Origin of the sequence: Pseudomonas protegens (genome assembly GCF_003732485.1) — a bacterium.
Taxonomy (GTDB): Bacteria; Pseudomonadota; Gammaproteobacteria; order Pseudomonadales; family Pseudomonadaceae; genus Aquipseudomonas; species Aquipseudomonas protegens_B.
Map to the genome: position 1 here is coordinate 60035 of NZ_MOAK01000013.1, position 46254 is coordinate 106288.

Annotated in this window: 38 protein-coding genes, 2 tRNA genes and 1 pseudogene; 30 read left to right on the plus strand and 11 right to left on the minus strand. The window is 61.4% G+C overall.

From position 1 onward, the window contains the following. Positions 1-176: 176 nt before the first annotated feature. The gene (gene thiC, locus BLX41_RS00805; protein WP_123723372.1) at positions 177-2066 is read left to right on the plus strand and encodes a phosphomethylpyrimidine synthase ThiC; all 1890 of its coding nucleotides are present in this window, start codon (positions 177-179) and stop codon (positions 2064-2066) included. 112 nt (positions 2067-2178) lie between these two features. Next, entirely contained in the window at positions 2179-3468 is a 1290-nt protein-coding gene (gene cytX, locus BLX41_RS00815) for a putative hydroxymethylpyrimidine transporter CytX (protein WP_123723374.1), read from the plus strand. Here the strand turns inward: cytX and BLX41_RS00820 are convergent. Continuing rightward, positions 3440-4183, minus strand: a complete 744-nt coding sequence (locus BLX41_RS00820; protein ID WP_123723375.1) for an RsiV family protein — start codon at positions 4181-4183, stop codon at positions 3440-3442. The genes cytX and BLX41_RS00820 overlap by 29 nt on opposite strands. Before the next feature lie 224 nt (positions 4184-4407). Between BLX41_RS00820 and BLX41_RS00825 the strand changes: the two genes are divergently transcribed. From BLX41_RS00825 to BLX41_RS00865, 9 genes are all read left to right on the plus strand, one after another. Beyond that, positions 4408-5025 carry an NUDIX domain-containing protein gene (locus BLX41_RS00825; RefSeq protein ID WP_102862888.1) on the plus strand — a complete coding sequence of 206 codons (618 nt, stop codon included), beginning with the start codon at positions 4408-4410 and terminating at the stop codon, positions 5023-5025. Then, positions 5016-5468 (plus strand): DUF1249 domain-containing protein, encoded by a 453-nt coding sequence (locus BLX41_RS00830; protein ID WP_011058915.1) that lies wholly within the window; start codon positions 5016-5018, stop codon positions 5466-5468. The genes BLX41_RS00825 and BLX41_RS00830 overlap by 10 nt, the downstream gene beginning before the upstream one ends. A 99-nt stretch (positions 5469-5567) precedes the next feature. Beyond that, positions 5568-6383 (plus strand): 3',5'-cyclic-AMP phosphodiesterase, encoded by an 816-nt coding sequence (cpdA, locus tag BLX41_RS00835; protein WP_123723376.1) that lies wholly within the window; start codon positions 5568-5570, stop codon positions 6381-6383. A gap of 67 nt (positions 6384-6450) precedes the next feature. Then, positions 6451-7059 (plus strand): YqiA/YcfP family alpha/beta fold hydrolase, encoded by a 609-nt coding sequence (locus BLX41_RS00840; protein WP_123723377.1) that lies wholly within the window; start codon positions 6451-6453, stop codon positions 7057-7059. Positions 7060-7102: 43 nt separating this feature from the next. Continuing rightward, entirely contained in the window at positions 7103-9007 is a 1905-nt protein-coding gene (gene parE, locus BLX41_RS00845; RefSeq protein WP_123723378.1) for a DNA topoisomerase IV subunit B, read from the plus strand. Then, positions 9007-9990: an esterase-like activity of phytase family protein gene (locus BLX41_RS00850; protein WP_123723379.1), complete on the plus strand. Its 984-nt coding sequence runs from the start codon at positions 9007-9009 to the stop codon at positions 9988-9990. Before parE ends, BLX41_RS00850 begins: the two co-directional genes overlap by 1 nt. Then, the gene (locus BLX41_RS00855; protein WP_123723380.1) at positions 9987-10508 is read left to right on the plus strand and encodes a retropepsin-like aspartic protease family protein; all 522 of its coding nucleotides are present in this window, start codon (positions 9987-9989) and stop codon (positions 10506-10508) included. The genes BLX41_RS00850 and BLX41_RS00855 overlap by 4 nt, the downstream gene beginning before the upstream one ends. A 7-nt stretch (positions 10509-10515) precedes the next feature. After that, entirely contained in the window at positions 10516-12774 is a 2259-nt protein-coding gene (gene parC / locus BLX41_RS00860; protein ID WP_123723381.1) for a DNA topoisomerase IV subunit A, read from the plus strand. A 178-nt stretch (positions 12775-12952) separates the two neighbouring features. Beyond that, positions 12953-13663 (plus strand): PqiC family protein, encoded by a 711-nt coding sequence (locus BLX41_RS00865; protein WP_123723382.1) that lies wholly within the window; start codon positions 12953-12955, stop codon positions 13661-13663. 219 nt (positions 13664-13882) lie between these two features. Here BLX41_RS00865 and BLX41_RS00870 read toward each other — a convergent pair whose 3' ends face one another. Then, the gene (locus BLX41_RS00870; protein WP_123723383.1) at positions 13883-15409 is read right to left on the minus strand and encodes an AhpA/YtjB family protein; all 1527 of its coding nucleotides are present in this window, start codon (positions 15407-15409) and stop codon (positions 13883-13885) included. A gap of 133 nt (positions 15410-15542) precedes the next feature. Here BLX41_RS00870 and serB point away from each other — a divergent pair, with 133 nt between their 5' ends. Continuing rightward, positions 15543-16757: a phosphoserine phosphatase SerB gene (gene serB / locus BLX41_RS00875; RefSeq protein ID WP_123723384.1), complete on the plus strand. Its 1215-nt coding sequence runs from the start codon at positions 15543-15545 to the stop codon at positions 16755-16757. 74 nt (positions 16758-16831) lie between these two features. Here serB and asd read toward each other — a convergent pair whose 3' ends face one another. Genes asd through BLX41_RS00890 form a run of 3 tightly spaced genes read right to left on the minus strand, consistent with a single transcriptional unit; the run spans position 16832 to position 20108 of the window. Then, entirely contained in the window at positions 16832-17692 is an 861-nt protein-coding gene (gene asd / locus BLX41_RS00880; RefSeq protein WP_123723385.1) for an archaetidylserine decarboxylase, read from the minus strand. Positions 17693-17710: 18 nt separating this feature from the next. Next, the gene (rhdA, locus tag BLX41_RS00885) at positions 17711-18526 is read right to left on the minus strand and encodes a thiosulfate sulfurtransferase (protein WP_123723386.1); all 816 of its coding nucleotides are present in this window, start codon (positions 18524-18526) and stop codon (positions 17711-17713) included. 43 nt (positions 18527-18569) lie between these two features. Next, positions 18570-20108: an HDOD domain-containing protein gene (locus BLX41_RS00890; RefSeq protein ID WP_123723387.1), complete on the minus strand. Its 1539-nt coding sequence runs from the start codon at positions 20106-20108 to the stop codon at positions 18570-18572. Positions 20109-20274: 166 nt separating this feature from the next. Here BLX41_RS00890 and motA point away from each other — a divergent pair, with 166 nt between their 5' ends. Further along, entirely contained in the window at positions 20275-21126 is an 852-nt protein-coding gene (gene motA / locus BLX41_RS00895; protein ID WP_123723388.1) for a flagellar motor stator protein MotA, read from the plus strand. A 3-nt stretch (positions 21127-21129) separates the two neighbouring features. After that, positions 21130-22215, plus strand: coding sequence for a flagellar motor protein MotB (gene motB, locus BLX41_RS00900; protein ID WP_123723389.1), 1086 nt, complete (start codon positions 21130-21132; stop codon positions 22213-22215). A 52-nt stretch (positions 22216-22267) separates the two neighbouring features. Here motB and rsgA read toward each other — a convergent pair whose 3' ends face one another. Beyond that, complete coding sequence (gene rsgA / locus BLX41_RS00905) at positions 22268-23299, minus strand: small ribosomal subunit biogenesis GTPase RsgA (protein WP_123723390.1); 1032 nt, start codon at positions 23297-23299, stop codon at positions 22268-22270. Between the two features lie 109 nt (positions 23300-23408). On the opposite strand from rsgA, the gene orn reads away from it, so the two are divergent. Together orn and BLX41_RS00915 are read left to right on the plus strand one after the other, a co-directional pair. Next, a complete protein-coding gene (gene orn / locus BLX41_RS00910) occupies positions 23409-23951 on the plus strand; it encodes an oligoribonuclease (protein WP_011058931.1) in 543 nt (180 codons plus the stop codon). A 116-nt stretch (positions 23952-24067) separates the two neighbouring features. After that, positions 24068-24682 carry a trimeric intracellular cation channel family protein gene (locus BLX41_RS00915; RefSeq protein ID WP_177330307.1) on the plus strand — a complete coding sequence of 205 codons (615 nt, stop codon included), beginning with the start codon at positions 24068-24070 and terminating at the stop codon, positions 24680-24682. Here the strand turns inward: BLX41_RS00915 and queG are convergent. After that, positions 24664-25743, minus strand: coding sequence for a tRNA epoxyqueuosine(34) reductase QueG (queG, locus tag BLX41_RS00920; RefSeq protein WP_123723391.1), 1080 nt, complete (start codon positions 25741-25743; stop codon positions 24664-24666). The two genes, BLX41_RS00915 and queG, sit on opposite strands and share 19 nt — an antisense overlap. A 63-nt stretch (positions 25744-25806) precedes the next feature. On the opposite strand from queG, the gene BLX41_RS00925 reads away from it, so the two are divergent. From BLX41_RS00925 to BLX41_RS00980, 12 genes are all read left to right on the plus strand, one after another. After that, positions 25807-26667, plus strand: coding sequence for an NAD(P)H-hydrate dehydratase (locus tag BLX41_RS00925; RefSeq protein ID WP_123723392.1), 861 nt, complete (start codon positions 25807-25809; stop codon positions 26665-26667). Continuing rightward, positions 26655-27125 carry a tRNA (adenosine(37)-N6)-threonylcarbamoyltransferase complex ATPase subunit type 1 TsaE gene (tsaE, locus tag BLX41_RS00930; RefSeq protein WP_123723393.1) on the plus strand — a complete coding sequence of 157 codons (471 nt, stop codon included), beginning with the start codon at positions 26655-26657 and terminating at the stop codon, positions 27123-27125. Before BLX41_RS00925 ends, tsaE begins: the two co-directional genes overlap by 13 nt. A gap of 3 nt (positions 27126-27128) precedes the next feature. Continuing rightward, a complete protein-coding gene (locus BLX41_RS00935; protein ID WP_221179182.1) occupies positions 27129-28556 on the plus strand; it encodes an N-acetylmuramoyl-L-alanine amidase in 1428 nt (475 codons plus the stop codon). Then, complete coding sequence (gene mutL, locus BLX41_RS00940) at positions 28553-30463, plus strand: DNA mismatch repair endonuclease MutL (protein ID WP_123723395.1); 1911 nt, start codon at positions 28553-28555, stop codon at positions 30461-30463. The genes BLX41_RS00935 and mutL overlap by 4 nt, the downstream gene beginning before the upstream one ends. Next, positions 30463-31434 (plus strand): tRNA (adenosine(37)-N6)-dimethylallyltransferase MiaA, encoded by a 972-nt coding sequence (miaA, locus tag BLX41_RS00945; protein ID WP_123723396.1) that lies wholly within the window; start codon positions 30463-30465, stop codon positions 31432-31434. The genes mutL and miaA overlap by 1 nt, the downstream gene beginning before the upstream one ends. A gap of 92 nt (positions 31435-31526) precedes the next feature. Beyond that, on the plus strand, positions 31527-31787 hold the full coding sequence (gene hfq / locus BLX41_RS00950) for an RNA chaperone Hfq (protein WP_007921378.1): 261 nt from the start codon (positions 31527-31529) through the stop codon (positions 31785-31787). 12 nt (positions 31788-31799) lie between these two features. Continuing rightward, the gene (hflX, locus tag BLX41_RS00955) at positions 31800-33101 is read left to right on the plus strand and encodes a ribosome rescue GTPase HflX (protein ID WP_123723397.1); all 1302 of its coding nucleotides are present in this window, start codon (positions 31800-31802) and stop codon (positions 33099-33101) included. A gap of 96 nt (positions 33102-33197) precedes the next feature. Beyond that, a complete protein-coding gene (gene hflK / locus BLX41_RS00960; protein ID WP_123723398.1) occupies positions 33198-34376 on the plus strand; it encodes an FtsH protease activity modulator HflK in 1179 nt (392 codons plus the stop codon). Then, the gene (hflC, locus tag BLX41_RS00965; protein WP_102862912.1) at positions 34376-35245 is read left to right on the plus strand and encodes a protease modulator HflC; all 870 of its coding nucleotides are present in this window, start codon (positions 34376-34378) and stop codon (positions 35243-35245) included. Before hflK ends, hflC begins: the two co-directional genes overlap by 1 nt. 292 nt (positions 35246-35537) lie before the next feature. Then, positions 35538-36725, plus strand: coding sequence for an ATP phosphoribosyltransferase regulatory subunit (locus BLX41_RS00970; RefSeq protein WP_123723399.1), 1188 nt, complete (start codon positions 35538-35540; stop codon positions 36723-36725). 54 nt (positions 36726-36779) lie between these two features. Then, positions 36780-38072, plus strand: coding sequence for an adenylosuccinate synthase (locus BLX41_RS00975; RefSeq protein ID WP_011058943.1), 1293 nt, complete (start codon positions 36780-36782; stop codon positions 38070-38072). 139 nt (positions 38073-38211) lie between these two features. Then, positions 38212-40146 (plus strand): methyl-accepting chemotaxis protein, encoded by a 1935-nt coding sequence (locus BLX41_RS00980; protein WP_123723400.1) that lies wholly within the window; start codon positions 38212-38214, stop codon positions 40144-40146. Positions 40147-40211: 65 nt separating this feature from the next. Here the strand turns inward: BLX41_RS00980 and BLX41_RS00985 are convergent, their stop codons facing one another. The 4 genes from BLX41_RS00985 to BLX41_RS01000 all read right to left on the minus strand — a co-directional run bounded on the left by BLX41_RS00985 (position 40212) and on the right by BLX41_RS01000 (position 43326). Then, entirely contained in the window at positions 40212-41777 is a 1566-nt protein-coding gene (locus BLX41_RS00985; RefSeq protein ID WP_123723401.1) for an ABC transporter permease, read from the minus strand. Further along, the gene (locus BLX41_RS00990) at positions 41777-42802 is read right to left on the minus strand and encodes an extracellular solute-binding protein (protein ID WP_123723402.1); all 1026 of its coding nucleotides are present in this window, start codon (positions 42800-42802) and stop codon (positions 41777-41779) included. Before BLX41_RS00990 ends, BLX41_RS00985 begins: the two co-directional genes overlap by 1 nt. A 185-nt stretch (positions 42803-42987) precedes the next feature. Further along, positions 42988-43074, minus strand: a tRNA-Leu gene (locus tag BLX41_RS00995). A 165-nt stretch (positions 43075-43239) separates the two neighbouring features. Further along, positions 43240-43326, minus strand: a tRNA-Leu gene (locus tag BLX41_RS01000). A 226-nt stretch (positions 43327-43552) separates the two neighbouring features. Between BLX41_RS01000 and rnr the strand changes: the two genes are divergently transcribed. Together rnr and BLX41_RS34130 are read left to right on the plus strand one after the other, a co-directional pair. Next, positions 43553-46180: a ribonuclease R gene (gene rnr, locus BLX41_RS01005; RefSeq protein WP_123723403.1), complete on the plus strand. Its 2628-nt coding sequence runs from the start codon at positions 43553-43555 to the stop codon at positions 46178-46180. Then, a pseudogene (locus tag BLX41_RS34130) lies at positions 46177-46254 on the plus strand (23S rRNA (guanosine(2251)-2'-O)-methyltransferase RlmB); the annotation flags it as partial. The gene rnr and the pseudogene BLX41_RS34130, both read left to right, overlap by 4 nt.

Below are 46254 nucleotides of genomic sequence, written 5' to 3' on the forward strand. Positions count from 1 at the left end.
GATTTCTCGTCACCCGGCGAGTCCTCTTGTGCTTCGTCCGGGATGTTGTTCGACAATCGAACACCCCTCGAGTACCAAGCACTGCACTCACTAGTTGCTTAGACAGGGTGCGTCCGTCCGTTACAGGTTCGCTCCGACAAAATTCCACTGCCTGGATGCTGTCTGGAGAGCCCGTGATGACGACAAAATTAAAAAACGCTAGCAACCTCAGTGAGTCGGCCCAAGTCGACCAACAATCGGTGCAGCCCTTTACCCGCTCGCAAAAAGTTTATGTCCAGGGTTCCCGCCCGGACATCCGCGTGCCCATGCGCGAAATTACCCTGGACGTGACCCCCACCGATTTCGGCGGCGAGATCAACGCGCCGGTCACTGTGTACGACACCTCCGGCCCCTACACCGATCCGAACGTGGTGATCGATGTGCGCAAGGGCCTGGGCGATGTGCGTTCGGCCTGGATCGAAGACCGTGGCGACACCGAGCGCCTGGCTGGCCTGAGTTCCAACTTCGGTCAGCAGCGCCTGGCCGACCCGGAACTGACCAAGCTGCGCTTCGCCCACGTCAATAACCCGCGCCGGGCCAAGGCCGGGGCCAACGTCAGCCAGATGCACTACGCGCGCCAAGGCATCATCACCGCCGAGATGGAATACGTCGCCATCCGCGAAAACATGAAGCTGCAGGAGGCCCGCGCCGCCGGCCTGCTGAAGCAGCAACACGCCGGCCACAGCTTCGGCGCCAGCATCCCCAAGGAAATCACCGCCGAGTTCGTGCGTGAGGAAATTGCCCGTGGCCGCGCGATCATCCCGGCCAACATCAACCACGTCGAACTGGAACCGATGATCATCGGCCGCAACTTCCTGGTGAAGATCAACGGCAACATCGGCAACAGCGCCCTGGGCTCCTCCATCGAGGAAGAAGTGGCGAAACTGACCTGGGGCATCCGCTGGGGTTCGGACACGGTGATGGACCTGTCCACCGGCAAGCACATCCATGAAACCCGCGAGTGGATCATCCGCAACTCGCCGGTACCAATCGGCACCGTGCCGATCTACCAGGCCCTGGAAAAGGTCAACGGCGTGGCCGAGGACCTGACCTGGGAGCTGTTCCGCGACACCCTGATCGAGCAGGCCGAGCAGGGTGTGGACTACTTCACCATCCACGCCGGCGTGTTGCTGCGCTATGTGCCGCTGACCGCCAAGCGCGTGACCGGCATCGTGTCCCGGGGCGGTTCGATCATGGCCAAGTGGTGCCTGGCGCACCACAAAGAGAATTTCCTCTACACCCACTTCGACGAAATCTGCGAAATCATGAAGGCCTATGACGTCAGCTTCTCCCTGGGAGACGGCCTGCGTCCGGGGTCGATTGCCGACGCCAACGACGAAGCCCAGTTCGGCGAACTGGAAACCCTCGGCGAGCTGACCAAGATCGCCTGGAAGCACGATGTGCAGTGCATGATCGAAGGCCCGGGTCACGTGCCGATGCAGTTGATCAAGGAGAACATGGACAAGCAGCTGGAGTGCTGCGACGAGGCTCCGTTCTACACCCTCGGCCCACTGACTACCGACATCGCCCCCGGCTATGACCACATCACCTCCGGTATCGGTGCGGCGATGATCGGCTGGTTCGGCTGCGCCATGCTCTGCTACGTCACGCCCAAGGAACACCTGGGCCTGCCGAACAAGGATGACGTGAAGACCGGGATCATCACCTACAAGATCGCCGCGCATGCTGCGGATCTCGCGAAAGGTCACCCGGGCGCGCAGATCCGCGACAACGCCCTGTCCAAGGCGCGTTTCGAGTTCCGCTGGGAAGACCAGTTCAACCTCGGCCTGGACCCGGACACCGCCCGTTCGTACCACGACGAAACCCTGCCCAAGGATTCGGCCAAGGTGGCGCACTTCTGCTCCATGTGCGGGCCGAAGTTCTGCTCGATGAAGATCACCCAGGAGGTTCGTGAGTACGCGGCCAACCAGCGCATCGAAGCGGTGGACGTGGACGTCGCCAAGGGACTGGCTGAGCAGGCCGAGCGCTTCAAGCAGGAAGGCAGCCAGCTGTACAAGAAAGTCTGACCCCCTCTGTAGGAGCGGGCTTGCCCGCGAACCAGGCGCCGCGCTCTCAACGAGGTGGCGCTTTCGCCGGCAAGCCGGCTCCTACAGACCCTATTCCTTCGAGATAACAACCTTGAGCAGTCCAACCAGCACCTACTCTCCCAATCTCGCGGTACCGGCCGACAAGCGCGTTTTCGGTGCCCGGGATCTGTTTTCCCTGTGGTTCTCCCTGGGCATCGGCCTGATGGTGTTGCAGACCGGCGCGCTGCTGGCGCCGGGCCTGGGGTTGTCCCACTCTTTATTGGCGATTTTCCTTGGCACCGCAGTGGGCGTCCTGCTTCTGGCGGCGGTGGGGGTGATCGGCAGTGACACCGGCCTGTCGTCCATGTCCGCGCTCAAGTTGAGCCTGGGGCGGCGCGGCGCCAGCTTGCCGGCGGTGCTGAACCTGCTGCAATTGGTCGGCTGGGGCTCGTTCGAGATCATCGTCATGCGCGATGCCGCCAGTCTCCTGGGCGCCCGTCCTTTCAATGAGGGCAGCCTGTGGGCCAATCCCTTGCTCTGGACCCTGTTTTTCGGTGCCTTGGCCACCTTGCTGGCGGTCAGCGGCCCCTTGACCTTCGTCCGTCAGATCCTGCGCAAGTGGGGCATCTGGCTGTTGCTGGCGGCCTGTCTGTGGCTGACCTGGAACCTGTTCGCCCGGGCCGACCTGGCGGCGCTCTGGGCCCAGGCCGGGGACGGCTCGATGCCGTTCGCCGTGGGCTTCGATATCGCCATCGCCATGCCCTTGTCCTGGTTGCCGCTGATCGCCGACTACTCGCGGTTCGGCAAGCGCGCCAAGAGCGTGTTCGGCGGCACGGCCCTGGGCTTTTTCATCGGCAATTTCTGGTTGATGAGCCTGGGCGTCGCCTACACCCTGGCCTTCGCTCCCAGTGGTGAAGTGAATGCCTTGCTGCTGGCGCTGGCCGGGGCCGGCCTGGGGATTCCGCTGTTGTTGATCCTGCTGGACGAATCGGAAAACGCCTTTGCCGATATCCACTCGGCGGCCGTTTCCAGCGGCATTCTGCTGCGTCTCAAGGTCGAGCACCTGGCCCTGGCCATAGGTCTGCTCTGCACCCTGATCGCGTGTCTGGCGCCATTGGCCCAGTACCAGAATTTCCTGCTGTTGATCGGCTCGGTATTTGCGCCGTTGTTTGGCGTGGTGCTGGTGGACCACTTCATCCTGCGTCGGCGCAGCGGGCAGATCCCGGAGTCAGCCCTGCGCTGGACGGCGCTGCTGGCCTGGTTGGGTGGGGTGAGCACCTATCACTTGCTGGCCAATCTGTATCCGGATGTCGGCGCAACCCTGCCATCGCTGGTACTGGCAGGGCTGTTGCAGTGGTTGCTGGGGCAGGCGTTCAGTTCCCGGGAAACAGCTCGGGCTTGAGTACGCCCTTGAGGCGGTCGTAGGGAATCTGCAATTCGATATGACCCAGAACCGAGGGCGCGATGGTAGTGACGTCGTACTTGAGGGTCACGGATTTCTGGGTCAGGGCCACATTCGGGGTTTTCTGGAACGGCCAGGTTTTCACGAATTCGGCTTCGCGATCCAGGTGGGTGCTGATCAGCCAGTTGTTGTGGGCAACCCGCGCAGCTTTCCAGAACATGTCTTCCTGGCCAGGCAGGAGCATGTCCGCCAGGTTCAGGGCCTTGTGCTGCTGGCGCGAGTAGTTGACGAAGCCTCGTCCCGGAGTGCCGTTGGCGGCGCCGGTGTCCAGGTAGCTGGCCAGTTCGATGATCACCAGGCCGTCATGCTGCTCCCGTACCTTGGATTGCAGGTACATGCCGTGGCGGTCCGCTGCGCTGCGCAGGAACTGTTCGCGGTAGGCACTGAGGCTGGCCGGCAGTGGTGCGTCGGGGCTGGTGCGGGTCATTTGCAGCAAGCGTTTTTCGATGATGGCATCCAGTTGCGGCTCGGCGGGAAAGTGCACGGTGTCGAGGTTGACCAGTGGGCAGTCGGCGCCGCTGCAGCCGGGCTTGAGTTGCTCGGACTTCTCGCGCTTGGTTTCCAGCGGGGTGTTGTAGCTTGGCTGAAACAGGCTTTGGCACGCGCCCAGGGTCAGGGCGATACAGGCCACGGAGGCGATTTTGACAAGCGACATGGGCGTCCTTCATAAACCAGGGGGAGGCAAAAGTTACCGGCTTCGACTGTCTGCGAGGCAGTCGGTTCGCCACTAAGCTCAATAGAGGCAATTAGAGTAGGTTTAGCCCCTCGCCGTCTATCCCGCTGAGGGTAAAGGGGCTGCATCGGCAGCCGCGAGCGCGTTAGGATGGCGCGAAGTCGAGGGGGATCCTCGGGTCGAACACGCTGTACACGAGGATTGTTATGACTGACTTTGCCAACTCCACGCCCAGTGCCGTTGAGATTATCCGGCGCGAAAACTGCTTCCAGGGGTTCTACCGGCTCGATCGCTTGCAACTGCGTCACGAGCTGTTCGCCGGTGGCATGGGGCGGGAAATCAATCGTGAAGTCTTTGTTCGTCACGATGCGGTCTGCGTACTGCCGTACGATCCGCAACGCGATGAAGTGGTGCTGATCGAACAGTTCCGCGTCGGTGCCATGGGCAAGACCGCTACGCCCTGGCTGGTGGAACTGGTAGCCGGGCTGATCGACAAGGACGAGCAGCCGGAACAGGTTGCTCGGCGTGAGGCACAGGAGGAAGCTGGCCTGGACATTTCCGCGCTGTGGCCGATGACCCAGTATTTTCCGTCGCCGGGGGGCAGCACCGAGTTCGTCCACCTGTTCCTGGGTCGTTGCGACAGCAGCGCTGCCGGCGGGCTGCATGGGCTGGAAGAAGAGGCGGAGGATATCCGGGTTTCGGTGATGGCTTATGAGGATGCGTTGCAGGCCATGCGTGACGGGCGGATCTGCAATGCCGCCAGCATCATTGCCTTGCAGTGGCTGGCGCTCAATCGCGCTGAAGTGAGGGGGTTATGGTCGTAAACAAGGTACGCGACCGCTATCGGGTTGATCTCGCGGGGCTGCAAGCTTCCTGCGAGGCCAACTACGCTCGACTGATGCGCCTGTTGCCTGACATGCGCAACCAGCCTGTGGCGCGGCGCATCGCCGTGACCCAGGGCGACCAGATGCTCGGCGTACTGGCCCTGGAAGTGGTGCTGGCCTGCCCTTACACCACCACCTTGCAGGTGCGTCAGGAGCACAGCCTGCCGTGGCTGCCGGTGCCGCAACTGGAAGTGCAGGTCTATCACGATGCACGCATGGCGGAAGTCATCAGTGCCGAACATGCCCGGCGCTTTCGCAGCATCTATCCCTATCCCAATGCCTTCATGCATCAACCGGATGAAAAGGCCCAGTTGAATGTCTTTCTCGGGGAGTGGCTGAGCCATTGCCTGGCGTGTGGTCACGAGTTCGAAGCCGTGCGCTAGATGTGAACTGGGTCCGTTTCCCAGGTTTCCTCTTTTCCATTTCCCCCAGCATAATTGCCGCCTTCATCATGCTTTGTGCCCTTGCTCCGGGAGAACGCCGTGCCAAGCGTATCCGCACTGACTGCCGACGATTCCGTACTGCTGGTGCAACTGTCTGACAGCCACCTGTTTGCCGACACTGACGGCACCTTGCTGGGCATGAATACCGCCGACAGTCTGCAGCGGGTCATTGAGCAGGTGTTGGCGCAGCAGCCGCGGATCGACCTGATGCTGGCCACGGGCGATCTGTCCCAGGATGGCAGCCTGGAGTCTTATCAGCGCTTTCGTCAGTTGACCCGACAGATTCCGGCCCCGGGCCGCTGGCTGCCGGGCAACCATGACGAGCCGAAGATCATGCAGCTGGCGACGCGGGACAGTGATTTGCTGGAGCCGGTAATGGATATCGGCAACTGGCGCATCACTCTGCTGGACTCGGCGGTGCCCGGCTCGGTGCCGGGTTACCTGCAGGATGATCAACTGCAATTGCTGGCCCGCTCCCTGAGCGAGGCTCCGGAACGCCATCACCTGATCTGTCTGCACCATCACCCGGTGTCCATCGACTGTGCCTGGATGGAGCCCATTGGCCTGCGCAACGCCGAGGCACTGTTCGCCGTGCTCGACGCTTTCCCCCAGGTCCGTGCCCTGCTCTGGGGGCACGTGCATCAGGAAATCGATCGCCAGCGCGGCGCCGTGCGGCTATTGGCCTCACCCTCGACCTGCATCCAGTTCGAGCCCGGCAGCGACGACTTCAAGGTCGAGGAGCAGGTGCCGGGCTATCGCTGGCTGCGGCTGTGGCCCGATGGACGGTTGGAAACCGGCGTGGAACGGGTCCTGGGCTACGAATTCACCATCGACTACGGTAGCAACGGCTACTGAAGCGGCTTCGTAACCTGCCGTCATCCCTGTAAACTGCGGCTTTTGCCCAGGTGCACAGGGAGTTCGCATGTCCGGTTCGATCCTTTATATCCACGGCTTCAACAGTGCTCCCGCGTCGACCAAGGCCTCCCAGTTGCGGCGTGTCATGGAGAAGCTGGGGCTGGCTGAACAATTGCGGGTACCGGCCCTGCATCATCATCCGCGACAGGCCGTTGGCCAGTTGGAGCAGGCGATTGCCGAACTCGGTCGACCATTGCTGGTCGGCAGCTCGCTCGGCGGCTACTATGCGACTCACCTTGCCGAGCGCTACGGGCTCAAAGCTCTGCTGATCAACCCTGCTGTCAGCCCGCACCGGATGTTCGACGGTTATCTGGGCACGCAGAAAAACCTGTATACCGATGAAACCTGGGAGCTGACCCATGACCATGTGGCGGCTCTGGCAGCGCTGGAAGTCGCGCCGCCCCAGGACCCGCAGCGTTATCAGGTGTGGTTGCAGACCGGGGACGAGACGCTGGACTATCGCAGCGCCGAGCGCTATTACCGTGCCTGTGCCTTGCGTATCCAGGCCGGCGGCGATCATAGTTTCCAAGGTTTTGCCGGACAATTGCCGGCGATATTGAATTTTGCCGGCATCACTGCCGATCAGTACCAGGCGATCGATTTCACTGCACTGTGAAAGCCTCGCCCCATATTCATTGAACGACTAACGACGAGAACCCATGGCCACTCCCAGCGCTAGCTCTTATAACGCAGACGCCATCGAAGTCCTCTCGGGACTCGACCCGGTGCGCAAACGCCCGGGCATGTACACCGACACCACGCGGCCCAACCACCTGGCCCAGGAAGTCATCGACAACAGTGTCGACGAAGCCCTGGCCGGCCATGCGAAGTCGATACAGGTCATCCTGCACGCCGACCATTCCCTGGAAGTCTCCGACGACGGCCGCGGCATGCCCGTGGACATCCACCCGGAAGAGGGCGTGTCCGGGATCGAGCTGATCCTCACCAAGCTCCATGCGGGCGGCAAGTTTTCCAACAAGAACTACCAGTTCTCCGGCGGTCTGCACGGGGTGGGTATTTCCGTGGTCAACGCCCTGTCGAATCAGGTGCGGGTGCGGGTCAAGCGCGACGGCAACGAATACCAGATGACCTTCGCCGACGGCTACAAGGCCACCGAGCTGGAAGTGGTCGGCACGGTGGGCAAGCGCAACACCGGTACCAGCGTGTACTTTGCCCCGGACCCGAAATACTTCGATTCGCCGAAATTTTCCGTCAGCCGCCTCAAGCATGTGCTCAAGGCCAAGGCTGTACTGTGCCCGGGGCTGCTGGTCAGCTTCGAAGACAAGTCCAGCGGCGAGAAGGTCGAGTGGCATTACGAAGACGGCCTGCGCTCCTATCTGGTGGATGCGGTCAGCGAATTCGAACGCCTGCCGGACGAGCCGTTCTGCGGCAGTCTCGCGGGTAACAAGGAAGCGGTGGACTGGGCCCTGTTGTGGCTACCGGAAGGTGGTGACAGTGTTCAGGAAAGCTACGTCAACCTGATCCCCACGGCCCAGGGCGGTACCCACGTCAATGGTTTGCGCCAGGGTTTGCTGGATGCCATGCGTGAGTTCTGCGAATTCCGCAACCTGCTGCCCCGTGGCCTGAAGCTGGCCCCGGAAGATGTCTGGGAGCGGATCGCCTTCGTCCTGTCGATGAAGATGCAAGACGCGCAGTTCTCCGGCCAGACCAAAGAGCGTTTGTCGTCCCGTGAGGCGGCGGCTTTCGTTTCCGGCGTGGTCAAGGACGCCTTCAGCCTGTGGCTCAATGCCAATCCCGAGCTGGGTATGCAACTGGCTGAACTGGCCATCAGCAACGCCGGTCGCCGCTTGAAGGCCAGCAAGAAGGTCGAGCGCAAGCGCATTACCCAAGGCCCGGCACTGCCCGGCAAGCTGGCGGACTGCGCCGGCCAGGACCCGATGCGTTCCGAACTGTTCCTGGTGGAGGGTGACTCCGCCGGTGGTTCGGCCAAACAGGCGCGGGACAAGGAGTTCCAGGCGATCCTGCCGTTGCGGGGCAAGATCCTCAACACCTGGGAAGTGGACGGCAGCGAAGTCCTGGCCAGCCAGGAAGTGCACAACATCGCCGTGGCCATTGGCGTCGATCCGGGCGCCGAGGACATGAGCCAGCTGCGCTATGGCAAGATCTGCATCCTCGCCGACGCCGACTCCGACGGCCTGCACATTGCCACCTTGCTCTGTGCCTTGTTCGTCCAGCATTTCCGCCCCTTGGTGAACGCCGGTCACGTCTATGTGGCCATGCCGCCGCTGTACCGCATCGACCTGGGCAAGGAAATCTACTACGCCCTGGACGACGCCGAGCGTGATGGCATTCTCGACCGCCTGGTGGCCGAGAAGAAACGCGGCAAGCCCCAGGTCACTCGATTCAAAGGCCTGGGCGAAATGAACCCGCCGCAACTGCGCGAGACCACCATGGACCCGAACACTCGGCGCCTGGTGCAGTTGACCTTGGAAGACGTCGAGGCGACTTCGGAAATGATGGACATGCTGCTGGCGAAAAAACGCGCTGGCGACCGCAAGACCTGGCTGGAGTCCAAGGGCAACCTGGCCGAGGTGTTGGCCTGATGCACAGGGGTTTTGCCCTGGCCCTAGCGCTATTGGCAACCTCGGTGGTGGCCGCGCCAGTGCCCGAACTGACCTTGTTGTCCGAGCATCCTGTTGAGGGCATGCGCGGTAGCAATCTGTCCGGGCTGGCACTCTGTGGCCAGGATTTGTGGACGGTTTCCGACCGCGATGACGATCAGATCTACAAGCTCGATACCCGCGACAGCGTCTGGCAGGCCGAGACCGTCAAGCTGGAGGTGCCTGCGGTACCCGACACCGGCTTGCCTTGGGGTTTGAAGTCGCGGACCTGGGCGGCGTCCTTCGTGCGTGGTGGCGACCTGGATTTCGAAGGTATCTCCTGCGATGCCGCCGGCAACAAATATGTGGTCAGCGAAGCTCATGCCACGGTGCTGCAAGTGCCGACGCAAGGCGCGCCGACCTGGCTGAAGATCTCCCCGATCATGGTTCGCGAAGCGCGGGCCAGTGGCATGCTCCTGCATTTCAACGCCTTGTTCGAAGGCTTGGCGGTAAACCCTGCCGGCGACCGAATCTGGCTGGCAGCGGAGCGTGAGCGGCGTGGGCTGTTATTGATCAAGCGCGGGCAGGCCACCTGGGACTGTGATGGCGGTTGCGTGCTGCTTAGCGAGGCGGGCTTGGAAATGCAGCCGGAGCAGGTGCCCAACGCCAAGGCGGTGTCCCGGGATTTTGCCGACCTGTCGCTGTTCGACGGCAAGCTGTTTACCCTGGAGCGCAATGCCTATCAGATCTGTCGTCGGGATGCGCAGACCGCCAAGGTCGAGCAGTGCTGGTCCTATGCCGCCGGGGCGTTGGTGGAACATCGACGTTATCTACAGCCCTATGGGCTGGCGGAAGCCTTGGTGGTGGACGCCAAGGGTGCCTGGATCGGTGTGGACAACAACAAGCGTGCCCGCGCCGATGGCGAGGCCCGTCCCATCGTCTGGCGTTTTGCTGCGCCTGAAGGTGGTTGGAGTAGCAAGCCATGAGCCAGCAACCGGGCAAGAGTGCCGGACGAGTGATGCTGATCATGGCCTGGGCCGCGGCGCTGTTCCTGGCCACGCGGTTCTTCGCTGATTGGGAGGCACGTCAGGAGAACCCGAACACGGTCGTCAGTTCGCAACAACATGAGGGTTACATCGAAGTGAAACTGGTCGGCAATGGCCAGGGGCATTTCGTCGCCAGTGGCTACATCAACGGGCAGCCGGTGCAATTCATGCTCGATACCGGCGCCACCGAGGTGTCGATTCCTTCCGGGCTGGCCGAGCGCCTGGGCCTGGAACGCGGGGTGCCGGTTTCCCTGAGCACGGCCAATGGACGCAGCGAGGGTTACCGGACCCGCATCGAGCGTTTGCAACTGGGGGATATTGTCCTTCAGGACGTCAGGGCGCTGGTGGCCCCGGGGCTCGACGGCGACCAGGTTTTGCTGGGTATGAGCGCTTTGAAGAAACTTGAATTTACTCAGCGCGGCGGCACCATGCTGCTGCGCCAGACTACGAACCAATGAGGCCCGCATGAGCGACTCCCTTGATCTCAGCCTGGATGGCGTAGAACGCCGGTCACTGGCTGACTTCACCGAAAGTGCCTACCTCAACTACTCCATGTACGTGATCATGGACCGTGCTTTGCCGCATATTGGCGACGGCCTGAAACCGGTACAGCGGCGTATTGTCTACGCCATGAGTGAGCTGGGGCTGGATGCCGATTCCAAGCACAAGAAATCCGCGCGTACCGTGGGTGACGTGCTCGGCAAGTTCCACCCCCACGGGGACTCCGCCTGCTACGAAGCCATGGTGCTGATGGCGCAGCCGTTCAGCTATCGCTACACGCTGGTGGATGGCCAGGGCAACTGGGGGGCGCCTGACGATCCCAAGTCCTTCGCGGCCATGCGTTATACCGAGGCGCGTTTGTCGCGCTATTCCGAAGTGCTGCTCAGCGAGCTGGGCCAGGGCACCGCGGATTGGGGGCCGAACTTCGACGGCACGCTCCAGGAGCCCCTGGTGTTGCCGGCTCGCTTGCCGAATATCCTGCTCAATGGCACCACCGGTATTGCCGTGGGCATGGCCACCGACGTACCGCCCCATAACCTGCGGGAAGTGGCTTCGGCCTGTGTGCGTCTGCTGGACGAACCCAAAGCCTCGGTGGAACAGCTCTGCGAACACATCCAGGGGCCGGACTATCCCACCGAAGCAGAAATCATCACCCCGCGCGCCGACCTGCTGAAGATCTATGAGACCGGCCGTGGCTCGGTGCGCATGCGCGCCGTTTATCGCGTCGAAGATGGCGACATCATCGTCACCGCGTTGCCGCACCAGGTCTCCGGGGCCAAGGTGCTGGAGCAGATTGCCGCGCAGATGCAGGCCAAGAAACTGCCGATGGTGGCCGACCTGCGTGACGAGTCGGACCACGAGAACCCCTGCCGTATCGTGATCATCCCGCGCTCCAACCGGGTCGATCCCGAGGAGTTGATGCAGCATTTGTTTGCCACCACCGAGTTGGAGTCGACCTATCGGGTCAACATCAACATCATCGGCCTGGATGGCAAGCCGCAGTTGAAGAACCTGCGAGCGTTGCTGGTGGAGTGGCTCGAGTTTCGGGTCAACACCGTGCGCCGGCGCCTGCAGTTCCGCCTGGACAAGGTCGAGCGTCGCCTGCACCTGTTGGACGGTTTGCTGATCGCTTACCTCAACCTGGATGAAGTGATCCACATCATCCGTACCGAGGAGCATCCGCGGGCCAAGCTGATCGAGCGTTTCGCCCTTAGTGAAGTCCAGGCTGACTACATTCTCGACACCCGTCTGCGGCAGTTGGCGCGTCTGGAGGAGATGAAACTGCGGGCTGAGCAGGATGAATTGCTCAAGGAGCAGGCCAAGCTGCAAGCCCTGCTCAACAGCGAGACCAAGCTGAAGAAGCTGGTGCGTACCGAGCTGCTGCAAGATGCAGAAACCTACGGCGACGACCGTCGTTCCCCGATCGTCTCCCGCGCGGAAGCCAAGGCACTGTCGGAAAACGAGCTGATGCCAACCGAGCCGGTGACCATCGTTCTGTCGGAAAAAGGCTGGGTTCGCTGTGCCAAGGGGCATGATATTGACGCCACTGGTTTGTCCTACAAGGCCGGTGACGGCTACAAGACCGCTGCTGCGGGGCGTTCCAACCAGTTTGCGGTGTTCATTGACTCCACCGGCCGCAGTTACTCGGTGGCGGCCCACACGCTGCCATCGGCCCGTGGTCAGGGCGAGCCGTTGACCGGTCGTCTGACACCGCCGCCGGGTGCGACGTTCGAGTGTGTACTGCTGCCCGATGACGATGCCTTGTATGTGATCGCTTCCGACGCGGGCTATGGCTTCGTGGTCAAGGGCGAAGATCTGCAGGCCAAGAACAAGGCCGGCAAGGCGCTGCTGAGCCTGCCGAACAACGCCAAGGTACTGGCACCACGGCCAGTGGCCGACCGCGAGCAGAACTGGCTGGCCTCGGTGACCACCGAGGGTCGCCTGCTGGTGTTCAAGATCAGCGATCTGCCGCAGTTGGGCAAAGGCAAGGGCAACAAGATCATCGGCATTCCCGGTGAGCGCGTGGCCAGCCGCGAAGAGTACGTCACCGACATCGCGGTACTGCCGGATGGCGCGACCCTGGTGTTGCAGGCGGGCAAGCGCACCTTGTCGCTGAAGGCCGATGACCTTGAGCACTACAAGGGCGAGCGCGGACGTCGCGGCAACAAACTGCCTCGCGGTTTCCAGCGGGTCGATGCGTTGTTGGTAGAGCCTCTCGGTTAACGGCAGGCTGGAGCGTTCGATCTTGGATTTAAGCGCCAGATCGACGCTAGAACACTGGAGTCACGGCGCATATTCACGGATGATATGCGCTTTCAAACGCCGGCGTGGCCGAGCGTTATTCAATTTTTTTGAGTATTTACACTGTGGCCAGCCTTGTGGCCGCCACTTGGATGGGATGATGACTGCTCTGCGCCTTCCTCTTGTTTTTTTGCTCGCGGGCGTTCTTGGCCTGGCGGGTTGCAGCGTACACCAGCCGGTGTCGCTGTATCAGCTGGACAGCGGAAGTCCAGCCCAGCCGGCCAGTGCCGGCATGTCGGTATTGTTGGGGCCGGTGTTGATCGCCGACTACCTGCAACGTGAAACACTCCTGCAACGCCAGGACGATGGCAGCCTGCAAGCCTCCACCGATGGCCGCTGGGCCGGCAGCCTGTCTTCGGACATCGATCAGTTGCTGCTGCGCCAGGTGGCCGGCCATCTGGATAGTCAGCGCGTGGTACTGGCTCCGGCGACCAGTGGCTTCACCCCGGATGTGCAGGTGTTGTTGTCGATCACCCGTCTGGATTCCGGCAAGTCGCAGCCAGCGGTGCTGGATGCGCAGTGGCGCCTGATCGATCGTCGTGGTCAGGTGCGGGACAACCGTATTGTTCACCTGCAGGAGCAGCACGCAGGGACCACGGCGTCGCAGGTCCAGGCTCAGGGCGTGCTGTTGCAGCGTCTGGCCGAGCAGCTGTCGGGCGCTCTCAAGCCCCTGGCCAATCAGCCGGCCGTGGCGGAAGTGCCACGCAAGGCGACACCGGCGCCAGCGCCCAAGCCTGTCGAGCATGAGAAACAGCCGAAGATTCCGATGGCCACGCCGATCCGTACAGATATGGAAGTGTTCAGGTTCTGAGGTCAATGGTTGCAAGACAAGGCCCGCCTATTGGCGGGCCTTGTCGTTTCTGCAGTGGGGCGGGGAAGTCTGGCCGATTTTCTTCGCTGGCAAGCCAGCCCCTACGAAATTTGCGGGACTGTTGTAGGAGCTGGCTTGCCAGCGAAGGGCTCCACGCCGCCCGCCCGCCAGGCACAAAAAAGCCCGCACTTGGCGGGCTTCTCTTGCACGGCTTCAGCCTTACAACTTGGTCCGTGTCTCATGCATGCGCGCCAGTTGCCGTTCCAGCATCGACGGATAAGGCTCCATCAATCGCTCCACGCAGCAAGCGCCTTCCGGGCTGGCGATTGGGCGGATACGTGCCCGCTGACGAATCAGCGCGTCGTCATTGATCTTGCGCTCCACCAGCAGCAGGTTGCGGCTGTGCTGGGATAGCGCCAGGGCATCCTGGGCGGTCTCGGTCAGCAGCAGGTCGATCGGGCTGAGGCCGAACAGCTCCTCGCCCAGGGTCAGGCCCAATTGCAGTTGCAGGGTGATGCCGCTGTCCGCCACTTCGATCTGCAGGGCATGGCCCAAGGCGCGCAACAACTCGCCGCAGCAGATGGCGTTGGTGAGGTAATCGTCGCCGCTGTCTTCGCTATGGAACAGCATCAGCGTGCTGCCGTCGTTCAGGGTGTGCAGTTCGCTCTGATACAGCGAGGCCGCCTGGTCGAGGCAATCGCGATAGCGTTCCAGCAGCTCCATCAGGCGCGCGCGGGGTAGGCGGCGCAGTTGTTCCTGGGCACCCAGCTGCACTGCGAGCACTGCGCTGTGCTGAGGCTGGGCCGGGACCTGGGGTTGCAAGGCAGGTTTGGGGGCGGGAGTCGACGAGTGATCACGCAGGTCGGCGAACGGATCTTCTTCGTCCAGTTCGTCTTCCTCGGCGCTGACCAGATGCCGTGGCGCGGGCTTCAGGCCGGCGACCGGGGCGCTTTCATCAAAGCTTGGGTCACGCAGGTTGCGTACTTCGAACGCGGCTTCCTGTTCCTCGTCATCCTGCTCTTCGAGCTCTGGCTGCGGCTCTGGTTCGGGCTTTTCCGGTACCAGACGAGCGTGCAGCTGGCGCGCCAGATCGCCGATCTCGTCCTGGCGCTGGGTCGCTGGGGTGTGTTCATCCAGATCTCGCAGCCAGACTCGCAGTTGCAGCAACGGGGTGGAGATGTGGCGCCCCAGGCGCAGGCTCAGTGCCAGGGCCAGTGCCAGCAGGATCGCGCTGAGAATGCCCATGCTCTGCAGGCTGATGGTCATCGGTTGCTGGAACTGCGCCATGTCCAGGCTGATCCGCAGGTTGCCGGCAGTCACGTCCTGGAAGGTGATCTTGGTCTGGTACACACCTTCGGTTTCACCCAGCAGGCTGCTCTTGGGGCGCTGACCGGCCTCGGCGAGGATGCGGTTGTCGACGCTGTAGATCGCCGCATGGGCCACCAACGGGTTCTTGGTCAGGTTGTTGAGCAGGACGTTGAGGCTGAGGATGTCGTTGGACACCAGCAGCTCGGTGGCCGAGGTGGCAGTCTGGGTGGTCAGGCTCTGACCCAGGGCGTCGGCTTGTTCGTGCATGGCTTGCTTGAACTGCAGGCCCATCACGCCGGCATAGATCACCAGGGCCAGGGCGACCAGGATCACGTTATGGCTGGCAATGCGCAATGCAATCGGTACACGGCGGTGGCGCAGTGCACGGAAGATCAGCAGGAAGAAGTTGTCGGTTTTAACTGGCGTGGGCCGGTTCACTGAGCTCGGCTCTTTTGTCCGTGAAGTTGACGCGCAGTATAGCGACAGGCCCTAGACCGGCAAAGCGCTGGCTGTGCCCGATGGTCACCGAAAGTGGGTAGAATGCGCTTTTTTTCCACCTCGGGGGTGCGCCTTGCGCGAAATTGTCCTGATAAACATCACCGGCGAAGATCGTCCCGGTCTGACTGCGGCCATTACTGGTGTTCTGGCCCAGGGTGGTGTGAACATTCTCGACATCGGTCAGGCGGTGATCCACGACACCTTGTCGTTCGGCATCCTGGTTGAAATTCCCAGCAACGAGCAGAGTTCGTCGGTGCTCAAGGACATTCTGTTCACCGCCTACAAGCTCGACCAGCAGGTGCGTTTCACCCCGGTGTCCGAGGACGATTACCAGCAATGGGTCGCCGGGCAGGGCAAGCAGCGCCATATCGTCACCTTGCTGACGCGCAAGGTTACCGCCGAGCAGTTGCAGCGGGTGAGCTCGATTACCGCCAAATACGGCTTGAACATCGACCATATCGATCGGCTCTCCGGGCGCATGCCCTTGGATATGCCGGCGGATCAAGGCAAGGGTTGCATCGAATTCTCGGTGCGTGGCGAGGCCGCCGATCCCCAGGCACTGCGGGCCGAGTTCCTCAGTGTGGCCCAGGAGCTGAATGTCGATATCGCCTTCCAGGAAGACTCGCTGTTCCGCCGCAACCGGCGCCTGGCGGTGTTCGATATGGACTCGACACTGATCGAGGCCGAAGTCATCGACGAACTGGCCAAGGCGGCTGGCGTGGGTGAGCGGGTGGCAGAAATCACCGAGCGGGCCATGGCCGGCGAACTGGATTTTCGTGCCAGCTTCAAGGAACGCCTGGCGTTGCTCAAGGGCCTGGACGTCGGCGTGCTGGAGTCCATCGGCGCGTCCCTGCGCCTGACCGAGGGTGCCGAAACCCTGTTCGCCGAGCTCAAGCGGCTGGGCTACAAGACCGCCATTCTCTCTGGCGGCTTCACCTATTTCGCCAAGCAATTGCAGGCCAAGCTGGGTATCGACTACGTGTTCGCCAACGAACTCGAGGTGGTGGACGGTAAAGTCACCGGCGTCGCCATCGAGCCGATTGTCGACGCTCAGCGCAAGGCCGATCTGCTGCGCGAGCTGGCCCACAAGGAAGGCCTGCGCCTGGAGCAGACCATCGCGGTGGGTGACGGCGCCAACGATTTGCCGATGCTGGGCATTGCCGGCTTGGGCGTTGCGTTCCGTGCCAAGCCGCTGGTCAAGCAATCGGCCAAGCAGGCGATCTCGACCCTGGGTCTGGATGGCGTGCTGTATCTGCTGGGCTTCCGCGATCGCGACGGGCAGCTCTGAGTCGCTGGCAAAAATCCCCGCCCATAAAAAAACGCCGCTGATCAGCGGCGTTTTTTGTGTCCGGCATTCAGGCCTCAAGCCTTGGGCAGGCCCAGACCCTGGCCCATCCGCACTGGCGAACCGGCGGCCAGTTCTTCAGCCCACTGCACCTGATCCGGGCCAAACAGCACGATAGCCGTGGAGCCCAGTTTGAAGCGACCCATCTCTGCGCCTTTTTCCAGATGGATCGGGGCACGGGCGGCTTCGTCGTAGCGCACGGTCTTGAGCTCGCGCTTGGGCGGCGTTACCAGGCCGGCCCAGACGGTTTCGATCGAAGCGACAATCATTGCGCCGACCAGTACCAGCGCCATCGGGCCGCGCTCGGTGTCGAAAATGCACACCACGCGCTCGTTGCGGGCGAAGAGTTCCGGGACGTTCTCGGCGGTGGTCTGATTGACCGAGAAGATCCGCCCAGGTACGTAGACCATTTCCCGCAGGGTGCCGGCCAGGGGCATGTGTACCCGGTGATAGTCCTTGGGCGACAGGTAGACGGTGGCGAAGTCGCCGCCCATGAAAGGCGCGGCCAGGGCCGGATCGCCGCCCAGCAGTTCCAGCACGCTATAGCTGTGGCCCTTGGCCTGGAATACCCGGCCATGTTCGATCGGGCCCAGCTGGCTGATGGCGCCGTCGGCGGGGCTGAGGACTGCGCCTGGGGTTGGGTCCAGCGGTCGTGCGCCTTCTTTCAGGGCGCGGGTGAAGAAGGCATTGAAGTGTTCGTAGGCCGTCACGTCCTCCACCTGGGCTTCGGACATGTTCACTTGGTACTGCTTGGCGAACCAGCTGGTGAACGCATTCTTGAACCAGCGCACGCGGCACTCGGCAATGCAGCCGGCCAGGCGCGACAGCAGGTGATGAGGCAGCAGGTACTGGCTGAGGATGAACAAACGCTTTTTCATTGGGTGTCCTTAAAAACCTTAAATCTCTACGGGCGTATCGGGATGATTGCCCCATTCGCCCCAGGAGCCGGCGTAGCCCTTGACCCGAGGATAGCCCAGCGCCTTGGCCACCAGATAGGTGAAGCCCGAGCGGTGGTGGGTCTGGCAGTGGGTGATCACTTCTTTGTCTTTGCTGATGCCCAGGTCCGCGAGGATCTGCGGCATGTCGCGGCGAATGCGCAGGTGGCGCGCCTGGTCCATGCCGGCGGTCCACTCGAAGTTCACCGCGCCGGGAATGTGTCCGCCCTTGGCAGCCAGGACTTTCTCCCCGGAGTATTCCAGCGGGCCGCGGGCGTCCCAGATTGCAAGGTCGGCTGCACCGAGGCGGCTTTGCAGGTATTCGCGGGTGGCGGTGGGTTCGTCATGCAGGGTCAGGGGCACTGGGCCGCCAGCCGAGGCCGGGACTTCGGTGGTCACTGGCAGGCTTTGTGCCAGCCAGGCCGGCAGACCGCCGTCCAGGTAGTGGTAGCGAGTGTGGCCGATCACGTCCAGCAACCAGATGAAGCGGCCGGCCCAGCCACCGCCTTCGTCGTCATAGACCACGTAGACCGCGTCCGGGTTGTGCCCGAGCTCGCCGAAGAGCGCTTCAAGGGCGTTCTGTGGCGGTAGCAGTCCGGGAGCGGGGGGCTGGCCGAGCTGGGTGCGCTTGGGGTCGACGAAGCGCGCCCGGGGAATATGCCCGGTTGCATAGCGGGCAGCGCTGGTCAGGTCGACCAGGATCAGTTCGCGGGCGTCGAGGCGGGCGAGCAAGTCGCTCGGTTCGATGACCAGCGGCAAACCAGAGAAGTCAGACATGTCAGGTCCCCAGGGCGCAAAGGGAAGGATTGTAGCGCAAGCGTCATTGGCTGCGGTTGGTAAAGCTATGCAAGGCTTTTTCGATGCATTGAGCGGTCTTGCCGAACGCCTGGACGCTGATTTCCGAGAACGGAACACCGCCCTGATCGGCCATGGCCAGCATCAGTACCCGGCCGTTACACGACAGGGAACGCATCAGCAGGTGCTCGCCCCGGAACAACTGGCGCAAGGATGTTGGCAGGTGGGCGGAGAACTGCCCATTGTTGGCCGGCGTCAGACGCACCTGGGCAGACTTTTCCAGCAAGCGTTGCAGGACAGTGCTCTGTTTGGCCTGCAGCGTCAGCCCTGCTGTTTCCTTGGGCAGACCATACAGTTGCTGTACCCGCAGGTGGCTCAGGCTGCGGTCCACCATCAGCAGCAGCACTCGATGCATGCCACAGGCCACCAGGGCGTCTCGGGCAAAGCCGGTGAGGTGTACGGCATTGGTAAAGGGGCTGTGCTCCAGTAGAAGTTCGCCGCAGAGCTTGCGCCATTTGGCCAACTCCTCGGCTGTCGGAGCCGGGGCCGGCTGTTCGCCGTTGTGCAGGCGCCGCACATCCCAGGGCCAGATCAGGGCCTGGGCCGGGTGCCAGAGATCGGGTTGGCTGTCATTGCGAGCGCTGGTTGCTGCCTGTTGGTGTAGCTGTTGCTGGACCTGTGCGACCGGCATTTGTAGATACAGGCCGGTGAGGTTTTGCCAGCGTCGGCCGTGAGCGTTGTTCCAGGAGTGCTGCGCCGTCAGGGCCAGGCCATTGGCCAGCAGGACGCAGTTGGCCGGCTGGTTCAGCCAGCGCTGCAGGTCCGGATCGGCATCCAGGCGTTGTTGCTGGCGCAGCGGATGTTCGCTGTCGCGGGCGATCAGCATGACCTTGGCCAATTGATGCTGCTCCTGGGTCAGCAGGCGATAACCCTGCTGCACCCAGATCGGCAGATGCCAGGCATGGACCAGGGCCTGGCACAACTCCATCAGCCGAACACCGAACAGTTGCATCTCAACCTTGTGAGCCGACTCGTGCTTATAGATGACTCGCAGTTCCCATTCTTCCACGAGCTTGGGGTAGACCAGGGCCATGGCCCATAGTGGCGAGAGAAACAGCAGGCTGCCCCAGTGAATGTCCTGCCATAGTCGCGCCAGGCGCCCGGCGAAAAAACCATTGGCTTGCTGGGTGGCATGCTGGCTGATCAGTTGCAATTGACGCAGTGCCTGGGGGATCTGTTCTTCTGGCAGGGTGGGCAGTTGTTCGAGCAGTTCTTCGGTGCGCTTGAGTCCCAGGCGGTTGACCGCGACCTCCAGGTTTTCTGCCGGTTCGCTCATGCTGCCGTGGGAGTGTCGATTGGCTTCGCGGATTACGCTCAAGGCCAGCGCCGGGCTGTTTTGCATCAGTTCGGCAATGTCGCGCAGCGAGCTGCGATTGTTGGCGATGGCTTTGCACACTCGATCATGACTGGCTTGCGGCACGGGCAAGCGCACGCCATTGAGGAGCTTTACCCAGGCGTCGAGAGAGGCGGGCGGGGAATGTGGGACGTTGGTTTCATTAGACATGGTCGGGCGCAATCATCGTCTGCTGTGAACACGCCCAGAGCGGGCCAAACTGGCTTTTCGCCTTAACTGGCTATAGTCTGGCGCAGTTTTGCCGATAAGTAGAAGAAGAGTTTTAAGAACTTCCGAATATGACCTTGAACCCGACTCAATAAGTACTCTCCTACCTATGGCTAAAATTATCGGCATCATCGTCGTATTCGCGAGCGTGCTCGGCGGATACGTGCTTTCACACGGCAAAATCGCGGCACTGATCCAGCCCTTCGAGGTTCTGATCATCGGCGGTGCTGCCTTTGGCGCATTCCTCCAGGCCAACCCGGGCTACATGACGATGCACGTCTTAAAGAAGTCCCTGGGGATGTTCAGCTCGCGCTTCACCCACACCTTCTATCTGGAAGTACTGGGCCTGATCTACGAGATCCTCAACAAGAGTCGTCGCGAAGGCATGATGGCCATCGAAGGTGACATCGAGGACGCTGCCGCCAGCCCGATTTTCGCCAAGTATCCGGCAGTGCTCAAAGACGAGCGCATGACCGCTTTTGTCTGTGACTACCTGCGCATCATGTCCTCCGGCAACATGGCTCCCCACGAGCTGGAAGGCCTGTTCGACATGGAATTGTTCAGCCTCAAGGAAGACCTTGAGCATCCTTCTCATGCGGTCAACGGGATTGCCGACGGCATGCCGGGCTTCGGTATCGTTGCGGCGGTACTGGGGATCGTGGTGACCATGGCGTCCCTGGGCGACGGTGACCAGAAGTCCATCGGCCTGCACGTAGGTGCGGCGCTGGTAGGTACCTTCTTCGGTATTCTCGCGGCCTATGGTTTCTTCGGCCCGCTGGCCCATTCCCTGGCCCACGATGCCAAGGAAGAGCTGAACGTCTACGAAGCCATCAAGGCGTCCCTGGTCGCTTCGGCTTCCGGCATGCCGCCGTCCCTGGCGGTGGAGTTCGGGCGCAAGGTTCTGTACCCGGCGCACCGTCCTAGCTTCGCCGAGCTGGAACAAGCGGTTCGCGGTCGCTAAGTCATGGAAAATAATCAGCCGATTATCATCAAGCGCGTCAAGCGCTTCGCTGGCGGACATCACGGGGGCGCCTGGAAAATCGCCTTCGCCGACTTCGCCACGGCGATGATGGCGTTCTTCCTGGTGCTGTGGCTCTTGTCCACCGCGACCCCGGAACAGAAGATCGCCATCGCCGGTTACTTCAAGGACCCGATCGGCTTCTCGGAAAGCGGCACGCCCTACATCATCGATCTGGGGGGCTCCCCAGAGCTGGCGCCGGAAAACACCCTCAACCCCGAGGTCAAGTCCCAGCCGCAGCCGGACAAGGTCACGGTGGATGCCGATCAGGTGGAGGGCATGGCCGAGCAGGTGGAGCGCGAGCGTCTCGAACTGCTGTTGCAAGAGTTGCAGAACAAGGTTGAAGAGAATCCCCAACTGCAGAAGTTCAAGGACCAGATCCTTTTCGAAATCACCCCGGACGGCTTGCGGATCCAGATCATGGATGCCGAGAACCGGCCGATGTTCGACTCTGGTAGCGCACGTCTGAAGCCGTATTTCGAAGACATCCTGCTGGCCATGGCCGACACCATCAAGGCGGTGCCGAACAAGATCAGCATCAGCGGCCATACCGATGCCACGCCATATGCCGGCAGCGGTGAGTTCGGCAACTGGGAACTGTCCGCCAACCGTGCCAACGCTGCGCGGCGGGCTCTGGTGGCTGGCGGTTATCCCGATCCGCAAGTGGCGCGGGTAGTGGGCTTTGCCTCCTCGGCGCTGTTCGATCGCAAGAATCCGGTCAATCCGGTCAACCGGCGGATCGACATTGTGGTACTGACCAAGAAGGCCCAGCGCGCCATTGAAGGCGAACAGACGGATCCAAACGCCCCGGTGCCCAATCAGGGAAGTGGGGCGCCAGGTGAAGTGCCGGATGCGGCGGCGGATCCGAATGCCTTGCCGCCGGGCAGCGAGCCATTGCCGGCCCATGAAGTGCGCCAGCGCATGAACATCTTCGAGGATGGCGTATTGAAGATGGATGAGCAGGGATCGGCCGGCCAGGCGCCGGCGTCCCAGCCTGCGGCCCCAGCGGCCGCACCGGGAACTGCCAAGTGACAAACAATAAGGCCGCGAAGATCGCGGCCTTGTTGTATCTGCGACAGAGCGATCAGTAGCTGCTGTCTGGCAGGCTGGCGAGGATCGAGCGGTAGCTGTTCATCCGTTGCTGCTGGATGCGCCCGTCTTCCAAAGCCTTGAGCAGTGCACAGCCCGGCTCGCGATCATGCTTGCAGTCGCGGAAACGGCAGGTTCCCAGCAAGTCGTTGAACTCGATGAAGCCGGCTTCGACATCGGCGCGGCTGACATGCCCCAGGCCGAATTCACGGATGCCGGGGGAGTCGATCAGTTCACCGCCGCCCGGGAAGTGGAACAGACGCGCGGTCGTCGTGGTATGGGTGCCCTGTCCGGAGTATTCCGACAGCGGGCCGACCCGGGTTTCGACTTCCGGCAGCAGGCTGTTCACCAAGGATGACTTGCCCACCCCCGATTGCCCCACGAATACGCTGATGCGCCCGTCCAGCAAACCTTGCAGTTGCTCCATGCCGTCGCCGTGGTGGGCCGAGACCTCCAGCAGCGGATAGCCCAGCTGGCGATAGACCGCCAGCAAGGCGTTGAGCGCCGGGGCATTCTGCTCGTCGATCAGGTCGGCCTTGTTCAGCAGCAGCAGCGGCCGGATCCCGGCGTGCTCGGCGGCAACCAGGTAGCGGTCGATAAGATTGGCATGGGGTTCGGGCATGGGCGCAAACACGATCACGATCATGTCGACGTTGGCGGCCACCGGCTTGAGCTGGCCACGGCTGTCCGGTCGGCACAACTCGGTGCTGCGCGGCAATTGCGCGACGATCACCCCGATGCCCTGATTGCCGGCGCGCCAGACCACCTGATCACCGGTCACCAGGGCCGGCAGGTTGGCTCGCAGGTAGCAGCGGAACACTTGGCCGGCCAGCTCGCCTTCCCGGGCTTCGACCTCGACCTGTACGCCGAAGTGAGCAATGACCAGGCCGGTCTGTTCCGGACCCAGGTCGCCACCCTCCAGCGCCTCTACGGCAGAGGATTCGCGTTTGGCGGCGCGGGCAGCGCGCTCACCCTGAATCTTTTCGATGCGCCAGTTTTGGCGGCGATTGAGCTGGCGTTTGGCCATTGGTGTTCCGTGTCGATAATTACGGCGGATAGGTAAAACGGCGGCGAGTTTAGCACGCCGGGCAGGCCCTCTAGGCTAAACTGCGCAACTACGCCGAGGAGCCCCCCCCATGCAAAACCCGCAGAACCTGATTTGGATCGATCTGGAAATGACCGGTCTGAACCCCGACACCGACGTCATCATCGAGATGGCGACCATTGTCACTGACAGCAATCTGAACACCTTGGCTGAAGGACCGGTTATCGCTATCCATCAGAGCGACGAGATCCTTGCCGGCATGGACGAGTGGAACACTCGCCAGCACGGCGGTTCCGGCCTGACCCAGCGGGTTCGCGAAAGCCGCATCAGCATGGCCGAAGCCGAAGCCCAGACCATTGCCTTCCTGGAGCAGTGGGTACCCAAGGGCAAGTCGCCCATCTGTGGCAACAGCATCTGCCAGGACCGACGCTTCCTCTATCGCCACATGAAGGCCCTGGAAAGTTACTTCCACTACCGCAACCTGGACGTCTCGACCCTCAAGGAACTGGCCGCCCGCTGGGCCCCGGACGTGCGCGACAGCTTCAAGAAAGGCAGCACTCACCTGGCTCTGGACGACATCCGTGAATCCATCGCCGAGCTGCAGCACTACCGCAAGCACTTCATCAAATTCTAACCTGCAGGAGCCGGCTTGCCGGCGAACGGGCGCGCGCTGCAAGCGGCGCCCGTGCCCGCCCTCTTTTGGTGCTCGCCTCAACTGAGTAGACTGCGCGCCTTCCTGTAAGGACCGCCATCATGCTGTTGATGCTTTATCTGATCGCCATTACCGCCGAAGCCATGACCGGCGCCTTGTCTGCCGGCCGTCGCGGCATGGACTGGTTCGGCGTGGTGCTGATCGCCTGTGTCACCGCACTTGGCGGCGGCTCGGTGCGTGATGTGCTGCTGGGCCACTACCCGCTGACGTGGGTCAAGCACCCGGAATACCTGGTACTGACCTCGGTGGCGGCCCTGGTGACGATCTTTATCGCACCGCTGATGCGCCATCTTCGTTCACTGTTTCTGGTGCTCGACGCCGTGGGCCTGGTGGCCTTTACCCTGATCGGCTGCATGACCGCCCTGGAAATGGGCCACGGCATGCTGGTGGCTGCGGTGAGCGGGGTGATCACCGGGGTCTTTGGCGGCATCCTCCGGGATATATTTTGCAACGACATTCCCCTGATCTTCCGCCGAGAACTGTACGCCAGCGTGTCCTTCGCTGCGGCCTGGTGCTACATGCTGTGCATCTATCTGCAGTTGCCCAGCGAGCAGTCGATTCTGGTCACCCTGTTCGGCGGCTTCCTGTTACGGCTGCTGGCCATCCGCTTTCATTGGGAGATGCCCAAGTTCGTCTACAACGACGAACATTGACGCTTGGCGTGCTGGGTCAGCGCCCATTGCACGTGCTCGCGTACCAGTTCCGAGGGGTAGTCCTGGCGCGCCTTCAGGGCTTCAAGTACCGGAATGCTGGAAGGGGCATTGCCCAGGCCTACCGCCAGGTTGCGTAGCCAGCGCTCATAACCGGCGCGGCGCAGGGGCGAACCTTCGGTGCTGCTGAGGAACTTGTCCTCGTCCCACATGAACAGTTCTGCCAGTTCGGCATTGTCCAGGTTGTGACGGGGTTTGAAGTCGCCTTCTCCCGAGGGGCGGGCGAAGCGGTTCCAGGGGCAGACGATCTGGCAGTCATCGCAGCCGAATACCCGATTGCCGATCAGTGGGCGCAGGTCTTCGGGAATGGCGCTTTTCAGTTCGATGGTCAGGTAGGAAATACAGCGTCGTGCATCCAGTACATAGGGACCGACGAAAGCGTTGGTCGGACAGATGTCCAGGCAAGCGGTGCAGCGCCCGCAATGCTCGGTGGTGTGGGCGTTGTCCACTGGCAGAGGCAGGTCGACAAACAGTTCGCTGAGGAAGAAGTAACTGCCGGCCTTGCGGTTGAGTACCAGGGTATTCTTGCCAATCCAGCCGAGCCCGGCCTGCTCGGCGATGGCTTTTTCAAGCACCGGTGCGCTGTCGACGAACGCGCGATAGCCAAAGGGGCCGATGGCTTGCTGGATGCGTTCGGCCAACTGCTGCACGCGCTTGCGGATCAACTTGTGATAGTCGCGGCCCAGGGCATAACGCGAGACATACGCCTTGGACGGCTGGGCCAGGCGTTGGGCCATCTGGGTGTCGCCGGGCAGGTAGTCCATGCGTAGCGATACCACCCGCAGCGTGCCGGGCACCAACTGATCGGGATGGGAGCGTTTGCTGCCGTGGGCGCCCATGTATTCCATTTCGCCGTGGTAGCCGGCGGCGAGCCAGCGCTCCAGGTGCTGCTCATGCTCGGCCAGGTCCAGGCCGCTGATGCCGACTTGTTGAAAGCCCAGTTCGCGGCCCCAGTCCTTGATCGATTGGGCGAGAGCGGGGAGATCCTGGGTAATAGCGGGCATGAGGCGAGAGAAACCGGAGCTGAGGTGCGTATAATTCTGCCAGACATCGGAGCCCGAAGACGCATGCCGCAGACAAAACACCCTTTACCCGACGTTCAGTTGCTGACTGGTGCCCATTTGCCGCGACTGCTGGCTCGTCCTCTGGACGCACATAAGGGCCAGTTCGGTCATTTGTTGCTGATCGGTGGCGATCGCGGTTTTGCCGGCGCCGCGTTACTGAGCGCGGAAAGTGCCTTGCGCAGTGGTGCGGGACTGGTGTCTCTGGCGACTCGCAGTGAACACGTAGCGGCGGCTGCCGCGCGGCTGCCGGAAGTCATGGCCCAGGGCACCCATTCGGCCAACCAACTGATGGGGCTGTTGGCGCGGGCCACGGTATTGGTCGTCGGTCCCGGGCTGGGGCAGGGCGCCTGGGGGCGCAGCCTGTTGTCGGCAGCGGCCAACGCATCTTTGCCTCAGGTATGGGACGCCGATGCCTTGAACCTCCTGGCTCTGGGCGGTCTACAACTGCCGACGGCCAGTGTGATCACCCCTCACCCTGGGGAGGCGGCCCGTCTGCTGGGGATTTCTATCGCCGAGGTCCAGGGTGATCGTCCGGCGGCGGCCCGAGCCTTGAGCGCAAAATACTCGGCGGTTGCCGTGCTCAAGGGCGCCGGCAGCCTGATCGCCAGTACCGACGGGCAAGTAGCCCGTTGTGAGGGTGGGCATCCGGCGATGGCCACGGCAGGGTTGGGCGATGTGCTGGCAGGGTTGATCGGTGCGTTGATGGCGCAGGGGCTTTCGACATTCGATGCGGCTTGCCTGGCGGTCTGGGTACACGCCCGCGCCGGCGAACAGCAAGGCAAATTGGGCCGAGGGCTGGCGGCCAGTGATCTGATTCCAGCCATTCGTCAGTTGTTGGAGGAGCAATCACCGTGTCTGAGTTAACCCTTTACCTGGCCGACGAGCAGGCCATGGTGGAATTTGGTGCACGCATTGCTCAAGTCACCCAGGGCGTGGGGGTGATTTTTCTTGAGGGCGATCTGGGGGCGGGCAAAACCACCTTGTCCCGGGGGATTATTCGCGGGCTGGGGCATGCAGGGGCGGTGAAAAGCCCGACCTTTACCCTGGTGGAGCCCTACGAGATTGGCTCGGTGCGGGCTTTTCACTTCGATCTGTACCGTCTTGTGGACCCGGAAGAGCTGGAGTTCCTGGGGATTCGTGACTACTTCGAAGGCGATGCATTGTGTCTGTTGGAGTGGCCCCAGCGTGGTGCAGGCTTTTTGCCAAAGCCCGACCTGACCATTACCATTACCCCGCATAACAATGGGCGTTCTGTGCATCTGTTGTCTCAAGGCTCGCGAGGCGAGTCTTGGTGTGCCGCTTTGGCGTTGGAATTCAAATAATTGATGGGGTTAGGTATGCGCATTCGCGCGTTGGTTGCTGTCGTAGGACTGTTGCTTACGGCATTGGCCGTCGATGCTGTGGCCGCTACACAGGTTCGCAGCGTCCGCCTGTGGCGGGCACCGGATAACACGCGACTGGTATTCGACCTGTCCGGCCCGGTTCAGCACAGCGTCTTTACCCTGACGGCCCCGGATCGCCTGGTGATCGATATCAATGGCGCGACCCTTGGCGGCCCGCTGAATGTCGCCACGGCCAATACGCCGATCACCGCCATGCGCTCGGCGCAGCGTACCCCCAGTGACCTGCGGGTGGTCATCGACCTGAAAAAGGCCGTCACCCCCAAGAGTTTTACCCTGGCGCCCAACGCCCAGTACGGCAATCGCCTGGTAGTCGACCTGTTCGACAACCCGGCTGATGCCGCGCCGCCTGCTGCACCGCCCCCTACTGTGGCTACCGTTCCCGCTGTGCCAGTCACGCCTGCGGAGCCGGCGATCAAGCTGCCTCCGGCCCCGGCGGGCAAGCGCGACATCATCGTGGTGATCGACGCCGGTCACGGCGGTGAAGACCCGGGTGCTTCCGGCTCCCGTGGTCAGCATGAGAAAGACGTGGTGCTGGCCATTGCCCGTGAGCTGCAGCGTCAGGTCAATGGTCTCAAGGGGTTCCGCGCCGAGCTGACCCGCACTGGCGACTACTTCATTCCGTTGCGCGGTCGTACCGAGATCGCTCGGAAGAAGGGCGCCGATCTGTTCGTTTCGATCCACGCCGATGCCGCACCTTCGACCGCAGCCTTTGGCGCCTCGGTATTCGCCTTGTCCGAGCGCGGCGCCACATCGGAAACTGCCCGCTGGCTGGCGGACAGTGAAAACCGCTCCGACCTGATCGGTGGTGCCGGCAACGTCAGCCTGGATGACAAGGACCGGATGCTGGCCGGGGTGCTGCTGGATCTGTCGATGACCGCATCCCTGACCTCCAGCCTGAATGTCGGGCAGAAAGTCCTGAACAACATCGGCCGGGTCACACCGCTGCACAAACAGCGTGTGGAGCAGGCCGGGTTCATGGTACTCAAGTCCCCGGACATTCCATCGATCCTGGTGGAAACCGGCTTTATCTCCAACTCCAATGAAGCCTCGAAGCTGGCCACTGCCAGCCACCAGCAGGCCTTGGCCCGCTCCATCAGCAGCGGCGTGCGGCAGTTCTTCCAGCAGAACCCGCCACCGGGCACCTATATCGCCTGGCTGCGGGATTCCGGGAAGATTGCCCAGGGCCCTCGTGATCACCGGGTCAACCCGGGGGAGACCCTGGCGATGATCGCGGTGCGCTATCAGGTGTCGGCGGCGGCCCTGCGCAGCGCCAACAATCTGAAGAGCGATGAATTGAAAGTGGGACAGGTCCTGACCATCCCCGGTACTGAATTGGCGGCCAAGGAATGAGTGACTCGGTAATCAGCGGCGCGCGCATCGAGCTGCTCAGCCCGCGCCTGGCCAACCAGATCGCCGCGGGCGAGGTGGTTGAGCGCCCGGCTTCGGTGATCAAGGAACTGTTGGAAAACAGCCTGGACTCCGGCGCCAAGCGCATTGATGTGGATGTCGAGCAGGCTGGGGTCAAGCTGCTGCGGGTCCGTGATGATGGCAGTGGCATTTCCTCCGACGATCTGCCCCTGGCGCTGGCGCGGCACGCCACCAGCAAGATTCGCGATCTGGAAGACCTTGAGCGGGTGATGAGCCTGGGGTTTCGCGGGGAAGCCCTGGCCTCCATCAGTTCCGTGGCGCGCCTGACCCTGACTTCCCGCACCCGTGATGCCGATCAGGCCTGGCAGGTAGAAACCGAAGGCCGAGACATGGCGCCGCGAGTGCAGCCTGCGGCCCACCCGGTAGGCACCTCGGTGGAAGTGCGTGACCTGTTCTTCAATACTCCGGCCCGACGCAAGTTTCTCAAGGCGGAGAAAACCGAGTTCGATCACCTGCAGGAAGTGATCAAGCGTTTGGCTCTGGCGCGTTTCGATGTGGCTTTCCACTTGCGCCACAACGGCAAGAGTATCCTCAGTCTGCATGAAGCCAAGGACGACGCGGCTCGCGCCCGTCGCGTGGCGGCGGTCTGTGGCTCGGGCTTTTTGGAGCAGGCGCTGCCGATTGAAGTCGAGCGCAACGGCCTGCATCTGTGGGGCTGGGTGGGCTTGCCGACCTTCTCCCGCAGTCAGGCGGACTTGCAGTATTTCTACGTCAACGGTCGTGCGGTACGGGACAAACTGGTGGCCCACGCGGTGCGTCAGGCCTATCGCGATGTACTGTTCAACGGCCGGCATCCGACTTTTGTGCTGTTCTTTGAAGTCGACCCCTCGGTGGTCGACGTCAACGTGCACCCGACCAAGCATGAAGTGCGCTTCCGTGACGGGCGCATGGTCCATGACTTCCTTTATGGCACCTTGCACAGGGCCTTGGGCGATGTGCGCCCCGAGGACCAGTTGGCAGCGCCGGCGGCGGTCGCAGGTATTGTGCGGCCCAGCGGTATCGAAGCCGGTGAGTTCGGACCTCAGGGTGAAATGCGCCTGGCTGCGAACCTGGCCCTGGAGCAGCCGCAGTCCCAGCCGAGCTTCAATGCACCGGGTTCCGGTGTTGGCAGTGGCTATCAGTATCAGTACACGCCACGGCCCCAGCCGGTGCTGCCGGCGGCGGAGTCCCAGGGAGTCTATCGCGAGTTCTTTGCACCTTTGCCTGGGGCCGCGGCCACAGCTCTGCCGGAGGGCCAGGAGGATATTCCGCCGCTGGGCTATGCCCTGGCACAGCTCAAGGGTATCTATATCCTCGCGGAAAACGCTCTGGGCCTGGTGCTGGTGGATATGCACGCCGCTCATGAGCGAATCATGTACGAGCGCCTGAAGGTGGCCATGGCCAGCGAAGGCTTGAGTGGCCAGCCGTTATTGGTGCCGGAATCGATTGCTGTCAGCCAGCGTGAAGCCGATTGCGCGGAAGAGCATGTCGCCTGGTTCCAGCGTCTGGGCTTCGAGTTGCAGCGCCTGGGGCCCGAGTCCCTGGCGATCCGGCAGATTCCGGCGCTGTTGAAGCAGGCCGAGGCCAATCGCCTGGTGCACGACGTGCTCGCTGATTTGATGGAATACGGCACCAGCGACCGAATTCAGGCTCATCTCAATGAACTGCTCGGCACCATGGCCTGCCACGGCGCCATTCGCGCCAACCGGCGCTTGGCCCTGGCGGAAATGAACGGCCTGCTGCGGGATATGGAAAACACCGAGCGCAGTGGCCAGTGCAACCACGGTCGACCGACCTGGACCCAAATGGGCCTGGACGATCTGGACAAACTCTTTTTGCGCGGCCGTTGATGACTCAGCTTCCTCCAGCGATTTTCCTGATGGGCCCGACCGCTGCGGGCAAGACCGACCTGGCCATCGAGTTGACCAAGGTGCTGCCTTGCGAGCTGATCAGTGTCGACTCGGCGCTGGTGTATCGCGGCATGGATATCGGTACCGCCAAGCCCTCCAGGGAGTTGCTGGCGCAGTTTCCCCATCGCCTGATCGATATTCTCGACCCCGCCGAAAGCTACTCGGCGGCAGATTTTCGTACCGATGCCCTGGCGGCCATGGCCGATATCACCGCCCGAGGCAAGATTCCGCTGCTGGTGGGCGGCACCATGCTGTATTACAAGGCGCTGCTTGAAGGCCTGGCGGATATGCCGCCAGCAGACCCGCAGGTTCGTGCCGAACTCGAAGACGAGGCGCAACGCGTTGGTTGGCAGGCGCTGCATGATCAGTTGGCGGCTGTGGACCCCGAGTCCGCGGCGAGGATTCATCCCAATGATCCTCAACGCCTGACGAGAGCGCTGGAAGTCTATCGGGTCAGCGGCCTGACAATGACCGCTCATCGTCAGCGTCAATTGGCGCAAAGTGCTGAAGCAGGCGCATCGGGACGCGGTCAATTGCCCTATACTGTCGCCAATCTGGCCATCGCTCCGGCGAATCGTCAGGTACTGCACCAGCGTATTGCACAAAGATTCACACAAATGTTGGAACAGGGATTCATTGACGAGGTCGTAGCTCTGCGTTCAAGAAGTGACCTGCATGCCGGGTTGCCGTCTATACGTGCAGTGGGTTATCGCCAAGTCTGGGATCATCTGGATGGCAAGCTGACGTCAGCCGAAATGCAGGAGCGGGGCATCATTGCCACGCGCCAATTGGCGAAACGGCAGTTCACCTGGCTACGCAGTTGGGCTGACCTGCAATGGTTGGACAGTCTGGATTGCGACAATCTGCCACGCGCCTTGAAATACTTAGGGACGATCTCCATATTGAGCTGAGTCCTTGCAATTGCCGTCTATCCTTGGGGGTGTGACGGTTATAGCTATCTGTTTTCCGATTTTTATTATTGATCCTTAAAGGAGTGCGGCACATGTCAAAAGGGCATTCGCTACAAGACCCTTACTTGAATACATTGCGTAAAGAGAAAGTTGGGGTTTCCATCTATCTGGTTAACGGGATCAAACTGCAAGGCACGATCGAGTCCTTCGACCAGTTCGTTATCCTGCTGAAAAACACCGTCAGCCAAATGGTTTACAAGCACGCTATCTCGACAGTGGTTCCGGTTCGCCCAATTCGTCTGCCTAGCGCATCCGAATCCGAACAGGGTGACGCTGAGCCAGGTAACGCCTGATAGGAGTCTCCTTTGTTCTTTGAGCGCCACGGTGGTGGTGAACGGGCCATTCTCGTTCACTTGGATGGTCAGGACCCTGAGGCGCGCGAAGATCCGCAGGAGTTTCAGGAGCTGGCATTATCGGCCGGCGCCGAGACCGTCGCGTTTGTTAGCGTGCCGCGTCATCGGCCAACCGCCAAATACCTGGTTGGCAGCGGCAAGGTCGAGGAATTGCGCGATCTGGTCAAAGCCGAACAGGTAGACCTGGTGATTTTCAATCACATCCTCACGCCCAGTCAGGAGCGTAACCTCGAACGTGTATTCGAGTGTCGCGTAATTGATCGCACGGGTCTGATTCTCGATATCTTCGCTCAGCGCGCGCGCACTCATGAGGGCAAGCTCCAGGTTGAACTGGCACAGCTTGAGCACATGAGCACGCGATTGGTTCGTGGCTGGACTCACCTTGAACGGCAGAAAGGCGGTATCGGTCTGCGTGGCCCAGGTGAAACTCAGTTGGAAACCGACCGGCGCCTGCTGCGAGTGCGTCTGCGGCAGATCAAGGCGCGCCTGGAAAAAGTTCGCAGCCAGCGTGAGCAGGCCCGCCGTGGCCGCAAGCGAGCGGATATCCCTTCAGTGTCTCTGGTGGGCTATACCAACGCCGGCAAGTCCACGTTGTTCAACGCCGTTACCCAATCCGATGTCTTCGCCGCTGACCAGTTGTTCGCTACCCTCGATCCGACCTTGCGCCGCTTGGAGCTGGATGATCTGGGGCCGATTGTGCTGGCTGATACCGTGGGCTTCATTCGCCACCTGCCGCACAAGCTGGTGGAGGCGTTTCGGGCTACCCTCGAGGAGTCCAGCAACTCTGATCTGCTGCTTCATGTGATCGATGCTCATGAGCCCGAACGCATGGCCCAGATCGAGCAGGTGATGGTCGTGCTGGGGGAGATCGGGGCTCAAGACTTGCCGATCCTGGAGGTCTATAACAAACTCGATTTGCTCGAGGGTGTGGAGCCACAGATTCAGCGCGATCCCGATGGCAAGCCGCAGCGGGTCTGGTTATCGGCCCGTGATGGCCAGGGACTGGATCTACTCAAGCAGGCCATCGCGGAACTGCTGGGTGAAGATTTGTTCGTGGGCACCTTGCGCTTGCCTCAGCGTTTTGCTCGACTGCGAGCACAGTTTTTCCAGTTGAACGCTGTGCAGAAAGAAGATCACGACGACGAAGGGGTCAGTTTGCTGGCCGTTCGCCTGCCGCGGGCCGAATTGAACCGGCTGGTCAGTCGCGAAGGCATGCAGCCGTCGGAATTCATCGAGCAACACACTTTGCAATAAAAGCCTGGGCATGCGGTTGTGCCGCTGTAGCAGGCATTCTGTAGCATTGGTCGGCGCGCCGTGGGTGCGTCTTTGCTTTATCAGATGGAGAGCGCTATGGCTTGGAATGAGCCGGGTGGCAACTCGAATAATCAGGACCCTTGGGGTGGTAAGCGCCGCAATAATGGCGATCGCAAGGGGCCACCAGATCTCGACGAGGCCTTCCGTAAGCTGCAGGAAAGCCTGAATGGGTTGTTCGGTGGTGGTAAGAAACGTGGTGATGACGGCGGTAGCTCCGGCAAGGGCGGTGGTTTCGGCTTGCTGGGTATTGGTCTTGTCGTGCTGGCGGCCGTGTGGCTGTACAGCGCGGTTTATGTAGTCGATGAGCAGGAGCAAGCCGTGGTGCTGCGCTTCGGCAAATACTACGAAACCGTCGGCCCGGGTCTGAACATCTACTTCCCGCCGATCGATCGCAAGTACATGGAAAACGTCACGCGTGAGCGTGCCTACACCAAGCAGGGGCAGATGCTCACCGAGGACGAGAACATCGTCGAAGTGCCGCTGACCGTGCAGTACAAGATCAGCAACCTGCAGGACTTCGTGCTGAACGTCGATCAGCCGGAAATCAGCCTGCAGCATGCGACCGACAGCGCCCTGCGCCATGTGGTGGGTTCTACCGCCATGGACCAGGTGCTGACCGAAGGTCGTGAATTGATGGCCAGTGAGATCAAGGAGCGGCTGCAACGCTTCCTCGACAACTACCGCACCGGTATCACCGTGACTCAGGTGAACGTACAGAGCGCAGCCGCACCGCGTGAAGTACAGGAAGCCTTCGACGACGTGATCCGTGCTCGTGAAGACGAACAGCGTTCGCGCAACCAGGCTGAAACCTATGCCAACGGTGTTGTGCCGGAGGCTCGCGGTCAGGCTCAGCGCATCCTCGAAGATGCCAATGGTTATCGCGACGAAGTGGTATCGCGGGCCAAGGGTGAGGCTGATCGCTTTACCAAGCTGGTTGCCGAGTACCGCAAGGCTCCTGAAGTGACTCGTCAGCGCCTGTACCTGGATACCATGCAGGAAGTCTTCAGCAATACCAGCAAGGTGTTGGTGACCGGCAGCAAAGGCGGGCAGAACAACCTGCTCTACCTGCCGCTGGACAAGATGATCGACAGTGGTCGTAGCGGTGGTGTTCCGGCAACGGGCTCGGCGTCTGCGACCAGCAATGAAGCGAATGCGCGCGCCGCTGCTGATCACATGCAGCAACAACAGCAGACGCGTTCTAGGGAGAGTCGCTGATGAGCAATAAATCGCTGATCGCCCTGATCGTGGGCGTTGTCGTGGCGGTGGTTGCCTGGAACAGCTTCTACATCGTCGCTCAGACCGAGCGCGCGGTGTTGCTGCAGTTCGGTCGCGTGGTTCAGGCTGATGTCCAGCCTGGCCTGCATGTGAAAGTGCCCTACGTGAACCAGGTGCGTAAGTTTGATGCGCGCCTGATGACCCTGGATGCACCGACACAGCGCTTCCTGACCCTGGAAAAGAAAGCGGTAATGGTGGATGCCTACGCCAAGTGGCGAGTGAAGGATGCCGAGCGCTTCTACACCGCGACTTCCGGTCTCAAGCAAATTGCCGACGAGCGTCTTTCCCGTCGTCTGGAGTCGGGCCTGCGTGACCAGTTTGGTAAGCGCACGCTGCATGAAGTGGTTTCCGGTGAGCGTGATGCGCTGATGGCGGATATCACGGCTTCGCTGAACAGGATGGCGGAAAAGGAGCTGGGTATCGAAGTGGTCGATGTCCGGGTCAAGGCCATCGATCTGCCCAAGGAAGTGAACCGCAGCGTGTTCGAGCGGATGAGTACCGAGCGTGAGCGTGAGGCTCGCGAGCACCGTGCCAAGGGTAACGAGTTGGCCGAAGGTATTCGTGCTGACGCTGATCGTCAGCGTCGCGTGCTGCTGGCTGAAGCCTATCGCGAGTCTGAAGAGGCGCGCGGTGACGGTGATGCTCAGGCGGCGGCGATCTACGCCAAGGCCTACGGTCAGGACCAGGAGTTCTACGCGTTCTATCGTAGCCTGCGTGCCTACCGTGAAAGCTTCGCGAACAAATCCGACGTCATGGTTCTGGACCCAAGCAGTGACTTTTTCCATTATCTGGAAAAGTCCAAGCCTTGATCCTGCCCTGATCCTGGGGCACCCCGCCGGGCGGCTAAAATGCCTCGCGGGGTGATCCTTTGGGAAAACGGGTGTATGATGCGGCAGCCGGGAAATTCCCGGCTTTTTTGCGTCTGCATCTTTGATTGGCCGTGGCTCGTTCAAGAGCTCGGCAAGATTTTTCGAGGAAAATAGTCTGTACAGCTGATTCCTGGCTGCCTGTCCGGCTGAGCTCGCGTCGGATGCGACTGTTTTCTGCTTCACTCTAAGGCTGGCCCCAGGCTTGCCGCCCGGACCATAGGGGAATGGCGTAATGGCAACGGTAGACCGCTGGCTGCTGCCAGATGGCATCGAAGAAGTATTGCCGCCGGAAGCGGCGCGCATTGAAGTGGCGCGTCGTCAGGTGTTGGATCTGTTTCAGAGTTGGGGTTACGAGTTTGTCGTCACTCCCCATATCGAATACCTGGAATCCCTGTTGACAGGCGCTGGCCAGGACCTGGACCTGCGTACCTTCAAGGTCATCGACCCGCAGTCGGGCCGGCAGATGGGGTTCCGTGCCGACATCACGCCACAAGTGGCGCGAATCGATGCCCATACCCTGCGCCGGGAAGGGCCGAGCCGCCTGTGTTATGCCGGCAGCGTGCTGCATGCTCAGCCGCGGGCCTTGTCGTCTTCGCGCAGCCCGATCCAGTTGGGCGCCGAGTTGTACGGCGACGCCAGCCCGAGCAGCGACGTTGAGGTCATCAGTCTGATGCTGGCCATGCTGCAGTTGGCCGATGTGCCGGATGTGCACATGGATCTGGGGCACGTGGGTATCTACCGTGGCCTGGCCCAGGCTGCCGGCCTGTCCGGCGCCGTAGAGCAACAGTTGTTCGACGCCCTGCAGCGCAAGGCGATCGATGAAGTCATCAGCCTGACCGAGGGCTTGCCTGCCGACCTGGCGGACATGCTGCGCTCGCTGGTGGAGTTGTGTGGCAGTCGCGAGGTACTGGGCGATGCCCGTCGTCGCCTGGCGGGTGCGCCGACCTCGGTGTTGCTGGCTCTGGATGAATTGCTGACGATCGCCGAGCGCTTGTCGGTGCGTTTCCCTGATTTGCCGTTGTACTTCGACCTGGGCGAGCTGCGGGGCTATCACTACCACACGGGCGTGGTGTTCGCGGTGTTTGTACCGGGCGTGGGTCAGTCCATCGCTCAGGGCGGCCGTTACGATGACATCGGCGCCGATTTTGGGCGTGCCCGTCCAGCGACCGGTTTCTCTACCGATTTGAAAACCCTGGTGACCCTGGGGCGTGCTGAGGTCGAGCTGCCGTCTGGCGGTATCTGGATGCCTGACAGCACTGACGCGGCACTCTGGCAGACCGTCTGCCAGTTGCGCAGTGAGGGTCAGCGTGTCGTTCAGGCTCTGCCTGGACAACCTTTGGCCGCCGCCCGTGAAGCGGACTGCGACCGGCAATTGATTCAGCAGAATGGGCTTTGGCAAGTATTGCCGCTGGCTTCTTGAGTTTTCCTGCCGGCGGCTGCCGGCACCAAGTTTGCGCGAATGAGGACAAGTGTTATGGGTAAGAATGTCGTAGTCCTGGGCACCCAATGGGGTGATGAGGGCAAAGGCAAGATCGTTGATCTGCTGACCGAACATGCCGCTGCCGTAGTGCGCTACCAAGGTGGTCACAACGCTGGCCACACCCTGGTGATCGACGGTGAGAAAACCGTCCTGCACCTGATTCCGTCCGGCGTGCTGCGCGAAGGCGTGCAGTGCCTGATCGGTAACGGCGTGGTGGTAGCACCGGATGCCTTGATGCGTGAAATCGTCAAGCTGGAAGAAAAAGGCGTACCGGTGCGCGAGCGCCTGCGTATCAGCCCTTCCTGCCCGCTGATCCTGTCCTATCACGTAGCCTTGGATCAGGCCCGCGAGAAGGCCCGTGGCGAGCAGAAGATCGGTACCACCGGTCGCGGCATCGGCCCGGCTTACGAAGACAAGGTTGCACGTCGTGGCCTGCGCATCGGTGATCTGTTCCACCGTGAGCGTTTCGCCGCCAAGCTGGGCGAGTTGCTGGACTACCACAACTTCGTACTGGTCAATTACTACAAAGAGCCGGCCATCGACTTCCAGAAGACTCTGGACGAGTGCATGGAATACGCCGAGCTGCTCAAGCCGATGATGCTCGACGTGACCGCCGAGCTGCACCAGCTGCGTCGCGCCGGCAAGGACATCATGTTCGAAGGCGCCCAGGGTTCGCTGCTGGACATCGACCACGGTACCTACCCGTACGTCACCAGCTCCAACACCACCGCGGGCGGTATCGCCACCGGTTCGGGCGTGGGGCCGATGTACCTGGACTACATCCTGGGCATCACCAAGGCCTACACCACTCGCGTGGGCTCGGGTCCGTTCCCGACTGAGCTGTTCGACGACATCGGTGCTTTCCTGGCCAAGCGTGGCCACGAGTTCGGCGCCACTACCGGCCGCGCTCGTCGCTGCGGTTGGTTCGATGCCGTGATCCTGCGTCGCGCCATCGACGTCAACAGTATCTCGGGCCTGTGCCTGACCAAGCTGGACGTGCTGGACGGGCTGGAAACCATCAACATCTGTGTTGGCTACAAGAACCAGGATGGTGCAGTCATCGACGCGCCGACCGACGCCGACAGCTACATCGGCCTCGAGCCGGTGTATGAGCAGATGCCGGGCTGGAGCGAATCGACCCTGGGCGCCAAGACCCTGGAAGAGCTGCCTGCCGCCGCCCAGGCCTACATCAAGCGCATCGAAGAGCTGGTCGGCGCGCCGATCGACATTATTTCGACAGGTCCGGACCGCAACGAAACCATCGTTCTGCGTCATCCGTTCGCTTGATAAGTTGTTGATGTAAAAACCAAAGGGCCCTTGATCGGGCCCTTTGTCGTTTCTGTCCGCCGTGCGGCACGGCCCTTGCTGTGAAATTCGCTTCTAGAGTGCCATCAGAATAATGGCGTCAAAAGTAGAGGGATTTCCTGTGTCGGCCGTTCTCTCACTGTTACAAAGCCGTTTACTGCGGCCTGTGTTCGTTACTCTCGGTATCGCCCTTTTGGTGCAGGTGGTGCTCGCTGTTGCCCTGACTCGGAGCACAGTGACTGCCCTTGAGGCCGATCTGGCTGCGCGTTTGGGTGTCGATAGCCAGAAGTTGTCTGGCGAGCTCGAGCAAGCGGGCAAGGAAGTCACTTCCAGTCTGGAAAGCCTGTCCAGCAGTACGCGTCAGCGTCTGACGGCGGGGCTGTCTTCGCGTTTAAAGGAGGAGCAGGTCCAGTTGCGTGCAGCACTGGAGAAGGACCTCAAGGACTCCGCCAATGACATGGCCCAGTTGCTGGCATCTGTGGCGCCTCGTGCCATGTGGGACAGTGATGTACCGACTCTGTCCGAGTTCGCACGGCGTGCCCAGCGTAATCCCAACGTACTGTTCGTGGTCTATGACGATGCGGCGGGTGAGCATCTCACTCGTTATCTGAATCGTGAGAATCCGATCAACAAGGCCCTGTTGGAAAAGGGCAGGGGCGATCGGGCCTTGGACAAGGTTCTGGATGCCGCCAAGAACGATCCGTCTGTTTACTACCTTGAGGCGTCGATCAATCCTAATGGAGTGGAAATCGGCAAGGTGTTGATGGGGGTGTCCACGGCCTCGGTAGAGGCAGATATCGCCGCTTTGGATCAGCGTTTCGGGGCATTGATCGCTAGCAGTGACCAGTTGGTTGGCGACAGTCTCAAGGGGGCCTCCGCCGACAGTTCGGCGGCCATGCGCTCGCGCTTGCAGTCGGCTCAAGCCACTGCCGCGCAGATGCAGGCCAATACCGCAAGCACGGTGCAGGAGGCTGCGGCCACCTTGCGCTGGCAGATCGGTGTCGGCCTGGCGCTGGTGGGGTTGGCCCTGCTGCTGTTGTTGGCGGTGGTGCTCGGGCGGCGGGTGGTGAACAAGCTGCATCTGTTGATCACGGCTCTCAACGATCTGGCTGCGGGCGAAGGGGATCTGACCAAGCGCGTGCCCCTCAACAGCAATGATGAGATCGGTGATATGGCCTCGGCGGTGAATCGCTTTGTGGATAAGTTACAACCCATAGTGCGTGAGGCGGGTGATGTGGCGCAGCGTACCGGTGTGGAGATCGGGGCCATGAGCCTGCGCAATGCCGGGGCGGATGCTGCGGCCGAGGCGCAGCGTGACGAAGTGGCCGAAAGTTTGCGGGCGCTGTCGCAGATGGCCGATGAGGCTCAGGCGGAAAGCCAGGCGATGCAAGCGGCACTGCAGCAGGTGGTGGAGATCCGCCAGGCTACTGACGAGAATACCCGTACCTCGGAGCAGGTCGGCAGCCTGATCGAGGCCTTGGCAGGGCAGGTGGACACCGGAGCCAAGGTGATCGAGCGGCTGGCTCAGCAGAGTGAGCAGATCGAGGTGGTGCTGACGGTGATCCATGGTATTGCCGAACAGACCAACCTGCTGGCGCTGAACGCGGCGATCGAGGCGGCGCGTGCCGGTGAAACCGGGCGCGGTTTTGCCGTGGTGGCGGATGAGGTGCGGGCCCTGGCCAGCAAGACGCAAAGCTCCACTGGCGATATCCAGGCGCATATCGGTGCTTTGCAGCAAGGTGCGCGAGAAGCTGTTGCTGCCATTGGTCAGGCCGGGCGCCAGGCCAGTGAGGGCTTGCTGGTGCTGCGCGATAGTGCGCGGTTACAGCAATCGGTGCAGTCCTCGGTAGAGCAGGTGCATGCGGCCATCGGTCTGGCCACCCAGGCTGCAGCACATCAAGCTCAGGGGGCGCAAGCGGTGCGGGGACGGGTGGAAACCATTCATGCTCAGGCCGAGCGAGCGGCTCAGGCTGTGGTGGAGACTACCGCCAGCGGCAAGGTGCTGGACAGCCTGGCGGCGCAGCTCAAGGCCAGTCTGGGGCAGTTCCGCGCCTGATGCTTCGCCGGCAAGCCGGCTCCTACGAGCGTTCTGTAGGAGCCGGCTTGCCGGCGAAGGTCTTCTCAGCGATTCAAATACATCCGCGTCGTCAGCAGATACACCGGCAGCCCCGACACCAGAATCAGCAGTGCTGCATAAGGTGCCGCGGCTGCAAACTCCACATTCGCCGTATGGGCCCAGACCTCTGTGGCCAGGGTGTTCACCCCGGTCGGGCTGAGCAGCAAGGTTGCAGTCAGTTCTTTCATCGCATCCAGAAATACCAGGGCGAAGGCCGCGCCCAGCGCTGGAAAGATGATCGGCAAAGTCACCCGGCAAAAAGCGCTGAACGACGATGCTCCCAAGGTTCTTGCCGCTTCTTCCAGTTGCGGTGCGGCCTTGTTCAGGGCAGTGCGGATCGGCGCCTGTGCCAGGGGCAGGAACAGCAGGGCATAGGCGATCAACAACAGCGCCGAGGTTTGATACAGCACCGGCACATAGTGCAGGGCGAAGTACACCAGCGTCAGGGCGATCACCAGGCCCGGTAGGGCGTGCAACAGGTAGGGTAGACGCTCGGCCCAGATGGCCAGTCGTCCCTTGTAGCGCACCACCAGCAGACCCACGGGAACCGCCAGCACCAGGCACAGGGCGGCACCGCCCAGGGACAGTGCCAGGGAGGAAAGCAGTGCTTCGCTGATGGCTGCGACCGGGAAAGCGGCCGATGAGCCTGCGGCCAGCCAGTAGGCAAGCATTCCCAGGGGCACGCCGCTGCCAATCAAGGCCAGGAGCAGGCAGTAGATTTGCCCGCCTGCGGACCAGCGTCCCAGGCGTACCTGTTCCGCATGTCGCGCTGCACCTTGGCCGGTGCGTACATGACGACCCTTGCCGCGAACCCGCAACTCTAGACCAAGCAGTATCAGGCAGAGCGCCAGCAGCACTGCCGAGAGCATGGCTGCGTTGGCGTTGCTGAACTCCAGCTCGAATTGCTGATAGATCGCCGTGGTGAAAGTCTGCAGGCCGATGATCGACAGCGCGCCGAATTCCACCAGCATGTGCAGGGCAATCAACAGTGATCCCGCCAGCAACGATGGCCAGAGCAGGGGCAGGGTGATCTTGAAGAACACGCCCCAGCGATTTTGCCCAAGGGTGCGTGCGGACTCTTCGAGGGAGGGGTCCAGATTACGCAGGGTGGCTGCCACCGGCAGGAACACCAGGGGGTATTTGGACAGGGTCATCACCAGGATCGCACCGCCCAGTCCTTCGAATCCGGCACTCAGGGACACCCAGGTGAAGCTGCTGACGAAGGCCGGTACGGCGAAGGGCAGGCACAGCACCACGCCCCAGAACCGTCGCCCTGGCAGATCGCTGCGTTCCAGTAACCAGGCCAGGGACAGGCCAATCACTGCGCAGGCGATGGTGACTCCCAGCATCAGTAGCAGGGTGTTGCTCAGCAGGCGCAATACATAAGGGCGCCACAGCAGGTGCAGGGCATCGGCCCAGCCGGCCTGCCAGGCCTTGAGCCCGACATACAACAGAGGCAGCAGGCTCAGGCCAACCAGTAGCAACACCGGCAGCAGCAGCCAGATCGAGGGCCGCTTGCGCCTCGGCACGTATGGCGTGCGCGAGGCGGGGGCGCAGAGTGGCGGATTCATCAGTTCAGGCCGACGTCGCGTTCCAGGTCCAGAGCTTCCTCGGCATTGCCGAGATCGGCCGGGGTTACTTTCGGAGCTTGCAGTTCACTGAATGGCTTGAGGCCGCGATCCGACTCCATGCCTTTATGCAGTGGGTACTCGGCAGTGGTCTGGGTGATCACCCGCTGACCTTCTTCGCTGGCCATGTAGGCAAGGAATTGCTGGGCTTCTTTCGGGTGCTTGCTGGATTTGAGCACTGCGGCGCTGGATACAGTGATCAGGCCGCCGACATCGCCGCCGGTGAAATAGTGCAGTTTCGAGTCCAACTGACCTTTTTCCCGTTGCAGGGCGAACCAGTAGTAATTGTTCACCAGGACGGTGGCCACTTCGCCGTTTTCCACGGCCTTGAGGGCTACCATGTTATTGCTATAGACCTTGCCGAATGCCCGCAGACCGGTCAGCCACTCTTCGGCTGCATCCATGCCGTGCAATTTGATGATGGCCACGGCCTGTTCCTGGAAGGCGCCGCTGGTCGGTACGAAGCCGACCTTGCCTTGCCATTGTGGCTGGGAGAATTCCATCACCGACTTGGGGAGGTCTTTCTCGTCGATCAGTTTCGGGTTGAAAGCCACCACCCGCACTCGCGCAGTGATGCCGATCCAGGTGCCGTTGCCGGCCACGTATTCCTTGGGCAGGACGGCCAGGGTCGCGGCATCGGTCTGGGCTAGCAGGCCTTGTTCGCCCAGTTTGTTCAGGGGCGGGGACTCTTCGGTGTAGATCACGTCGGCGGGGGAGCGATCGCCTTCTTCGACGACTTGGCTGGCCAACTGATTGCTGCTGCCCTTGCGCACATTGACGTGAATGCCGGTCTTGGCTTCGAAGGCTTTGGCGATAGCGTCGCCGACTTCCTTGTGCTGGCCGTTATACAGGGTCAGGGAAACCGGATCGGCTGCCTGGGTGAGTGGAGATGCCAGGGTCAGTCCCAGCAAAGTGATGGTCAAGCCACGCAGAAGGGATGTTGAAAGGAGGGTATTTCTGAACATCATTCGCAGGTTTCCTCACTGTTGTGCCGCAAAAACTTGTAACAATCATAAACGATATCGTTTCTCATGTGCGCTTTACGGGTACGGTGGCGGGCTGATGAGGCGAGGAGATACTGGAAGGCAGAAACGCAAAAACCCGCTTTCGCGGGTTTTTGAAAAACTTGAAAGCAATGCTCTCAAGTTTGAATTGGTGCCCAGAAGAAGACTCGAACTTCCACGACCTTGCGGTCACCAGCACCTGAAGCTGGCGTGTCTACCAATTTCACCATCTGGGCAGTATCGACGTTGTCGCCGTGTCGATGGAGCGCACTATACGGACCGTGTTTTGATCTGTAAACCCCTGTTTTGGTTTTATTAAATCAAACACTTAGAATGCAAAAACCCGCTTTCGCGGGTTTCTGTTTGAGCCTTGAAACTGATCTAATCTCAAGCTCTTGAATTGGTGCCCAGAAGAAGACTCGAACTTCCACGACCTTGCGGTCACCAGCACCTGAAGCTGGCGTGTCTACCAATTTCACCATCTGGGCAGTATCGCTGACGTCTCCGTCGTCGATGGCGCGCACTATACGGAGGGTCTTTTGAGCTGTAAACCCCAGATTTCAAAAAAGTTTGAAAAAACTCTCCAGTGGCAGGTGTGAGGATGTTTCTGAGGGGGCAATGAGGATTTTTCCAGCGTTGTCTGAGCCTGAAATTTCCCGTTTCAATACGCGTATGCCAAACTAACCCGCATATAGACAAGGTGAAATTTATCTAATGGCCGATTGGCAGTCCCTCGATCCCGAGGCCGCTCGTGAAGCGGAAAAATACGAAAACCCTATTCCTAGCCGCGAACTCATCCTCCAGCACCTTGCTGATCGGGGTTCGCCTGCTAGTCGCGAGCAGTTGGTAGAAGAGTTCGGTCTGACCACAGAGGACCAGCTGGAAGCCCTGCGCCGCCGCCTACGCGCCATGGAGCGCGACGCTCAACTGATCTACACCCGCCGGGGCACTTATGCACCGGTGGACAAGCTCGACCTAATCCTTGGCCGTATCAGCGGCCACCGCGACGGCTTCGGCTTTCTGGTGCCGGATGACGGCAGTGATGACCTGTTCATGAGCCCGGCCCAAATGCGCCTGGTATTCGATGGTGACCGTGCGCTGGCACGGGTTTCAGGTCTGGATCGTCGTGGTCGTCGCGAAGGCGTGATTGTCGAAGTGGTCTCCCGTGCCCATGAGAGCATTGTTGGTCGTTACTTCGAAGAAGGCGGTATCGGCTTCGTGGTAGCGGATAACCCGAAGATCCAGCAAGAAGTGCTGGTGACGCCGGGGCGCAATGCCAATGCCAAGGTCGGTCAGTTCGTTGAAGTGAAGATTACTCACTGGCCGACGCCGCGCTTCCAGCCACAAGGCGACGTGGTTGAAGTCGTAGGCAACTATATGGCTCCGGGCATGGAAATCGACGTTGCCCTGCGCACCTACGATATTCCTCATGTCTGGCCCGAGGCCGTGCTCAAGGAAGCGGCCAAGCTCAAGCCGGAAGTGGAGGAGAAGGACAAAGAGAAGCGCATCGATCTGCGTGATCTGCCTTTCGTCACCATCGACGGTGAAGACGCTCGCGACTTCGACGATGCGGTGTTCTGCGAAGCCAAGCCCGGCAAACTGCGCTTGTTCGGCGGCGGCTGGAAACTGTATGTGGCCATTGCCGACGTCTCCAGCTACGTGAAGATTGGTTCGGCTCTGGATGCAGAGGCCCAGGTGCGTGGCAACTCGGTGTATTTCCCCGAGCGGGTTATCCCGATGCTGCCTGAGCAGCTTTCCAATGGTCTGTGCTCGCTGAATCCGAAAGTCGATCGTCTGGCCATGGTTTGTGAGATGACCATCTCCAAGTCCGGCGAAATGACCGATTACCAGTTCTATGAAGCGGTGATCCACTCCAAGGCTCGACTGACCTACAACAAGGTCAGCGCCATGCTCGAGCAGCCGAAAACCACCGAAGCCAAGCAACTGCGCGGTGAGTACGCGGATGTCGTACCGCACCTGAAACAGTTGTATGCGCTGTACAAGGTCCTGCTCGGTGCTCGCCATACCCGTGGCGCCATCGACTTCGAAACCCAGGAAACCCGGATCATCTTCGGTTCCGAGCGCAAGATCGCCGAAATTCGTCCAACCACGCGCAACGATGCTCACAAACTGATCGAGGAATGCATGCTGGCGGCCAACGTGGCCACCGCCGAGTTCCTCAAGAAGCACGAGATTCCTGCCCTGTACCGGGTGCACGACGGTCCGCCGCCGGAGCGTCTGGAGAAACTGCGCGCGTTCCTTGGCGAGCTGGGCCTGTCCCTGCATAAAGGCAAGGATGGTCCGACGCCGAAGGACTACCAGGCGCTTCTGGAAACCATCAAGGACCGTCCGGATTACCATCTGATCCAGACCGTGATGCTGCGCTCCCTGAGCCAGGCGGTGTACAGCGCTGATAACCAGGGTCACTTCGGCCTGAATTACGAAGCCTATACCCACTTCACTTCGCCGATCCGTCGTTACCCGGACCTGCTGACCCACCGGGCCATCCGCAGTGTCATCCACTCCAAGCAAGACACGCCGCACGTGCGTCGCGCCGGAGCGATGAGTATTCCGAAAGCGCGTATCTATCCGTACGACGAGGCCATCCTCGAGCAGCTCGGCGAGCAGTGCTCGATGAGTGAGCGTCGTGCCGACGAAGCCACTCGTGACGTGGTGAACTGGCTCAAGTGCGAGTTCATGAAGGATCGTGTCGGCGAATCCTTCCCTGGAGTGATTACCGCGGTCACCGGTTTTGGTCTGTTCGTCGAACTCACCGATATCTACGTCGAAGGCCTGGTGCATGTCACTGCGCTGCCAGGTGACTACTACCACTTCGACCCTGTGCATCACCGCCTGGCGGGCGAACGCACCGGTCGCAGCTTCCGCTTGGGCGACACCGTGGAAGTGCGGGTCATGCGCGTAGACCTGGACGAGCGCAAAATCGATTTCGAGATGGCCGAGAAAACCATCAGTGCACCGATTGGTCGCAAAAAGCGCGGTGCTGCGGACGTGCCGGCGAGCAAGGCAGTCGAGGAGCCTGCTCCAGCGAAGGCGGGGCGTCGCAGCTCTGCCAAGGAGAAAGCGGTCGAGGCTTACCGTCCGAGCGATGCGGCGGCAAAAAACGCCGAAGTACGCAAAAGTCGTGAAATGAAACAGGCGCTGCTGGCGGGAGCCAAAGGCGGTGGTAAAGCGGCGTCTGGGGGAAAGTCCGGCAAATCGGCTCCGGCCAGAGACAGCGACCGGCCAGCCAAACCGAGCAAACATCGTAAAGGTCCGCCCAAGGCGGGCTCCGCTTCCGGCGCGAAAAGCGGCGGGGCGCGCAAACCTAAGGCCAAGTCATGAGTCAGTTGGAAAAAATCTACGGCGTGCACGCTGTAGAAGCGTTGCTGCGTCACCATCCCAAGCGGGTCAAGCAG

Excerpts from the sequence above, each read along its gene's own strand:
- rsgA (WP_123723390.1), bottom strand. The coding sequence starts at position 23,299 with ATGGCCAAACGCCAGCTCAATCGCCGCCAAAACTGGCGCATCGAAAAG.
- thiC (WP_123723372.1), top strand. The coding sequence starts at position 177 with ATGACGACAAAATTAAAAAACGCTAGCAACCTCAGTGAGTCGGCCCAA.
- parC (WP_123723381.1), top strand. The coding sequence starts at position 10,516 with ATGAGCGACTCCCTTGATCTCAGCCTGGATGGCGTAGAACGCCGGTCA.
- BLX41_RS00935 (WP_221179182.1), top strand. The coding sequence starts at position 27,129 with ATGGGGTTAGGTATGCGCATTCGCGCGTTGGTTGCTGTCGTAGGACTG.
- BLX41_RS00830 (WP_011058915.1), top strand. The coding sequence starts at position 5,016 with ATGGTCGTAAACAAGGTACGCGACCGCTATCGGGTTGATCTCGCGGGG.
- BLX41_RS00840 (WP_123723377.1), top strand. The coding sequence starts at position 6,451 with ATGTCCGGTTCGATCCTTTATATCCACGGCTTCAACAGTGCTCCCGCG.
- BLX41_RS00985 (WP_123723401.1), bottom strand. The coding sequence starts at position 41,777 with ATGAATCCGCCACTCTGCGCCCCCGCCTCGCGCACGCCATACGTGCCG.
- asd (WP_123723385.1), bottom strand. The coding sequence starts at position 17,692 with ATGAAAAAGCGTTTGTTCATCCTCAGCCAGTACCTGCTGCCTCATCAC.
- rhdA (WP_123723386.1), bottom strand. The coding sequence starts at position 18,526 with ATGTCTGACTTCTCTGGTTTGCCGCTGGTCATCGAACCGAGCGACTTG.
- BLX41_RS00925 (WP_123723392.1), top strand. The coding sequence starts at position 25,807 with ATGCCGCAGACAAAACACCCTTTACCCGACGTTCAGTTGCTGACTGGT.
- hflK (WP_123723398.1), top strand. The coding sequence starts at position 33,198 with ATGGCTTGGAATGAGCCGGGTGGCAACTCGAATAATCAGGACCCTTGG.
- motB (WP_123723389.1), top strand. The coding sequence starts at position 21,130 with ATGGAAAATAATCAGCCGATTATCATCAAGCGCGTCAAGCGCTTCGCT.
- hflC (WP_102862912.1), top strand. The coding sequence starts at position 34,376 with ATGAGCAATAAATCGCTGATCGCCCTGATCGTGGGCGTTGTCGTGGCG.
- miaA (WP_123723396.1), top strand. The coding sequence starts at position 30,463 with ATGACTCAGCTTCCTCCAGCGATTTTCCTGATGGGCCCGACCGCTGCG.
- motA (WP_123723388.1), top strand. The coding sequence starts at position 20,275 with ATGGCTAAAATTATCGGCATCATCGTCGTATTCGCGAGCGTGCTCGGC.
- BLX41_RS00820 (WP_123723375.1), bottom strand. The coding sequence starts at position 4,183 with ATGTCGCTTGTCAAAATCGCCTCCGTGGCCTGTATCGCCCTGACCCTG.
- BLX41_RS00990 (WP_123723402.1), bottom strand. The coding sequence starts at position 42,802 with ATGATGTTCAGAAATACCCTCCTTTCAACATCCCTTCTGCGTGGCTTG.
- BLX41_RS00890 (WP_123723387.1), bottom strand. The coding sequence starts at position 20,108 with ATGTCTAATGAAACCAACGTCCCACATTCCCCGCCCGCCTCTCTCGAC.
- BLX41_RS00825 (WP_102862888.1), top strand. The coding sequence starts at position 4,408 with ATGACTGACTTTGCCAACTCCACGCCCAGTGCCGTTGAGATTATCCGG.
- rnr (WP_123723403.1), top strand. The coding sequence starts at position 43,553 with ATGGCCGATTGGCAGTCCCTCGATCCCGAGGCCGCTCGTGAAGCGGAA.
- BLX41_RS00865 (WP_123723382.1), top strand. The coding sequence starts at position 12,953 with ATGACTGCTCTGCGCCTTCCTCTTGTTTTTTTGCTCGCGGGCGTTCTT.
- mutL (WP_123723395.1), top strand. The coding sequence starts at position 28,553 with ATGAGTGACTCGGTAATCAGCGGCGCGCGCATCGAGCTGCTCAGCCCG.
- hfq (WP_007921378.1), top strand. The coding sequence starts at position 31,527 with ATGTCAAAAGGGCATTCGCTACAAGACCCTTACTTGAATACATTGCGT.
- parE (WP_123723378.1), top strand. The coding sequence starts at position 7,103 with ATGGCCACTCCCAGCGCTAGCTCTTATAACGCAGACGCCATCGAAGTC.
- orn (WP_011058931.1), top strand. The coding sequence starts at position 23,409 with ATGCAAAACCCGCAGAACCTGATTTGGATCGATCTGGAAATGACCGGT.
- BLX41_RS00855 (WP_123723380.1), top strand. The coding sequence starts at position 9,987 with ATGAGCCAGCAACCGGGCAAGAGTGCCGGACGAGTGATGCTGATCATG.
- BLX41_RS00975 (WP_011058943.1), top strand. The coding sequence starts at position 36,780 with ATGGGTAAGAATGTCGTAGTCCTGGGCACCCAATGGGGTGATGAGGGC.
- BLX41_RS00970 (WP_123723399.1), top strand. The coding sequence starts at position 35,538 with ATGGCAACGGTAGACCGCTGGCTGCTGCCAGATGGCATCGAAGAAGTA.
- BLX41_RS00850 (WP_123723379.1), top strand. The coding sequence starts at position 9,007 with ATGCACAGGGGTTTTGCCCTGGCCCTAGCGCTATTGGCAACCTCGGTG.
- queG (WP_123723391.1), bottom strand. The coding sequence starts at position 25,743 with ATGCCCGCTATTACCCAGGATCTCCCCGCTCTCGCCCAATCGATCAAG.